Source organism: Kribbella sp. NPDC000426 (assembly GCF_040300265.1).
In the GTDB taxonomy this organism is placed as follows: Bacteria; Actinomycetota; Actinomycetes; order Propionibacteriales; family Kribbellaceae; genus Kribbella.
In genome coordinates this window covers 112,526-167,217 of record NZ_JBEPDK010000010.1, presented here as the reverse complement: position 1 = coordinate 167,217, position 54,692 = coordinate 112,526, and the positions used below count along the sequence as shown (strand labels likewise).

Annotated in this window: 57 protein-coding genes (1 of these 57 cut by a window edge); 29 read left to right on the top strand and 28 right to left on the bottom strand. The window is 68.7% G+C overall.

The features are described from left to right. Both ABT313_RS40025 and clpB read left to right on the top strand, forming a co-directional pair. Nucleotides 1-582: the 3' portion of a response regulator gene (locus ABT313_RS40025; protein ID WP_350865409.1), read on the top strand. 81 nt of this gene lie to the left of the window's left edge; only the last 582 of its 663 coding nucleotides appear in the window; the start codon falls outside the window, past its left edge; the stop codon is at nucleotides 580-582. A gap of 166 nt (nucleotides 583-748) precedes the next feature. Next, complete coding sequence (gene clpB / locus ABT313_RS40020) at nucleotides 749-3,325, top strand: ATP-dependent chaperone ClpB (protein WP_350865406.1); 2,577 nt, start codon at nucleotides 749-751, stop codon at nucleotides 3,323-3,325. 41 nt (nucleotides 3,326-3,366) lie between these two features. Here clpB and ABT313_RS40015 read toward each other — a convergent pair whose 3' ends face one another. Next, complete coding sequence (locus ABT313_RS40015; RefSeq protein ID WP_350865403.1) at nucleotides 3,367-3,924, bottom strand: dihydrofolate reductase family protein; 558 nt, start codon at nucleotides 3,922-3,924, stop codon at nucleotides 3,367-3,369. Nucleotides 3,925-3,989: 65 nt separating this feature from the next. Between ABT313_RS40015 and ABT313_RS40010 the strand changes: the two genes are divergently transcribed. Next, a complete protein-coding gene (locus ABT313_RS40010; protein WP_350865401.1) occupies nucleotides 3,990-4,592 on the top strand; it encodes a hypothetical protein in 603 nt (200 codons plus the stop codon). Here the strand turns inward: ABT313_RS40010 and ABT313_RS40005 are convergent. Next, nucleotides 4,568-5,017, bottom strand: a complete 450-nt coding sequence (locus ABT313_RS40005; protein WP_350865398.1) for a GNAT family N-acetyltransferase — start codon at nucleotides 5,015-5,017, stop codon at nucleotides 4,568-4,570. The two genes, ABT313_RS40010 and ABT313_RS40005, sit on opposite strands and share 25 nt — an antisense overlap. A 108-nt stretch (nucleotides 5,018-5,125) precedes the next feature. On the opposite strand from ABT313_RS40005, the gene ABT313_RS40000 reads away from it, so the two are divergent. After that, complete coding sequence (locus ABT313_RS40000) at nucleotides 5,126-5,590, top strand: hypothetical protein (RefSeq protein ID WP_350865396.1); 465 nt, start codon at nucleotides 5,126-5,128, stop codon at nucleotides 5,588-5,590. A 96-nt stretch (nucleotides 5,591-5,686) separates the two neighbouring features. Further along, the gene (locus tag ABT313_RS39995) at nucleotides 5,687-6,286 is read left to right on the top strand and encodes a hypothetical protein (protein WP_350865393.1); all 600 of its coding nucleotides are present in this window, start codon (nucleotides 5,687-5,689) and stop codon (nucleotides 6,284-6,286) included. 123 nt (nucleotides 6,287-6,409) lie between these two features. On the opposite strand, the gene ABT313_RS39990 is transcribed toward ABT313_RS39995, so the two are convergent. Then, a complete protein-coding gene (locus ABT313_RS39990) occupies nucleotides 6,410-7,561 on the bottom strand; it encodes a pyridoxal phosphate-dependent aminotransferase (protein ID WP_350865390.1) in 1,152 nt (383 codons plus the stop codon). Nucleotides 7,562-7,564: 3 nt separating this feature from the next. After that, nucleotides 7,565-7,996: a MarR family winged helix-turn-helix transcriptional regulator gene (locus ABT313_RS39985; protein ID WP_350865386.1), complete on the bottom strand. Its 432-nt coding sequence runs from the start codon at nucleotides 7,994-7,996 to the stop codon at nucleotides 7,565-7,567. A gap of 112 nt (nucleotides 7,997-8,108) precedes the next feature. Here ABT313_RS39985 and ABT313_RS39980 point away from each other — a divergent pair, with 112 nt between their 5' ends. Beyond that, on the top strand, nucleotides 8,109-9,665 hold the full coding sequence (locus ABT313_RS39980; protein WP_350865383.1) for an MFS transporter: 1,557 nt from the start codon (nucleotides 8,109-8,111) through the stop codon (nucleotides 9,663-9,665). Nucleotides 9,666-9,680: 15 nt separating this feature from the next. On the opposite strand, the gene ABT313_RS39975 is transcribed toward ABT313_RS39980, so the two are convergent. The 4 genes from ABT313_RS39975 to ABT313_RS39960 all read right to left on the bottom strand — a co-directional run bounded on the left by ABT313_RS39975 (nucleotide 9,681) and on the right by ABT313_RS39960 (nucleotide 13,916). Continuing rightward, nucleotides 9,681-11,633 (bottom strand): glycosyl hydrolase family 28-related protein, encoded by a 1,953-nt coding sequence (locus ABT313_RS39975; protein ID WP_350865380.1) that lies wholly within the window; start codon nucleotides 11,631-11,633, stop codon nucleotides 9,681-9,683. Between the two features lie 71 nt (nucleotides 11,634-11,704). After that, the gene (locus ABT313_RS39970) at nucleotides 11,705-12,133 is read right to left on the bottom strand and encodes a GNAT family N-acetyltransferase (protein WP_350865377.1); all 429 of its coding nucleotides are present in this window, start codon (nucleotides 12,131-12,133) and stop codon (nucleotides 11,705-11,707) included. Next, nucleotides 12,130-12,828 carry a FadR/GntR family transcriptional regulator gene (locus tag ABT313_RS39965; RefSeq protein WP_350865374.1) on the bottom strand — a complete coding sequence of 233 codons (699 nt, stop codon included), beginning with the start codon at nucleotides 12,826-12,828 and terminating at the stop codon, nucleotides 12,130-12,132. The genes ABT313_RS39970 and ABT313_RS39965 overlap by 4 nt, the downstream gene beginning before the upstream one ends. 101 nt (nucleotides 12,829-12,929) lie before the next feature. Further along, nucleotides 12,930-13,916 carry a helix-turn-helix domain-containing protein gene (locus ABT313_RS39960; protein WP_350865371.1) on the bottom strand — a complete coding sequence of 329 codons (987 nt, stop codon included), beginning with the start codon at nucleotides 13,914-13,916 and terminating at the stop codon, nucleotides 12,930-12,932. A 169-nt stretch (nucleotides 13,917-14,085) separates the two neighbouring features. Between ABT313_RS39960 and ABT313_RS39955 the strand changes: the two genes are divergently transcribed. Next, entirely contained in the window at nucleotides 14,086-18,276 is a 4,191-nt protein-coding gene (locus ABT313_RS39955; protein WP_350865368.1) for a S8 family serine peptidase, read from the top strand. Here ABT313_RS39955 and ABT313_RS39950 read toward each other — a convergent pair. Next, on the bottom strand, nucleotides 18,257-18,925 hold the full coding sequence (locus tag ABT313_RS39950) for an HAD family hydrolase (protein WP_350865365.1): 669 nt from the start codon (nucleotides 18,923-18,925) through the stop codon (nucleotides 18,257-18,259). The genes ABT313_RS39955 and ABT313_RS39950 overlap by 20 nt on opposite strands. 52 nt (nucleotides 18,926-18,977) lie before the next feature. Between ABT313_RS39950 and ABT313_RS39945 the strand changes: the two genes are divergently transcribed. Then, complete coding sequence (locus tag ABT313_RS39945) at nucleotides 18,978-19,745, top strand: SDR family NAD(P)-dependent oxidoreductase (RefSeq protein ID WP_350865363.1); 768 nt, start codon at nucleotides 18,978-18,980, stop codon at nucleotides 19,743-19,745. Here ABT313_RS39945 and ABT313_RS39940 read toward each other — a convergent pair. Continuing rightward, nucleotides 19,696-20,340, bottom strand: coding sequence for a TetR/AcrR family transcriptional regulator (locus ABT313_RS39940; protein WP_350865361.1), 645 nt, complete (start codon nucleotides 20,338-20,340; stop codon nucleotides 19,696-19,698). The genes ABT313_RS39945 and ABT313_RS39940 overlap by 50 nt on opposite strands. A gap of 54 nt (nucleotides 20,341-20,394) precedes the next feature. Here ABT313_RS39940 and ABT313_RS39935 point away from each other — a divergent pair, with 54 nt between their 5' ends. Then, entirely contained in the window at nucleotides 20,395-21,093 is a 699-nt protein-coding gene (locus ABT313_RS39935) for an NAD(P)-dependent oxidoreductase (protein WP_350865358.1), read from the top strand. Here the strand turns inward: ABT313_RS39935 and ABT313_RS39930 are convergent, their stop codons facing one another. Beyond that, the gene (locus ABT313_RS39930; RefSeq protein WP_350865356.1) at nucleotides 21,094-21,993 is read right to left on the bottom strand and encodes a LysR family transcriptional regulator; all 900 of its coding nucleotides are present in this window, start codon (nucleotides 21,991-21,993) and stop codon (nucleotides 21,094-21,096) included. Next, nucleotides 21,950-22,201, bottom strand: coding sequence for a hypothetical protein (locus ABT313_RS39925; RefSeq protein WP_350865354.1), 252 nt, complete (start codon nucleotides 22,199-22,201; stop codon nucleotides 21,950-21,952). Before ABT313_RS39925 ends, ABT313_RS39930 begins: the two co-directional genes overlap by 44 nt. 99 nt (nucleotides 22,202-22,300) lie before the next feature. Between ABT313_RS39925 and ABT313_RS39920 the strand changes: the two genes are divergently transcribed. Then, entirely contained in the window at nucleotides 22,301-23,191 is an 891-nt protein-coding gene (locus ABT313_RS39920; protein ID WP_350865352.1) for a LysR family transcriptional regulator, read from the top strand. On the opposite strand, the gene ABT313_RS39915 is transcribed toward ABT313_RS39920, so the two are convergent. After that, nucleotides 23,188-24,012 carry an aldo/keto reductase gene (locus tag ABT313_RS39915; RefSeq protein WP_350865349.1) on the bottom strand — a complete coding sequence of 275 codons (825 nt, stop codon included), beginning with the start codon at nucleotides 24,010-24,012 and terminating at the stop codon, nucleotides 23,188-23,190. The two genes, ABT313_RS39920 and ABT313_RS39915, sit on opposite strands and share 4 nt — an antisense overlap. 62 nt (nucleotides 24,013-24,074) lie before the next feature. After that, nucleotides 24,075-25,160: a winged helix DNA-binding domain-containing protein gene (locus ABT313_RS39910; protein WP_350865346.1), complete on the bottom strand. Its 1,086-nt coding sequence runs from the start codon at nucleotides 25,158-25,160 to the stop codon at nucleotides 24,075-24,077. A 150-nt stretch (nucleotides 25,161-25,310) separates the two neighbouring features. On the opposite strand from ABT313_RS39910, the gene ABT313_RS39905 reads away from it, so the two are divergent. Continuing rightward, nucleotides 25,311-26,180, top strand: a complete 870-nt coding sequence (locus ABT313_RS39905) for a hypothetical protein (protein WP_350865344.1) — start codon at nucleotides 25,311-25,313, stop codon at nucleotides 26,178-26,180. Here the strand turns inward: ABT313_RS39905 and ABT313_RS39900 are convergent. Continuing rightward, nucleotides 26,149-27,333 carry a glycine C-acetyltransferase gene (locus ABT313_RS39900; protein ID WP_350865342.1) on the bottom strand — a complete coding sequence of 395 codons (1,185 nt, stop codon included), beginning with the start codon at nucleotides 27,331-27,333 and terminating at the stop codon, nucleotides 26,149-26,151. The two genes, ABT313_RS39905 and ABT313_RS39900, sit on opposite strands and share 32 nt — an antisense overlap. Further along, complete coding sequence (gene tdh, locus ABT313_RS39895) at nucleotides 27,333-28,382, bottom strand: L-threonine 3-dehydrogenase (protein ID WP_350865339.1); 1,050 nt, start codon at nucleotides 28,380-28,382, stop codon at nucleotides 27,333-27,335. The genes ABT313_RS39900 and tdh overlap by 1 nt, the downstream gene beginning before the upstream one ends. Nucleotides 28,383-28,465: 83 nt before the next feature. Between tdh and ABT313_RS39890 the strand changes: the two genes are divergently transcribed. The 6 genes from ABT313_RS39890 (at nucleotide 28,466) to ABT313_RS39865 (ending at nucleotide 34,989) form a co-directional block, all read left to right on the top strand. Continuing rightward, entirely contained in the window at nucleotides 28,466-29,092 is a 627-nt protein-coding gene (locus tag ABT313_RS39890; protein WP_350865337.1) for a class E sortase, read from the top strand. Nucleotides 29,093-29,120: 28 nt separating this feature from the next. Continuing rightward, nucleotides 29,121-29,666, top strand: a complete 546-nt coding sequence (gene pyrE / locus ABT313_RS39885; RefSeq protein WP_350865334.1) for an orotate phosphoribosyltransferase — start codon at nucleotides 29,121-29,123, stop codon at nucleotides 29,664-29,666. Next, entirely contained in the window at nucleotides 29,666-30,367 is a 702-nt protein-coding gene (locus ABT313_RS39880) for a DUF3137 domain-containing protein (RefSeq protein ID WP_350865331.1), read from the top strand. The genes pyrE and ABT313_RS39880 overlap by 1 nt, the downstream gene beginning before the upstream one ends. Nucleotides 30,368-30,431: 64 nt before the next feature. Further along, on the top strand, nucleotides 30,432-31,289 hold the full coding sequence (locus tag ABT313_RS39875) for a LemA family protein (RefSeq protein WP_350865328.1): 858 nt from the start codon (nucleotides 30,432-30,434) through the stop codon (nucleotides 31,287-31,289). A 216-nt stretch (nucleotides 31,290-31,505) separates the two neighbouring features. Next, the gene (locus ABT313_RS39870; RefSeq protein WP_350865325.1) at nucleotides 31,506-34,487 is read left to right on the top strand and encodes an AfsR/SARP family transcriptional regulator; all 2,982 of its coding nucleotides are present in this window, start codon (nucleotides 31,506-31,508) and stop codon (nucleotides 34,485-34,487) included. Between the two features lie 91 nt (nucleotides 34,488-34,578). Beyond that, the gene (locus tag ABT313_RS39865; RefSeq protein WP_350865323.1) at nucleotides 34,579-34,989 is read left to right on the top strand and encodes a hypothetical protein; all 411 of its coding nucleotides are present in this window, start codon (nucleotides 34,579-34,581) and stop codon (nucleotides 34,987-34,989) included. A 24-nt stretch (nucleotides 34,990-35,013) separates the two neighbouring features. Here ABT313_RS39865 and ABT313_RS39860 read toward each other — a convergent pair whose 3' ends face one another. Then, nucleotides 35,014-35,724, bottom strand: a complete 711-nt coding sequence (locus ABT313_RS39860) for a DedA family protein (RefSeq protein WP_350865320.1) — start codon at nucleotides 35,722-35,724, stop codon at nucleotides 35,014-35,016. Between the two features lie 60 nt (nucleotides 35,725-35,784). Between ABT313_RS39860 and ABT313_RS39855 the strand changes: the two genes are divergently transcribed. Then, nucleotides 35,785-36,411 carry a TrmH family RNA methyltransferase gene (locus tag ABT313_RS39855; protein ID WP_350865854.1) on the top strand — a complete coding sequence of 209 codons (627 nt, stop codon included), beginning with the start codon at nucleotides 35,785-35,787 and terminating at the stop codon, nucleotides 36,409-36,411. On the opposite strand, the gene ABT313_RS39850 is transcribed toward ABT313_RS39855, so the two are convergent. Then, nucleotides 36,393-36,815 carry a MarR family winged helix-turn-helix transcriptional regulator gene (locus ABT313_RS39850; protein ID WP_350865319.1) on the bottom strand — a complete coding sequence of 141 codons (423 nt, stop codon included), beginning with the start codon at nucleotides 36,813-36,815 and terminating at the stop codon, nucleotides 36,393-36,395. The genes ABT313_RS39855 and ABT313_RS39850 overlap by 19 nt on opposite strands. 283 nt (nucleotides 36,816-37,098) lie before the next feature. Between ABT313_RS39850 and ABT313_RS39845 the strand changes: the two genes are divergently transcribed. From ABT313_RS39845 to ABT313_RS39830, 4 genes are all read left to right on the top strand, one after another. Beyond that, a complete protein-coding gene (locus ABT313_RS39845) occupies nucleotides 37,099-37,410 on the top strand; it encodes a hypothetical protein (RefSeq protein ID WP_350865316.1) in 312 nt (103 codons plus the stop codon). Further along, on the top strand, nucleotides 37,407-37,802 hold the full coding sequence (locus tag ABT313_RS39840) for an FUSC family protein (RefSeq protein WP_350865313.1): 396 nt from the start codon (nucleotides 37,407-37,409) through the stop codon (nucleotides 37,800-37,802). Before ABT313_RS39845 ends, ABT313_RS39840 begins: the two co-directional genes overlap by 4 nt. Then, complete coding sequence (locus tag ABT313_RS39835) at nucleotides 37,792-38,949, top strand: alpha-amylase family glycosyl hydrolase (protein WP_350865310.1); 1,158 nt, start codon at nucleotides 37,792-37,794, stop codon at nucleotides 38,947-38,949. The genes ABT313_RS39840 and ABT313_RS39835 overlap by 11 nt, the downstream gene beginning before the upstream one ends. Before the next feature lie 135 nt (nucleotides 38,950-39,084). Further along, nucleotides 39,085-39,270, top strand: a complete 186-nt coding sequence (locus ABT313_RS39830) for a hypothetical protein (RefSeq protein WP_130442589.1) — start codon at nucleotides 39,085-39,087, stop codon at nucleotides 39,268-39,270. A 6-nt stretch (nucleotides 39,271-39,276) separates the two neighbouring features. Here ABT313_RS39830 and ABT313_RS39825 read toward each other — a convergent pair whose 3' ends face one another. From ABT313_RS39825 to ABT313_RS39815, 3 genes are read right to left on the bottom strand one after another with little or no spacing between them, the layout of a single operon-like run. Beyond that, on the bottom strand, nucleotides 39,277-41,010 hold the full coding sequence (locus ABT313_RS39825) for an FAD-dependent oxidoreductase (RefSeq protein WP_350865306.1): 1,734 nt from the start codon (nucleotides 41,008-41,010) through the stop codon (nucleotides 39,277-39,279). Next, the gene (locus ABT313_RS39820) at nucleotides 41,007-41,852 is read right to left on the bottom strand and encodes an intradiol ring-cleavage dioxygenase (RefSeq protein WP_350865304.1); all 846 of its coding nucleotides are present in this window, start codon (nucleotides 41,850-41,852) and stop codon (nucleotides 41,007-41,009) included. Before ABT313_RS39820 ends, ABT313_RS39825 begins: the two co-directional genes overlap by 4 nt. A 37-nt stretch (nucleotides 41,853-41,889) precedes the next feature. Next, nucleotides 41,890-42,975: a maleylacetate reductase gene (locus ABT313_RS39815; RefSeq protein WP_350865301.1), complete on the bottom strand. Its 1,086-nt coding sequence runs from the start codon at nucleotides 42,973-42,975 to the stop codon at nucleotides 41,890-41,892. Between the two features lie 64 nt (nucleotides 42,976-43,039). On the opposite strand from ABT313_RS39815, the gene ABT313_RS39810 reads away from it, so the two are divergent. After that, complete coding sequence (locus ABT313_RS39810) at nucleotides 43,040-43,822, top strand: IclR family transcriptional regulator domain-containing protein (protein ID WP_350865298.1); 783 nt, start codon at nucleotides 43,040-43,042, stop codon at nucleotides 43,820-43,822. Here ABT313_RS39810 and ABT313_RS39805 read toward each other — a convergent pair. From ABT313_RS39805 to ABT313_RS39795, 3 genes are all read right to left on the bottom strand, one after another. Continuing rightward, nucleotides 43,819-44,241 (bottom strand): VOC family protein, encoded by a 423-nt coding sequence (locus ABT313_RS39805; RefSeq protein ID WP_350865295.1) that lies wholly within the window; start codon nucleotides 44,239-44,241, stop codon nucleotides 43,819-43,821. The genes ABT313_RS39810 and ABT313_RS39805 overlap by 4 nt on opposite strands. Before the next feature lie 90 nt (nucleotides 44,242-44,331). After that, on the bottom strand, nucleotides 44,332-45,027 hold the full coding sequence (locus ABT313_RS39800; protein WP_350865293.1) for a GNAT family N-acetyltransferase: 696 nt from the start codon (nucleotides 45,025-45,027) through the stop codon (nucleotides 44,332-44,334). Nucleotides 45,028-45,031: 4 nt separating this feature from the next. Continuing rightward, on the bottom strand, nucleotides 45,032-46,051 hold the full coding sequence (locus ABT313_RS39795; RefSeq protein WP_350865290.1) for an SIS domain-containing protein: 1,020 nt from the start codon (nucleotides 46,049-46,051) through the stop codon (nucleotides 45,032-45,034). A 139-nt stretch (nucleotides 46,052-46,190) separates the two neighbouring features. On the opposite strand from ABT313_RS39795, the gene ABT313_RS39790 reads away from it, so the two are divergent. Further along, the gene (locus ABT313_RS39790) at nucleotides 46,191-46,910 is read left to right on the top strand and encodes a GntR family transcriptional regulator (RefSeq protein ID WP_130388014.1); all 720 of its coding nucleotides are present in this window, start codon (nucleotides 46,191-46,193) and stop codon (nucleotides 46,908-46,910) included. A 207-nt stretch (nucleotides 46,911-47,117) separates the two neighbouring features. Continuing rightward, complete coding sequence (gene fbaA, locus ABT313_RS39785; RefSeq protein ID WP_350865286.1) at nucleotides 47,118-48,143, top strand: class II fructose-bisphosphate aldolase; 1,026 nt, start codon at nucleotides 47,118-47,120, stop codon at nucleotides 48,141-48,143. 82 nt (nucleotides 48,144-48,225) lie between these two features. Here fbaA and ABT313_RS39780 read toward each other — a convergent pair whose 3' ends face one another. Genes ABT313_RS39780 through ABT313_RS39770 form a run of 3 tightly spaced genes read right to left on the bottom strand, consistent with a single transcriptional unit; the run spans nucleotide 48,226 to nucleotide 50,439 of the window. After that, on the bottom strand, nucleotides 48,226-49,197 hold the full coding sequence (locus ABT313_RS39780; RefSeq protein WP_350865283.1) for a type IV toxin-antitoxin system AbiEi family antitoxin domain-containing protein: 972 nt from the start codon (nucleotides 49,195-49,197) through the stop codon (nucleotides 48,226-48,228). Nucleotides 49,198-49,242: 45 nt separating this feature from the next. Continuing rightward, on the bottom strand, nucleotides 49,243-49,977 hold the full coding sequence (locus ABT313_RS39775) for an N-acetyltransferase (protein ID WP_350865280.1): 735 nt from the start codon (nucleotides 49,975-49,977) through the stop codon (nucleotides 49,243-49,245). A 12-nt stretch (nucleotides 49,978-49,989) separates the two neighbouring features. Continuing rightward, nucleotides 49,990-50,439 carry an HNH endonuclease gene (locus ABT313_RS39770; RefSeq protein ID WP_134110408.1) on the bottom strand — a complete coding sequence of 150 codons (450 nt, stop codon included), beginning with the start codon at nucleotides 50,437-50,439 and terminating at the stop codon, nucleotides 49,990-49,992. A gap of 144 nt (nucleotides 50,440-50,583) precedes the next feature. Here ABT313_RS39770 and ABT313_RS39765 point away from each other — a divergent pair, with 144 nt between their 5' ends. From ABT313_RS39765 to ABT313_RS39755, 3 genes are all read left to right on the top strand, one after another. Beyond that, the gene (locus ABT313_RS39765) at nucleotides 50,584-50,991 is read left to right on the top strand and encodes a DUF3151 domain-containing protein (RefSeq protein ID WP_133786014.1); all 408 of its coding nucleotides are present in this window, start codon (nucleotides 50,584-50,586) and stop codon (nucleotides 50,989-50,991) included. A 43-nt stretch (nucleotides 50,992-51,034) separates the two neighbouring features. Further along, nucleotides 51,035-51,793: a 2-phosphosulfolactate phosphatase gene (locus tag ABT313_RS39760; RefSeq protein WP_350865277.1), complete on the top strand. Its 759-nt coding sequence runs from the start codon at nucleotides 51,035-51,037 to the stop codon at nucleotides 51,791-51,793. Nucleotides 51,794-51,941: 148 nt separating this feature from the next. Further along, nucleotides 51,942-53,141, top strand: coding sequence for an MFS transporter (locus ABT313_RS39755; RefSeq protein WP_350865274.1), 1,200 nt, complete (start codon nucleotides 51,942-51,944; stop codon nucleotides 53,139-53,141). Here the strand turns inward: ABT313_RS39755 and ABT313_RS39750 are convergent. Continuing rightward, entirely contained in the window at nucleotides 53,128-53,946 is an 819-nt protein-coding gene (locus ABT313_RS39750) for a DUF6597 domain-containing transcriptional factor (protein WP_350865271.1), read from the bottom strand. The genes ABT313_RS39755 and ABT313_RS39750 overlap by 14 nt on opposite strands. A gap of 54 nt (nucleotides 53,947-54,000) precedes the next feature. Between ABT313_RS39750 and ABT313_RS39745 the strand changes: the two genes are divergently transcribed. Further along, the gene (locus tag ABT313_RS39745) at nucleotides 54,001-54,486 is read left to right on the top strand and encodes a VOC family protein (protein WP_350865269.1); all 486 of its coding nucleotides are present in this window, start codon (nucleotides 54,001-54,003) and stop codon (nucleotides 54,484-54,486) included. The last annotated feature ends 206 nt before the right edge of the window (nucleotides 54,487-54,692 follow it).

Genomic DNA, 54,692 nt, shown 5'->3' with positions numbered 1-54,692 from the left:
CAGCCCGATATCGAGGTGGTCGCGCAGGCGGTGGACGGCGCGGACGCCGTCCGGCAGTCGGCGGCGATCCTCGACCTGGCCGTGGTGCTGATGGACGTGCGGATGCCCGTCATGGACGGGATCGAGGCGACCCGGCGGCTGGCGGGCGGTCCGCGGGTGCTGATCCTGACCACCTTCGACCTGGACGAGTACGTGTACGACGCGCTCCGCGCCGGCGCCAGCGGCTTTCTGCTGAAGCGATCGTCGCGGGACGAGCTGATCAACGCGGTCCGGGTGATCGCGGCCGGCGACGCGCTGCTCGCTCCACCGGTGACTCGGCGGCTGATCGACCGCTTCGCCGACAGCGGTCCGGCGCCGGAGGTCGCGGCGAGCCTCGACGTACTGACCGCACGCGAGCAGGAGGTGCTCGTACTCGTCGCCAAGGGCAACTCGAACGCCGAGATCGCCGCCGAACTCCAGCTCACCGAGCACACGGTCAAAACTCACGTCAGCCGCATCCTCGCCAAATGCAACCTCCGCGACCGGGTCCAAGCCGTAATCCTCGCCTACAACGCAGGCCTGGTTACCGCAGGCCGCCGCTAACCCCGGCGGCGGACAGGTGCCACCTTGTGCCCCCGTGGCGCGGGTGGGGCTTCGGCGTGCCGGGGATCACCCGGAGAAATCCCCTAGAGTTGAGTGGAATGGACTCAACTTTGGATAAGTTGTACCTAGTGACTGTTGTTGCTGGAGCTTGAAAGGCTGGAAATAGATGGATGTTCAGCGGTTGACGACGCTGGCCCGGGAAACCCTGTCGGTCGCGATCCGTCAGACCTCCGCGGCGGGCAACCCGACCGTGGAACCGATTCACCTGCTCTCCGCGTTGCTAGCGCAGCCCGAGGGGACGACGATCGGTCTGCTCGAGGCAGCCGGCGGCGATATCGACGCCGTCCGGCAGAAGACCGCCGCGCAGCTGAGCCGGCTCCCGAAGGCGAGCGGCGGCAGCGTGCAGGCGCCGAGCCTGTCGCCGAAGACCGGCGACGTGCTGAACCAGGCAGAGCAGCGGGCCCTCGGACTCGGTGATGAATACGTATCCACCGAGCACTTGCTGGTTGCGCTCGCGACCGTCGAGGGTGCGGCCCAGACCGCGCTCGGCGTGACCGCGGACGCGCTGCTGCAGGCGTTCGACCAGATGCGGGGCAACCGCCGGATCACCTCCCCAGAGGCCGAAGGCACCACCAAGACGCTGGAGAAGTACGGCGTCGACCTGACCGAGCGGGCGCGCGACGGCAAGCTCGACCCCGTGATCGGGCGCGACTCCGAGATCCGGCGCGTGGTCCAGGTGCTGTCCCGCCGGACGAAGAACAACCCCGTGCTGATCGGTGAGCCCGGCGTCGGCAAGACCGCCGTCGTCGAGGGGCTGGCCCAGCGGATCGTGGCCGGTGACGTGCCCGAGTCGCTGCGCGGCCGCCGGCTGATCAGCCTGGACCTCGGTGCGATGGTCGCGGGTGCGAAGTACCGCGGTGAGTTCGAGGAGCGGCTGAAGGCCGTACTGACCGAGATCAAGGAGTCCGACGGTCAGATCATCACGTTCATCGACGAGCTGCACACCGTCGTCGGCGCCGGTGCGTCCGGCGAGGGCGCGATGGACGCCGGCAACATGCTGAAGCCGATGCTGGCCCGCGGTGAGCTCCGGATGATCGGCGCCACCACGCTGGACGAGTACCGGACGCGGATCGAGAAGGACCCGGCGCTGGAGCGTCGTTTCCAGCAGGTCTTCGTCGGTGAGCCGAGTGTCGAGGACTCGATCGCGATCCTGCGTGGCCTGAAGGAGCGGTACGAGGCGCACCACAAGGTCGCCATCTCCGACTCCGCCCTGGTCGCCGCGGCCACGTTGTCGCATCGCTACATCTCCGGCCGTCAGCTTCCCGACAAGGCGATCGACCTGGTCGACGAGGCCGCGTCCCGGCTGCGGATGGAGATCGACTCGTCCCCGGTCGAGATCGACTCGCTCCGACGTACCGTCGACCGGCTGAAGATGGAGGAGCTCGCGCTGTCCCGCGAGGACGACCCGTCGTCGCAGGAGCGGCTGGAGCGGCTGCGTGCCGACCTGGCCGACCGCGAGGAGGAGCTGCGCGCCCTCGAGGCCCGTTGGGATCGCGAGAAGTCCGGCCTGAACCGGGTCGGTGAGGTCAAGGAGCGCATCGACGAACTGCGCGGCCAGGCCGAGCGCGCCCAGCGCGACGGCGACCTGGAGACGGCGTCCCGGCTGCTGTACGGCGAGATCCCGCAGCTCACCAAGGAGCTCGAGGAGGCCGACGCGGAGGAGGAACTCGCCGAAGGTCCCGAGGCGATGGTCAACGAGGAGGTCGGTCCGACCGAGATCGCCGAGGTGATCGCGATGTGGACCGGGATCCCGACCGGGCGGCTGCTCGAGGGCGAGACCGGCAAGCTGCTCCGGATGGAGGACGAGCTGGGTCGCCGGCTGATCGGTCAGCGCGAGGCGGTCAAGGCCGTCAGCGACGCCGTACGGCGGGCGCGGGCCGGCATCTCCGACCCGGACCGGCCGACGGGTTCGTTCCTGTTCCTGGGCCCGACCGGTGTCGGTAAGACCGAGCTGGCCAAGGCGCTTGCGGACTTCCTGTTCGACGACGAGCGGGCGATGGTCCGGATCGACATGTCGGAGTACGGCGAGAAGCACAGCGTCGCGCGGCTGGTCGGCGCCCCACCCGGCTACGTCGGGTACGAAGAGGGCGGCCAGCTCACCGAGGCAGTGCGGCGGCGTCCGTACTCGGTGATCCTGCTCGACGAGGTCGAGAAGGCGCACCCCGAGGTCTTCGACATCCTGCTGCAGGTGCTGGACGACGGTCGGCTGACCGACGGCCAGGGTCGTACGGTCGACTTCCGCAACGTGATCCTGATCCTCACCAGCAACCTGGGTTCGGCGTACCTGGCCGACATGTCGCTGGACGAGAAGGCGAAGCGGGACCAGGTGATGGCGGTCGTGCGGCAGTCGTTCAAGCCGGAGTTCATCAACCGGCTGGACGAGATCGTGCTGTTCGACGCGCTCGGCAGCGAGGAGCTGACGCAGATCGTGGCGCTGCAGATCGCGGCGTTGCAGCGGCGGCTGGTCGACCGGCGGATCACGCTGGAGGTGGACGAAGGCGCGATGGAGTGGCTGGCGATGACCGGGTACGACCCGGTGTACGGCGCCCGTCCGCTGCGCCGGCTGGTCCAGTCCGCGATCGGTGACGAGCTGGCTCGCGGGTTGCTCGACGGCTCGGTTCGCGACGGCGAGACCGTCAAGGTCACCCTCAACGAGGCCAAGGACGCCCTCGAGGTGTCCTGACGAAAAGCAGGGTCCGGTCTTCACGACCGGGCCCTGCTTCGTCAGATCCGGTAGCTCAGGATCGTGACCCCGTTGTCCAACGCGGAGTGGCCGGCCAGGGTGAGCTTCGTCCCCGGAGTCCCGTCCGTGAACAGCTTCTGGCCCGTCCCCAGCAGGACCGGGTGCAGCATCAGGTCGAGCTCGTCGACCAGGTCGTTCTCGAGCAGGCTGCGCAGCAGGGCCGGGTTGCCGTACATGATGATGTCCCCGCCGTCCTGTTGCTTGAGCTGCTTCAGGGCGGCGATCGCGTCACCCTCCAGCAGCGTCGCGTTCCAGGTCAGCTCGCCTTTCAGGGTGGTCGAGGCAACGAGCTTCGGCAGCTCGCGCAACCGGTCCTCGTACGGGCCTTCGGCGTTGCCCCAGGCTGCCGCGAACATCTCATAGGTACGCCGTCCGCACAGGAAGTAGTCGCATCCGGCCAGCGCTTCGATGGACCTCCGGACCGATTCCTCGACGAAGTACGGCTGCGCCCAGCCGCCGTACGACGTACCGCTGTAACCGCCCGGATCCTCGGCGACCCCGTCGAGGGTGACGAGTGCCGAGGCGATGATCTTGCGCATGATTCTCCTTTCGTTCCTGGTGTAGACCGGCGGCGGAGCCGAAAGGAATCGGGGAGAATGGTGCGGTGACGCACTGGGTCAACACCACACACGACTGGGCAGCCTCGGTCGACCGGGCACATCTCGACGCGATCCTCGCCGACAGCGATCGGTACGCCCCGGGCGGCGTACTTCATCTGGTGCTGGAGGTGCTCGCCTATCCCGACGACGAGGCCGAGTCCGTCGGGCGTCGCGGGCAGTGCTCGGTGACGCTGCACGAGGACGGCTCGATCTCGATCGCGGACAACGGGCGGGGGACCGATACGCGGGTCGACCCGCAGGGGAACGTGGTGAAGAAGCCGGTGATGGCGACGAAGGACCTCCGCTTCTTCGACGACCCGGCCGCGCCGTTGCTCCCCGACGGTCATCCGCGGCGCGGGATGTCCGTTGTGGCCGCGCTCAGCGATTGGCTGGTGCATACGAATCGGCGCGTGAACGGGTCGTGGACGCAGCGTTATGAGGGCGGCATTCCGGTCACCGACCTCGAGCCGGTCCCGGGTGACGGCAGCACGGGTACGACGGTGCGCTTTCGGCCTACGTCGTACGCCGGCTTGACCGACCTCACGCCGTACCTGCGCTTCCCGCACCTGGACGTCACCGTGGATCAGAGGTCTTTGCGGAAGAAGTAGTTCGTGTGGCCGGGCGGGTAGTCGTGCTTCACGCCGTACTGCGTGTAGCCCGCCTTCCGGTAGAAGCCGGGCGCCTGGAAATCGAAGGTGGTGACGTCGGACCATCGGCAGCCGCGGCGGCGGGCTTCATCCTCGATCGACCGGAGCAGGGCGCTCCCCAGACCGAGGCCGCGCCTGGTCTCATCGACCCACATCGTGTCGATCGTCAGCCAGTGCCAGACCCGCTCGACCCGGCCGGCGCATCCGCCGTACATGGCGCCGTCCGGGCCTAGTGCAAACACTTGCACCGGCTCGGACTTGAGGTTCGCCGGCTCGAACCGCTCCCGGACGACCATCGACCGCGACTTGTTGTAGGCGACCAGGTGGTCGACCAGTTGATCCTCCAGCGCCGCGTCCGGGCCGGCTTGAAGTTCGAACTCGTCCACGTGATCACTGTCGTGGTTGCCGGCCTTGACGACAACGCATTTCCCGGAGCCCGCTTGGGTCATCTGGCAGGATCGGGGCGGGGGCAGGTGGAAGGAACTTCGGACCGAATGAGTGAGCAGCGCGGCGACCTGCCGGGCGAGGAGCGACCAGGACCGTACAGCGGTCTGTTCGGTGCGGCTCCGGACACGTACGGCTATCAGCTGACTCCGCCCAAGCAGGTGACAATCGCCTCGGTGATCGCGATCGGGCTGGGCGTGATGTGCCTGCTGCTCGCGATCCTCACGCTCACCTCGGCCGGCGACCAGATCTCCGAAGTACTCACCGGCTCCCGCGGCAACGCCCCGGTCGCGGTGGCGGCGGCGATGATCTGCGCGTTCATCTACCTCGTCCCCGCCCTGTACCTCCGCAAGCGCCGCCGCTGGTCCCGCTACATGCTGATCGCCGTCGCCGCCATGGGCATAGCCGGCGGCGTCATGGCCCTACCCGCCAGCATCCTCGGCCTGGCGATCCACGTAACCCTCCTGACCCTCATGCTCCAACGCCCCACCAAACTCTGGTTCGGGCGGCCGTAGCAGAGATCCGGATCTGCCCCCGGATGCCCCGGGATACCCCACGACACCTGTGGATAGTCGCAGTCCTGACTTCAGAAATTCCTGGACAATCCTCGGGTGTCCGATCCCGCCCACGAGTTCACCTTGTCCGCCTGGGTCGACGAATCGGTGATTATCGACGGGCTGCGGTGTCCGGGTGGGACTTACACGTTGGCAGCAGCTGTCGTCGAGACTGCCTCGGCGACACGAATGCGGGAGAGCCTGCGAGACCTGACACTGGCGAAAGGCGGTCGCCTGCACTGGGTCGACGAATCAGCCAAGCGTCGCGACCGCATTGCGGCGGCGATCGCGGATTTCGATCTGGCGGCAATCGTTGCCACCGGGTCGCCGGTTCATCGCTCCAAGCAGGAGCGAGCGCGACGCTGCTGCATGGAGCGCCTGTTCTACGAGTTGGCGCTGATCGGCGTCGACGAGGTCTGCCTGGAGTCCCGTACGAGCACGCCCGACGGGCGTGACCTCCGGCTGGTGGACTCCGCCCGAGACAAAGGCCTGATACCGCATGGATTCAGGGTCGGATTCGCGCGGCCGCGCGACGAGCCGATGCTGTGGATCCCGGATGCTGCTGCCGGGGCACTCACAGCGGCGCGGCTGGGCGAACCGCGCTGGCTGCTTGCGATGTCCGAAATCCTGACCGAGCACGAGGTTGTCGTGCGCTAGAAAGCGCGAAAGCTGGGTCCCATCCTCCGGTGGGGGTCCCAGCTTCACTTCTCACCAAGCAGCACCTGGCGAGCTGATACCAGTATCGCACACCTTGTGTGGGCTGTGCTGGCGGTGACGGTGTCAGAGTTTCTGTAGGCGGTTCAGGGCTTCTTGGAGGACTTCGGGTTGTTTGCAGAAGGCCCAGCGGACGAGGGGGCGGCCTAGGGAAGTGTTGTCGTAGAAGACTTGGTGGGGGATGGCTACTACGCCGGTTTTTTCGGGGAGCTGGCGGCAGAAGGTGATGCCGTCGGTGTGGCCCAGGGGGCGGATGTCGGTGGTGATGAAGTAGGTGCCGGCGGGGCGGTGGACCTCGAAGCCGAGGTCGGCCAGGCCGTCGGCGAGGAGGTCGCGGCGGGACTGGAGGTCGGCGCGCAGGGCGTCGAAGTAGTCGTTGCCTAGGGCAAGCGCGTTGGCGACGGCGGGCTGGAACGGCGCGCCGGAGGTGAACGTGAGGAACTGCTTCGCGGTGGTGACAGCGGTGACGACCTCGGGAGAGCCGGTCACCCACCCGATCTTCCAGCCGGTGACGGCGAAGGTCTTGCCGGCGCTGCTGATCGACACGGTGCGGTCCGCCATGCCGTCGTACGACGCGAGCGGCCGGTGCTGGAGCCCGTCGTACACCAGGTGTTCGTAGACCTCGTCGGTGATGACCACCAGATCGTGCTCGATCGCGACGTCGCGGATGCCTTGCAGTTCGAGGTCGGTGAGGACGGTGCCGGTCGGGTTGTGCGGTGAGTTGATCAGCAGGACCTTCGTCCGCGGCGTGACCGCGGCCCGCAGTTCGTCCAGATCCAGCCGGTACGACGGCGCCCGCAGCGTCACCGGAACCCGGCGCCCGCCCGCGAAGGCGATGCCGGCGGCGTACGAGTCGTAGTACGGCTCGAGCGCGATCACCTCGTCGCCCGGCTCCACGAACGCGAGCAGCGCCGCCGCGACCGCCTCGGTGGCGCCGGTGGTGACCAGGACCTGCGTGTCCGGGTCGTACGCGAGGTCGTAGAACCGCTTCTGGTGATCCGCGATCGCCTGCCGCAGCGCGGGTACGCCGCGAGCCGGCGGGTACTGGTTCGCGCCCGCGCGGATCGCCGCGATCGCGTCCTCGAGCAACGAGTCCGGCCCGTCGCGGTCCGGGAACCCCTGACCGAGGTTGACCGACCCGGTCGCCACCGCGCGCGCGGACATCTCGGCGAAGATCGTCGTACCCAGCCCGTCCAACCGCTCAGCATGTGCGCGCATCAATCAACCTTCGACGGCCGCGACCATGTGTGCAAGCCAGGCGCGCGCGGCCGAGCGGTCGGTTGCGCTGAACGACGCCTCGAGTTCGTCCTCGACCTTGCGGATCGCCGGGGTCGCCTCGTCGAGTCGACGGGCTCCGGCGTCGGTCAGGTGTACCTGCTGGGTACGCCGGTCCTTCGGGTTCGGCCTGCGCTCGACCAGGCCGGCCCGCTCCATCCCGGTGATCAGCTCGTTCGCGGACTGCCGCGTGGTGCCGACCACCCGGCCGACGTCGGCGACGGTCAGGCCCGGATCCTTCCGCACGCAGAGCAGCGTCCCGTACTGCTGCACCGACAGCCCGTGCTCGTCGAGCGCCTCGGCGAGCACGGACCGCATGCTCAGCCAGGCGTGCCGGACGAGGAACGTCACGCAGCCGTCGTCGCGATAGGAGTCCATGCTCCCCATTCTGCCCGGGTCCGCGAGTGGACACGAAAAGGAGATTGACAGGTTCCTGTCAATCGAGGATGATCGAGATCTCGTCAGGGTCCTGACAATTATAGGAGACTTCGTGTCCTCGATCGACCTCATCCCCGAGCGGCGGCAACGCCGCATCCTCGCCATCCTGGTCGTCTCGGCCGTCCTGATCTGGATCGACTCGACCGTTCTCGGTATCGCTCTCGAACGCCTGGCCGACCCCGTCGACGGCCTCGGCGCCACGCCCGGCCAGCTCCAGTGGGCCGTCGGCATCTATTCACTGCTCTTCGCCACCGCCCTGTTCCTGGCCGGTGCTCTTGGCGACCGCTTCGGTCACCGCACCATCCTGATGCTCGGTCTGCTGATCTTCGGCGGCGCCTCGGCCTGGGCCGCCTGGGCCACCGGCCCGGTCGCGCTCGTCCTGGCCCGCGCGGCGATGGGCCTCGGCGGCGCGCTGATCATGCCGACGTCGATGGCGATCATCGGCTGGACCTTCCCGCCGGAACGCCGGGCCGGCGCGATCGCGATCTGGGGCTCGTCGGCCGGGGTCGGCGTCGCTGTCGGTCCGGTGCTCGGCGGCCTGCTGATCGACCACTTCTGGTGGGGCTCGGTCTTCACCATCAACCTGCCGATCGTCGCGTTCGGCCTGGTCGGCGCCGCCCTCGTTCTGCCGAACCCGCGAAGCCCGCAGCGCCGCCGGCTCGACCCGCTCGGCCTCGGCCTGTCCACCCTCGGTCTGCTCGGCCTCTCGTACGGGCTGATCGAGGGCGGCCACCAGGGCGGCTGGAACCGCTGGCAGGTCTGGGCGAGTATCGCGGCCGGACTCGTCCTGCTCGCCGGATTCATCTTCTCCGAATGGCGGGAGCGGCAGCCGAGCTTCGATCCGCGGCTGTTCCGCAACCGCCGATTCGCGGCCGGCAACTTCACTCTGGCGGTCGTATTCCTCCTGCTGACAGGCCAGAGCTTCTACCTCGCCTTCTACTTGCAGGGCGCTCGCGGGATGAGCGCGCTGTCGGCCGGCCTGATGTCGTTGCCTGCAGCAAGCGGTGTCATCGTCGGCTCCCAGCTGGGTTCGAGGCTGGCAGCCCGGTACGGCGTGGCCAAGGTCTCCGGTACGGCGGTCTTCGTACTGGCCGCCTGCTCCTCGATGAACCTGCTGTACGACGTGGACACCTCACTCGTCTGGATCGGCGTGGTCGGCGCACTCGTTGGCCTGTCCATCGGTATGACCACGGCTCCGACCACGACCGCAGTACTTGCGACGCTGCCGCTCGATCGGATGGGCGCCGGCTCGGCCGTCAACAACGTCCTTCGCCAGGTCGGCAGCGTGCTCGGTGTCGCCATTCTCGGCACGATCGTCTCGTCGACGTACCAGCATCGGATCGCGCCGTCGCTGGTGGGCCTCCCGGATGCGGCCGGTACGTCGGCCGAGGCGACCCGGCACGTGGCGGGCACGCTCGGCCGCCCCGAGCTGGTGACGGCCGCGAACGACGCGTTCATCCACGCCATGCACGTCGCGGCCCTCGTCGGTGCCGGCATCGTCCTGGTCGGCGCGATCGTGCTGGTGCTCGCGTTCCGGATCCCCACGCCATCACAATCACCGGATCCGCGGGCCGGTGAGCCTGAACCCGCGGATGCCGGGCGATTGTGAGGGGCTGAGGATCCGCTAGCCCCAGGGTGACGGCGGCGGGGGCGGTACGACGGCGGGGCGGTCCTCGCACCACGTCGCGCCGGTCCAGCCGCCGTCGTTGCCACCGAGGTCCCGGACCTCGAACTCGGGCGGTCCGTTGAAGTGGAACGTCCCGCAGTTGTTGACGAACGGTGCGCCGACGTTGCGCGCGTCGACGTTCTCGAACGTCGCCCAGCCGCCCACCCGGGCGTTCACCACGTTGGTGCCGGTGCCGTCGACCTTGATGTTGCGGACGGCAACGTTTGTGATCGCGTAGTCGTCCTTCACCGGCCAGTCGACGACGAACATCATCGCGTTGTACGTCGAGTCCAGGAACGAACTGTCGGTGATCTCGATCGTCCCGGACATCGTCGACTGCAGGGCGTACAGCCAGATCGCGCCGAGCCCGATGTCCCAGTTCAGGTCCCGCGGACCGCCGCGGACCGTGGTGTTGCGGGCGAACGTCAGCGTGCCCTCGAACGGTGTCGCGTTGAACCGCGAACCAGCGTGCAGCGTGCTGCCCTCGCGGATCGGGTCCGCGACCAGGTTGTCGGTGACCGCGTTGTCGCGGCCGCCGTAGATCGCGATGTCGTTCGCGAGCACCGGCGTCTGCACGGTGTTGTGGTCATAGACGTTGTCGTGGTTCACGACGCCGGAAGGGTTCGACTCCGACCACATCGCCAGCCCGTCGTCGCCGCTGTTGCGCACGAAGTTGTTGGTCGCCCGAACGTTGGACACCCCAAGGTGCAGGTTCATGCCGTCGGCAACGGCATCGGTGATGACGTTGTTGCGGATCAGCAGCCCGTCCATCGGCCCGTCGAGCCAGATGCCGACCTTGGTGTGGTGCAGGTACAGGTTCTCGATCGTCGAACCGCCGCCGATCGCCCCGCCGATCCCGTTCACCTGGTCGGTGTCGATCCGCTCGCGTACGTCGCTCTCGATCGCGAAGTCCGACAGATGTACGCCGGTGCTCCCGCCGTCCGCGGCGTACTTGCCGTAGAAGCCGGGCGCGCTGTGCACGGACTTGTCCGGCGCGGGCTCGGCCAGCGGGAGGACCTTGCCTTTGATGATTGTCCACCAGTTGCCGGCCCCGCGAATCGTCACCTTGTCGACGACGATGTGCCGGTTGACCTGGAAAGTACCGGCCGGGATGAACGCCGACCAGCCGATTCGCTGAGCTGCGACGATCGTGCGCTCGATCGCCGGGGCCGCGTCACGCCGTCCGGTCGGGTCGGCTCCGAACAGCCGCACGTCCAACGAGCGCGCCGGTTGCCTCAGCGGCGCTCCCACCAGCTCGAAGTCCGCGACGTCGAGCACGGTCCAGGCAGCAGCGGTCGCCCGAGGTACGGCGAACCGCACGCGCGAGCCGGCCGCGTACGTGTGGTCGAGCATCACCCGCTGCTCGTCGTAGAAGTGGTTCGGCCGGAAGGGCTTGGCGACCGGGTCCGGCTCAGGCTTCCACCAGCCCGGGATCGGGTCCACGTTCGGGTCGTTGGAGAACGGATACATGCCGTACAGCCAGGCGTACTGCGACGTCAGCGTCATCGTCCGCTTGCGCTTCCCGTTGACCGAAACGTCGAGCGGCGCGGTGATCCCCCCGCCGCCCGGCGCGTCCGGGATGCTGTACCGCAAGGTCAGCGCATTCGCCGGGCGGGTCAGCGTGAATTCGACGTACTGCTTGGGCTGTAGCCGCACGGCGGTCCGCCCGGACGCCTCGGCCGGGAGCGTGTACGCGTCCCGGCCCGGGCCGATCTTCTCGCCGGTGAAGACGGCGTTCTCCGCCTCCTGCTCGACGAACGGTACGTCGGCGCCGCGGCCGGCGACCAGGGCGGGATCGAGCCCGGCCCGCGTGATCCGCGGCGCCGGATGCGCGGCGGCTGGTTGAGCTACAAGGACGGCGCTGAGTAGGGCGGTCGCAGATGCGACCGCGAGCAAGCGTGAACGGGACATTGGCGGATCCCCTCCGGACGAATTGTCTGGAGGTTATGCAGCCGACGATCTCCGCGCAAGATCTCGACAGGTCAGAGAAATTTCCGGACCATGAAGACGTCGACCGGGTCTTCGCTGTCCACGACGAAGCCATGGCGCTCGTACAGCTTGCGCGCCGGGCTGCCCTGCAGGACGTTGAGCCAGACCGTCCCGTCGGTCGGATCCAGAACGGTCCGCAGTACTGCGGTGCCGAGGCCCTGGCCCTGGTGCTCGGGCGCGAGGTAGAAGTGCTCCAGCCACCGGCGATCCTCGGCCGGCCTGACTGCGATCGAACCGGCGAGCTCGCCGTCGACCTCGATGATCTGGGTGTGCTCGGGCGCGAATCCGTCACGCAGGCGTTGCCGGATGCGATCCGCGTCGTACCGGCCGAGGCGCTCCAGATCCGGGCGCATGACGACGGCGCGGAGCTCGACGAGGTCCTCGAGATCGGTCGGCGTCGCGGGGCGCAGCGTCCACCTCATGGCAGATCGGGTTGGGGTTCGGGGCGGAGGGCGCGGAGCCAGAGCTCGGTCTGGGCGATGTGCGCGGAGGCCGCTGTCGAGGCGGCCGCCGGGTCGCGCATCTCGATCGCGGCGAGGATGGCGCGGTGGCCGCGGTCGCTGGTCTGCTTGATCGCGTTGAAGTCAGCGCCGGGCTCGAAGATCCGGTAGTGGCCGCCGCGGCCGCGAATCACGTCGGTGAGCGCGCTGACCGTCGGGTTGCCGCCGGCCGCGCAGATCGCGCCGTGGAACTCGGCGTCGAGGAAGTGGATCTCGGTCGCGTCGGTGGTCGACTCGAGCCGATCGAGGATCTCGCCGAGCCGGGCGGCGAGGTCGGGGTCCTGGCGAGCGGCCGCGGCGGCGGTGGCGTGCGATTCGAGCACCCGGCGCAGCTCCAGCAGTTCGAGCACGCCCTCGAGCGGGATCAGCTCGACCGACAGCGAGAACCGGCTGATGATCGAGGCGGGGTCGAGCGCCGAGACGTACGTCCCCGATCCGTGCCGGGACTCGATCACGCCGAGCGCGGCCAGCGACCGCACGGCCTCGCGCAACGAGCTGCGGGACACCCCCAGGTGGTCGCACAGCTCGGGCTCCGGCGGGAACTTCGCCCGCGGCCCGAGCTCGCCCGACGCGATCATCTGACGCAGACCGGCCAGCGCCTTGTCCGTGGCAGCCATTCGTCACCTCCTCCCCGAAGCGTAAGTCCTCAGACCAATCCCAGTCACATTCGGCACAGGTGAGCGTAATACGTCGACAGGACCTGCCGATTCATCAGACGTCAGGAGGTCAGTTCGCGGGCCACGACCAGGCCGAGCTGGAAGCGGGTGGTGACCCCGCGGTCGGCCATCAGGTGCGCGATCCACCGCCGGGTGGTCCGGAGGCTGATGCCGAGCTGACGGGCGATCGCCTCGTCCTTCAAACCCGCCGACAAGAGTTGTAGCACCCGCTGCTCGGACTTGGCCGGCGGCTGGCCGCCGTTCAGGTGCTGGTCGAACGGGATGCTGCGCTCCCACATGCCGTCGAAATGCGTGACCAGCAGCGAGAGCAGGGAACTGGGATGAACGAGCACCGCGGTCTCGGCCACGTCCGCGCCGTCGACCCCCAGCGGCAGGAGTGCGAGGCGGCTGTCGACGATGACCATCTTGGTCGGCACGACGGGCGAGAGCCGCGCCTGCTCGCCCGCGTCCCGGAAGGCCGTCATCGTGGCGAGCTGGCCCGGCTCGGTCAGTGACTCGGTCGAGTAGATCGCACGCCACCGGACCCCCCGGGCCAGCGCGTTGATCTCGTCGGGGTTGTCCTGCGCGCCGACGTACGGCGGTTTGTCGAACAGGACCACCTCGTGCTCGGCGCCGCTCATCAGTTGGGCTACTCGCTGGCTGATCGTGGCCTGGCCGCTGATCAGCTCGACGACCTGCGAGGTGTGTTCGTAGCGCGCGCCCTGATGGAAGTCCACGAGCAGACTCTCCGCCGCCAGCCTGGCTCGCTCGAGCTCGTCCTGGCGATGGGCGATCAGCGAGCCGACGGCGACATCAGGCGGCGCCGGCAGGAATCTCGCCGGTACGCCGGGCCTCCGGCTCACCAGTCCGGAGCGCACGAGCCGTGCTATCGCCTGCCTGGCCCGGGCTGCGCCGATCCCCGTCCCGGATGTCAGCTCGGCCAGGGTCGAGCCCGGGGCTGTCAGCAACAGCCGGTAGAGCTGCTCGTCCAGAGCTGCGACGCCAACGGCGGAGAGCTTGCCCTCGTCGGCTCGCTCGCTGGTGGACATCGTCGCGAGAGTACTCCGCCGAACCGGTCCCAGTGCAGCGATTTTCTCGATGGCCGGTCAAGGACATTGGCTTCATCGTGCCGCTCGATTCTCTGGCCGCGCGCTCTGCGCCGTGAGCACACTGCATCCGCCATAGATCGATTTCCGTCCTGCCATCGGGAGTGCCCCCATGCATCCTGTACCGAGACGTGTCGCCCGAGGAGCGCTGGCGTTGGCGACGCCGCTGACGCTCGTCCTCGCGGCGACCCCGGCCACCGCCGCACCACCTTCTTCGACGCCCAGCACCCGGGTGATCGTCCAGTTCGCCGGCGCCCCGGCCCTGTCCGCGGGAACGCTGGTCCCGCAGCGAGCGACGGCCGTGCGGGCCGCGCACACGAGCTTCCGGCAGGCGATCGCCGCCGCGGGCATCAACGCCACCGTCACCCACGAGTACAACCAGCTCCTCAACGCCGTCGCAGTCACCGCGGACGCGGCCGGCGAAGCCCGGCTCCGTACTCTGCCCGGCGTCACCGCCGTGTATCCGGATCAGCAACTCCACTCCAGCGGGGACGCCGCGCTGTCGCAGATCAAGGCGCCCGACGTCTGGCAGACCATGGACCGCAAAGGTACGGCGGTCACCGGCGCCGGGCAGACGATCGCGATCGTCGACACCGGCATCGACTACACCCACCCCGATCTCGGCGGCGGATTCGGCCGCGGTCACAAGGTTGCCGCCGGCTACGACTTCGTCAACAACGACGCCGACCCGATGGACGACAACGGGCACGGCACCCATGTCGCCGGGATCGTTGCCGGCAGCACCACCCGGCCCGACGGCCGGACCGGTGTCGCGCCGGGTGCCAACCTGACCGCCTACAAGGTGCTGGGTGCCGACGGCAACGGGTACGAGTCGGCCGTCATCGCCGGGTTCGAGGCAGCGGTTGCCGCCGACAACCCGTACCGCGCGGACGTGGTGAACATGAGCCTGTCCGGTGATCCGTCCCCGAATGATCCGCTCGAGCAGGCAGCCGAGAACGCCGTCCACGACGGGGTCGTCGTGGTCGCGGCCGCGGGCAACGCAGGTCCTGGCGAAAGCACCGTCGGTTCGCCGGCGGAGACGCCCGGCATCCTCGCGGTCGGTGCGAGCATCACCGGTATCGACGTACCGTCCGTCACGGTCACCGCCCCGACCCGGCGGGTGCTCGACGTACAGCGGATCGGGCTGTCGGCGAACCCGCCGGCCGGCGGTGAGGACCTGGAGGTCGTCGACGCGCTCAACGGTGGGCCGGGCGACTACGACTCCGTCGATGCGACCGGCAAGGCCGTCATCGTCACGTACAACAGCCAGACACTCGGCGACGTCATCGCGACCGCCGAGCAGCACGGCGCTAAGGCCGTCCTCTTCCGGACTCCGAACTACTACAAGGGCGGCGCGGGTCACCTGCTGCTCCCGGCCTTCGCTACCGGCAAGGACGACCCGGGTAAGGCCTCTGTGGTCGCCACCGTCATCAACGGGACGGACGCGGCAGACCTGGCGCAGTGGCTGGCCCAGGGACCGGTCCGTGTCCACATCGGCGGCACCGACGCGACCGATCAGATCGCCGACTTCAGCTCGCACGGCCCGGTGTCCGGCAGCTTCGCGATCAAGCCGGATCTGGTCGCGCCGGGCGTCGAGATCCGCTCCACCTGGCCCGGCGGCCAGTACGCCGAGGACAGCGGAACGAGCATGGCCTCGCCGCACGTCGCCGGTGCCGCCGCGCTGATCAAGCAGGCACACCCCGACTGGACTGCCGATCAGATCACCGCTGCGCTGACCAGCGGCGCCGACCCGCTCTCCGGGTACGACGCCGTGACGCAGGGAGCGGGGCGGCTCGATGTCGCCGGCGCCGACCAGCTGGCCGTCCTGCCGAGCAAGCGGTCCCTGAGCCTGGGCGTCGCGGATCTGAGCGGCCACACGCTGCGTTCCACGACCACCGTCACGCTGACCAACGTGTCGTCCACGACCAGGACGCTGCACTTCGACGCTAAGTCGGCGGACGGCACGCCTGCGAAGACGTCCGTTACCCCGAGCTCCATCCGACTCAGTCCGGGGAGGATGGTGTCGGTCCGGCTCACGGTGACCGGCGCGCGTCCGTCCGGCGGTGCGGACTGGAGTGGCTGGCTCCGTGCCTCGGTCAGCGGGTCACCGGACCTGTCTGTCCCGTGGCTGCTCGCCGTGCGGCCACTCGACCTGCACGCCAATCCGGACCCGACCGTCGCGGGCGCCTCGGTCTACATCCACTCGGAGCCGGACCTGACCGCGGCTCCGCGGGTGACTGTGACGGCGCCCGGTTCGCACCACGAGACCACCGGTACGGCGACGTTCGACCACGCCGGCTGGTGGAAGTACGCCGTACCTGCTGGGCCGGCTGGTGCGTACCAGGTGTCGGCGGTCGCTCGGACGACCACGGGTGCTTGGCTCGACGGACAGACGTCGTACGAAGAGCTGGGCACCGCGCACGGGTCCGGTCCGGACGGGTGGCAGTCCGTCGGGCCGGTCAGCCAGGGTGCGGAGAAGATCGGGTACACCTCGAAGGCCGGGCGGATGTTCGCCATGCCGTACCTGTCGCCACGGCCCGGTGTGTTCCGGACCGACGACAACGGCACCACCTGGCAGGAGCTGCGCAACCTCCCGGTCGGCGGCGGTGTGGACCTCGGGATGGCCACCGACCCGACCCGGCCGGACACGGTGTACCTCGCTGTCGAGGGCGGACCGGATCCGACGTACCAGGGCAAGCTCCTGGTGAGTCATGACGTCGGCGAGACCTGGACGACGCTGCCGTTCCCGGACGTCAGCCCGAGTGACCTGTCGATCGACCCGACCGGCCGCGTCCTCGTCGTACCGGCGTTCGACAACAGCGTCTACGTGAGTACCGACCGCGGACAGACCTGGGCGAACTACCCGAGCCCGGGTGAGCACCTGCAACGGGTCAGCCTGATCGGCCACGACCTGTACTTCGGGGACGGCCTGAAGCTCTACGTGATCCGGAACGTCGACAGTACGCCGGAGCCGCGGCAGGAGCTGTTCACCTCGCCCCAGGAGGACCAGTTCGTGGCGGAGGTCGCCGGCGACGCGAACCTTCTCGTGGCCCGCACCCCGCGGCAGCTCTATCTGTCCCGGGACAACGGTGCGAGCTGGCAGCCCGGTCCGGAGGCGCCCGTGGGCAACACCATGTCCACGGTCCAGTTCGTCAACGGTGACGTGTACGCCGCCACGGAGGACGAGATCTTCGTCGGCCGGAGCGAGGGAACGCAGTGGAGCACCATGCCGAGCCCGGTCGGCAACGACCTGCTCCGGATCTCGTCGCCGCCGAACAGCAAGCGGCTCGTGGTCTCGGCCGAGGGCAGCGGCCTGTACGTCACCGACGACTCGGGTGCGACGTACCACCGCGTCGGCCTGACCAGCGCCGACGTCCACGCGCTGGCAGTCGGCCAGGACAGCTCGGGCAAGTCCACGCTTGTTGCCGGTACGACGTTCTCCACCTTCACGACCGCCTTGCCGGTGCAGCGCACTCCGAGCCCGGCCGACCACGACTGGGGTCTCAACGGCAGCGACATCCTGCTGGGGAACCGGATCACGGCGCTGACCACCGACCCGGCTGATCCGCACCGGCTGTTCCGGGCCGTCTCGAAGGCGCAGGGACGTCCGACGATCGAGGAGTCGACCGACGGCGGTACGACGTGGGCGGTCAAGCTCGACGTGCTGGCCGACGCGCGGATCTACCAGATCGTCGTCGACCCGGTGAACCGCGACTACATCTACGCGGCGGTCGAGGACGCCCTCAGCCCAGGTGTCGTCGTCAGCCGTGACGGCGGCAAGACCTGGCGGAAGAACAACCTGGCCATTCCGGTCACCACCATCGTGGCCGATCCGCACAACGCGGACAGCCTGTGGCTCGGCGGGCCGGACGGGTTGTACCGATCCGGCGACCGGGGGGAGTCGGTGCAGCGGCAGTCCGCCGTACCGGTGTCGGTCATGGCGCTGGATCCCAGCAACCCGGATCACCTGGTCTTCGGCGGGGCCGGCATCTCCACCAGCTGGGACGGCGGCCGGACCGTCAAGGCCGCGTCGACGTCCGGGTTCCGGCTGAACATCACCGCGCTGACGTTCGGCGCGGAAGGCCGGCTCTACGCGGCGGACGGCGACAGCTCCGACGCGGGACTCCCGGTCGGCGGCCGGGGTGTGCTGACCAGCAGCGACGGCGGACGCAGCTGGCACAACATCTCCGACGGACTGCCCAACCTCGACGTACAGAGCCTGATCACGTCACCGGACGGACAGTGGCTGTACGCCGGAACGGTTGGAGGCGGCGTCTACCGCATCACGACGCGCCACCTGTAGCCAGATGCCCGAGGAACGCTGGCAGGTCCCGCACCTGCCAGCGTTTCGGCGCGAGCAGCTGGTACGGCGTCCCGTCCGCGAACGCCTCATGCGTCACCCAGGCCGTCGTCATCCCGCGCTCGTGCGGGAGCGTGAGGTTCACCTCGAGGTCGTCGATCATCGCCGCCCGCGACGGGTCGACCGCGAAGCGCGCCAGGAACGCGTCCAGGCTCTCGGCGTACGGCTTCGGGATCAGGTCGCCGGCGAGGATGTCGAATACGCCGTCGATGCAGTCGGCCAGCCCGAGCTGTCCGAGCGCCTGCTCGGCGTGGTAGGCCGATCCGTTCGTGTAGACGTACCGGCGGCCCGGGAGTGAGCGGAGCGCCGTCGCCAGGAGCGGATCCGGGCCGATCACCGTGTAGTCGAGGCGGCGTTCGAAGTCGAGGAACGTGTGCGGGTCGATCGTCCCGGTCACCATGGCGCCGCGCAGCGAGGTGCCGTACTCGGCGACCAGGTCGGACTGGATCCGGCGGGCGCCGTCGAGGTCGGTCCCGTAGTGCTGCGCGATCGTGGACAGGATGCCGTGGGTGAGCTGCTCGGCCAGCGCGGAGCGGGCGGAGTACAGAGTGTTGTCGAGATCGAGAACCCAGGTGTCGATGTCCGCCAGCACCCGACCAGCGTAGGTGACAGACTGAGGGCGTACCTACGGGAGGACGGAGATCATGCCCACTGCGCTCGTCACCGGGCCGGCGACCGGGATCGGCCGCGCGTTCGCGGACAAGCTGGCGCTGGAGGGGTACGACCTGGTGCTGGTGTCGCGGGACGAGGCCAGGCTCAAGGAGGTCGCGACCGACATCACCCGGCTGCACGGGGTCGAGTGCGAGGTGCTGGCCGCGGACCTGACCGACGCCGACGATCTGGCTCGGGTGGAGGAGCGGTTCCGCACCGGTCCGATCGAGGTGCTGGTGAACAACGCCGGCTTCGGCCAGAAGAAGCCGTTCTGGGCGAACCCGGTCGACGTCGAGGAGAAGCAACTCGACCTGCTCGTCCGCGTCGTACTGCGGCTCACGCACGCGGCCGTGCTGCCGATGATCGAGCGCGGCTCCGGCGCGGTGATCAACGTGTCGTCGGTGGCCGGGTTCCTGCAGCGCAACGTGTACAGCGCACACAAGGCCTGGGTGACGAACTTCTCGGCCGGTCTCGCCCTCGAGCTGCACGCGAAGGGCGTCGCCGTGATGGCGTTGTGCCCCGGGTTCGTGCACACCGAGTTCCACGAGCGGATGGGGATGGACAAGTCCCTGATCCCGTCGTTCATGTGGCTCGACGCGACCGACCTGGTGGACGCCGCCTGGAAGGACCTGATGCGCGGCAAGGCGGTCTCGATCCCCAGCCGCCGCTACAAACTGATCGTCGCCGGGACCCGGTTCATTCCCCGGGCCCTCATCGCGCGGGTCTCGACGGTGGGCCTGGACGGCCGACGCCGCGCTTGAGCGGGTTCGGTCGCAGGGATTCGTAGATCGTCCGGCCGAGCGCGCCGGCGTACGCGTTGTGCTCCTCGATCGACGGCTTGAGGCCGGTGAAGTTGACCTCGAAGCCGCGCTGGAAGCATGCGCCGAACAGGAGTGCCGCCGCCGCGCCGACATCCGCGGTACGGCGGACGCGGCCGAGCTTCTGCTCTTCCTGGAGGTAGCGGACCAGGCCTTCCTGCGCTTTGTGCGGCCCGGCGTCCAGCTCCTGCAGACGCCGGCGATGTGCAGTCAGCAGGTCCTGGGACGAGAACAGCGAGACCAGGATCGGGAAGCCCTCGACGTAGAAGTCGATCGCGATCCCGGCCAGGCGGGTCAGGTTGGCGTGGACCGTTGCCGAACCCGGGCTGCCGATCAGCTCCTTGAGTGAGCCCGGCAGCGTGGGCATCCGCTCGTGCATCACGGCGAGCAGGATCGCGGCCTTGTCCGCGAAATGCTTGTAGAGCGCGGCTTCGGAGTACCCGGCGACCTGGGCGATCGACTTGGTCGTGGCCCGGGCGAATCCCTGCGTCCGCAGGACCTCTGCGGCCGCGTCCAGGATGTCGTCTCTCGTCCCCATGATCGGCAGCCTATCTTGACAGGTTGGTGAGTGTTCACTAACCATGGTGAGTGAGTGCTCACTAACCTGGAGGGGTTGACGATGAAGCTGGTGGTGTTCGGGGCGTCCGGCCGGATCGGGACCGAGCTGGTGCGCCAAGGCGTGGCGGCCGGGCACACGGTCACGGCGGTCGTCCGCGAAGGATCGAGTCTCCAGGTGGCACTGCCCGAGCTCCGGCTGGTTGCCGCGCGGGCCGGCGTCCCCGGCGGACTGGTCGATGTGGTGACCGCCGACGTGATGGATCCCCGGGCGATTGCGCCGATCCTGGCGGGACACGACGCCGTGCTCTCCGCACTGGGCCCTCGTCCGTCAGGTTCGAGCACGGTCCTCACCGACGGTGCGCGCAGCATCCTGCAGGCGATGGGCGAGAGCGGTGTCCGACGGTTCCTCGTGGTGAGTGTCGCCGGCATTCACAGCACGGGCGACGACCCGTTCACGAAGTACGTCGTGAAGCCGATCCTGCAGCGGATCCTGCGCGAATCGTTCGCGGACGCCCGCCGGATGGAGGCCGTCGTCGGGGCCAGCGAGCTGGATTGGACCATCGCGTGCCCGCCGCGGCTGACGAACGGCGCCGCGAAGGGGACGTTCCGCAGCAACACCGAGGGGACAGTGCGCGGCGGATTCTCGATGACGCGAGCCGACGTCGCGGCGTACCTGCTCAGCGTGGTCGACGACGCCGACCTGATCCGGAAGACGGTTGTGATCTCCAACTGACTACAGCTTCTCGGCGACCTCGGTGAGGACGTTGAGGGTGGCGGTGATGAGGGGGTGGTCGGCGCGGCTGGCGCGGACGGCGGCGTAGACGCGGCGGGTGGGGACTGGGTCGGGGAGCGGGCGGATCAGGGCGAGGGTCGGCTCGGGTACGGCGAGGCGGGGGACGAGGGAGACGCCGCCGCCGGCTGCGACGAGGGCCGCGACGGCGCGGAAGTCGTCGGACTGGTGGACGATGCGCGGCTGGAAGCCGGCCTGTTCGCAGGCGAGGACGACGACGTCGCGGATCGGGTTGCCCGGTGCGGTCATCACCCAGTCGTCGTTCGCGAGCATCGCGAGTTCGAGCGTGTCGTGGTCCGCGGCCGGGTGCGTCGGCGGCAGGACGGCGACGAAAGGCTCGGCGTACAAGGGGATCCGGACCAGACGGCGGTCGTCGGGGCGGGGTGAACCGCGGTGCTCGACGGCGATCGCGAGGTCGGCGTCGCCGTCGAGCAGGTGGGTGATGCCTTGGTGGCCCTCGGCATCGCGGACGACGAGATCGAGGCCGGGGGTGGTCTCGCGCAGCCGGGGGAGGGCCGGTGCGACCAGCAGCGTGATCGCGGTGGCGAAGGCGACGATGCGGACCTCGCCGTTGGCGCCGTTCGCATGCAGGCGCATCGCGTCCTCGGCGCGTTCGACCTCGGCGAGGATCGTGTCGGTGTGTTCGAGGAGCAGGCGGCCGGCGGAGGTGATCGCGACCCGGCGGCCGCGGCGTTCGAGCAGCTCCTGGCCGACCTCGGACTCCAGCGCGGCCAGTTGCTGCGAGACGGCCGAGGGCGTCAGATGCAGCACCTCGGCCGCCGCGGTCACGGTCCCGTGGTCAGCAAGCGCGCGCAACACCCGCAGGCGTCGTACCTCGATCACGGACCTCAGCTTCGCACGCGTCGGTCGCAGACGCGATCAGGGTCAGTCCGACGGGCTGCGGAGCCGGGGTACGGCGATCCCGCCAGCGCCGTACGGCGTCGCGGATCGGGTGGCGTTTCGGGACATATGGCCGGATCGGGGCGTCCGGCATGGCGGAGTGGGTCTGTTCGTGGATCGACTTGATCACGGAGAACGGTACGTAGTGCACGGTGGTTCCTTTCGACTCTTCGACAGTAGGAACCGGGGCATTGATACGTCCAATGAAAGTTCCGCGCGGAGTTGATGTGCCTGGTGCATGATTGGGGTTATGGAACTACGGCAGCTCAGGTCGTTCGTGGTGGTGGCCGAGGAGATGAACGTCGGGCGCGCGGCGGCGCGGCTGCACCTGACCCAGCCCTCGCTCAGCCGCCAGATCGCGGCGCTGGAACGCGATCTGGGCGTGGAACTGTTCGCCCGGGTGAAGAAACGGTTCGTCATGACGGCCGCGGGCCAGACGTTCCTCGCCGACGCCCAGGACCTGTTGCGCCGGTCGGACGAGGCGGTGCGCGCGGCGCAGCGGACGCAGCGCGGCGAGCTCGGATCGCTGCGACTGCGATTCGTGCAGTCGGCAACGTTCTCGCCGCTGCCGCAGATCCTCGGCGCGTTCCGGCAGGCGTATCCCGAGGTCGTCCTCGACCTGGAGTCCTGGACGACGCTGCGGCAGACCGAAGCGCTGCGGGACGGTCGCATCGACGTGGGGCTGCTGCGCCCGACGGCGCCGGCCGACGCGACGACGGTGGTGCGGTTGGCGCCGGACCTGGCGTCCCGGGTGGTCGCCGAGGACTCGCTGGTGGCGGTGCTGCCCGCGCGCCATCGGTTGGCCCGGCGCAAGCGGCTGCGGCTGGCCGAGCTCGCGGACGAGCCGTTCGTGTTCTACTCGCGGCCGAGTGGGCCCGTCGTGCACGACACGATCATCGGGTTCTGCCGAGCGGCCGGATTCACTCCTCGGATCCAGCAGGCCGCCGACGTGCAGACGATCGTGGCGCTGGTCGCGGCCGGTCTCGGGGTCTCCCTACTCATCAGCCCGACCCCACCGACCAACCCGGACGCCGTGGTCTACCGCGAGTTGTCCGACGACCTACCACCCTGGCCACTCTCCGTAGCCTGGTCGCCGGACAACCGCTCACCCGTCCTACAGCGTTTCCTGGAGTTGATCTAGCCGAAGACGTCCGGGTCGCCGCCGGTGCGGACGCCGGTTTCGAGGTCGGCGATCGTTGCCATGTCGTCGTTGTCGAGGCGGAAGTCGAAGACCTCGAAGTTCTCCTTGATCCGGCTCGCGGTCCTGGACTTCGGGATCACCACGTTGCCGAGCTGCAGGTGCCAGCGGATCATCACCTGGGCCGCCGACTTGCCGTACTTCGCGCCGATCGTCGTCAGCGCCGGGTCCTCGATCAGCTCGCCGGACGCCAGCGGGCTCCACGCCTCGGTGACGATGTCGTTCTCGGCGTTGAACGCCCGCAGTTCGTCCTGCGGCAGCGCCGGGTGCAGCTCGATCTGGTTCACCGCCGGGCGGATCGTGGTCTCCTCGAAGATCCGCCGTAGCGCGGGCTCGTGGAAGTTCGAGACGCCGATCGCGCGGATCCGCTTGTCGGCGTACAGCTGCTCGAAGGCCTTCCAGGTGTCGACGTACTTGTCCTTCTTCAGGCACTGCCAGTGGATCAGGTACAGGTCGACGTACTCGAGACCGAGCTGGTCGATGCTCTTGTCGAACGCGGCCAGCGTCGAGTCGTAGCCCTGGTCGCTGTTCTGCAGCTTGGTGGTGATGAACAGCTCGTCACGGGGCAGGCCGGATGCCGCGATGGCTCGCCCGACGCCGGCTTCGTTGCGGTACGCCGCGGCGGTGTCGATGTGCCGGTAGCCGGTCTCGAACGCCGAGGTCACCACATCGGCGACGATCTCGTCCTCGACCTGCCAGACCCCCAGGCCCAGCTGCGGGATCTCGACGCCGTTGTCCAGAGTGATGGAGGGGACTGTGCTCATCTGCCCATTCCACCCGGCAAAGGGTTGCTGGCCCAGTCATCCGACGTGTGACAACAACCTCATTAACCGGCAGTAACCACTTCGTGGGTCTTTGCATCAGGCTCGAGAAAACGGATCAGCGCGCTGCCCTCAGGCTCCAGCTCGGCCTGCGTCTTCTTCAGCAGCTTGCCGAACGGCGTGAGCGTGAGAGTTGCCACACCACGCTTCTTCTCGGCCGTCCACAGCCCGGCGACCAGCCCGTCGACGAGGTACGTCGCCTTGACGCGAAGGTTCTTGGTGAAGACGTGCGGCTTGTGCTCGTCGGCGATGATCCGCTCCCGTTTCGCGTGCGAGAGCAGCACGTTGTCGAACTCCGGCAGGAACCGCGCCGGCGCCGGGGTGTCTTCATCGGGCCGCGGCCCGTCCGGTACGTCGTACAACGTCTTGCCGGCCTCGTCCGTGAACGTCTCCAGCTCGAGCTCGTCGAACAGCGGCTTGGCCTTCTGCAACCCGGACCAGGTCTGGAAGTCCGCAGGCGTGGCCGGTCCGAAGGCCTGCAGGTAGCGCGTCACCAGCTCGGCCGGCTCGGCGCGTTTGTGCAGCTTCTTCCCGATCCATTCCTCGGCCGGCGTGAACCGCGAGTTGGCCGTCCACGACCAGCGCACGTCAGCCGGATACATCACCAGCGGCACGAGCATCCGCGTGCAGAACCCGAGCGCCCGCTCGTTCACCTCGGGGAACTGCTCCTGCAGCGCGTCCCGCACCTCGGTGAACGTCAGCGGCTCCTTCGCCAGCAACTTCTCCGCCGCCGCGACGACCTTGTCCGGCTCGAGGCCGGCGCCCCGATCGCCCAGCACCTTCAGCCCGGCCTCGAGCACCGGCGCCACCGTCACCCGGAACCGCAGGTAGTCCGCCGCCGTTACCAGATGCAGCGTCCCCCGGAACATCGTCGCCCGGACGACGGTGCGCTCCTGGACCGCCTGATCGAGCTCGGCCTCCTCGAACCCGTCGATCCGCGACCACAACCCGACGTACGGGTGCTTGGGCTCCTGCCCCTGCATCCCCGCCAGCCGCCCCACGACGTCAACCGCCGGGACGCTCGCCCGCTCGAGGAGCAGCTGCCTGGCAAGCGTTGCCCTGTTGACCGCCCGCGCATTCAGAACCGACATGCCCACATCCTGCCTGTCCGCACCGACAAAGTGGGCCAGTGGACCGTCCGAATATCGCCCCGCCGGGATGATTCGGGCCTGGCACCGGACATGGAACCTTCATCGTGAGAGCCCGAGCTGCGCACCACCGAGCCGGAGGGGATGGGGCTGATGAGGCGAGCGGTTGGTCTGGTGCTGGCGGCGTTCCTGCTGGTGTCCTGTGGCGGGTCCGGTGAGCGACCATCCGGCTCGTCGACGCGTACGCCGGCGTCGGTGAGCGCATCACTCCCGGAAGCGACCCGTACGCCTGCACGCGAGGAGAAACCGGTCGCAACGACGTCCACGCCGTCCGAGCCGGAAACCTCCAGAACGACCAAGACGCAGACGGAGACCGAGACCACCCGGGCGACGAAGACAGAGACGACCAGAGCCACCGAAACCGAGACCACCAGGGCCACGGAGACCAGGAGGGCCACGGAAACCGAGACCACCACCGCGACCCGGACAGCGTCGGTCGTACCGTCGGCGGCGAACACCTCCTCGACACAGCCCACCTCGGCCGAGACCGGCGGGGCGCCTACCTGGCTGTGGTGGGTGCTGGGGGCGATCGTGGTCGCGCTCGCGGTGGGGATACCGCTGATGGTCAGGTCGCGCCGTCGTCAGGCCTGGCGGGACGACCTCGCGTCGGGTGAGGGCGAGGTGGCGTGGTTCGCTCGCACGCTCATCCCCGAACTCCGCCGGCAGCCTTCGCCGGCGCAGGCCGCCGGGGCGTGGAACGTCGAGTCCAGCCGGGTCGTGACGGCCGAGGACAAGCTCACCGCACTCGAACAGTCGGCGCCCGACCAAGCCGCCGGCACCCGGGCCCGCACCCTCCGGGACGCCGTCCGGGCCGCCCGCGGCGACATCGAGAACCTGCTGGCCTCCGCCACGTCGATCGCGATGCCCGGTGACCTGGACGCGGTCGCCGCGCGGCTCGAACAAGCCCTCGGACAACCCCGTCCGGAGGCAGCTACCCCGCCAGGGCCGCCCGGGCCTCGATGAAGGCGGCGACGGCGCGTTCGACGTCCGCGGTGGAGTGTGCCGCCGAGAGCTGGACCCGGATGCGGGCCTTGCCTTGCGGTACGACGGGATAGGAGAAGCCGATCACGTAGATACCGAGCTCGAGGAGCTTGTCGGCCAGGCGGCCGGCCTCGGCGGCGTCCCCGATCATGACGGGGGAGATCGGGTGGTCGCCGGGGAGGACGTTGAAGCCGGCCTCGGTCATCTTGGTGCGGAAGAGCTGGGTGTTGGCGGCCAGCTTGTCGCGGAGGGCGCTGGAGGTGCCGATGAGCTCCAGGGCCTTCAGGGACGCCGCGGTGACGGACGGGGCGAGGGAGTTCGAGAACAGGTACGGGCGGGAACGCTGCCGCAGGAGCTCGACGATCTCGCGGCGGGCGGAGACGTAGCCGCCGGATGCGCCGCCGAGAGCCTTGCCGAGCGTGCCGGTGACGATGTCGACGCGGTCCTTGACGCCGAACAGCGAGGGCGTACCGGCGCCGTCCGGGCCGACGAAGCCGACCGCGTGCGAGTCGTCGACCATCACCAGCGCGTCGTACCGCTCGGCCAGGTCGCAGATCTCGTCGAGCGGGGCGACGTACCCGTCCATCGAGAACACGCCGTCGGTCGCGATCAGCCGGTACCGCGCGTCGGCGGCATCCTTGAGCTGGGCCTCCAGGTCGGCCATGTCGCGGTTCTTGTAGCGGTACCGCTTCGCTTTGGAGAGCCGGACGCCGTCGATGATGCTGGCGTGGTTGAGCTCGTCGGAGATGATCGCGTCCTCGGCCCCGAGCAGGGTCTCGAAGAGTCCGCCGTTCGCGTCGAAGCAGGAGCTGTAGAGGATCGTGTCCTCGGTGCCGAGGAAGTTGCTCAGGGCACCTTCCAGGTCCTTGTGGATCTGCTGGGTGCCGCAGATGAAACGCACCGACGACAGCCCGAAGCCCCACCGGTCCAGAGCTTGTTTGGCGGCGGCGACGACCTCCGGGTGGTCGGACAGTCCGAGGTAGTTGTTCGCACAGAAGTTCAGTACTTCGTTGCCGGTAGCAACGGAGATCAGCGCCTGCTGCGGTGAGGTGATCACTCGCTCGGACTTGTACAGCCCGGCGTCCCGGATCTCGCCGATGGTCGCCGTCAGGTCGTCCCGCATCCGTCCGAACATCAGTGCTTCTCCTCCAGAGATTCCGCCGTCCAGTCCATGATCACCTTGCCGCACTGCCCCTGTCGCGCGACATCGAACGCGCGCTCGAAGTCGCCGTACCCGAACCGGTGGGTGATGACCGGCGTCAGGTCGAGCCCGCGCTCGAGCATCACCGACATCGAGTACCAGGTCTCGAACATCTCCCGGCCATAGATGCCCTTGATCGTCAGCATGTTGAGCACGACCGTGCCCCAGTCGATCGCGATCTCGTCCGAGGGCAGGCCGAGCATCGCGACCTTGCCGCCGTGGGTCATGTTCGCGAGCATGTCGCGCAGCGCGGCCGGCTGCCCGGACATCTCCATCCCGACGTCGAATCCCTCGCGCATGCCGAGGCTCTGCTGCGCCTCCGCGATCGTCTCCTCGCCGACATTCACCGCGCGGGTGACGCCGATCTTCCGGGCGAGGTCGAGGCGGTACTCCGAGAGGTCCGTGATCACGACGTTCCGCGCACCCGCGTGCAGCGCGACCGCGGCGGCCATCACCCCGATCGGGCCTGCCCCGGTGATCAGCACGTCCTCGCCGACCAGCGGGAACGACAGGGCCGTGTGGACGGCGTTGCCGAACGGGTCGAAGATCGCGGCGACGTCGAGGTCGACCGGGTCCTTGTGGACCCAGGCGTTGGTCGCCGGCAGCGCGACGTACTCCGCGAACGCGCCCGGCACGTGGACGCCGAGGCCGCGGGTCTTGATGCACAGGTGGCGCCGGCCGGCCCGGCAGTTGCGGCAGCGGCCGCAGACCAGGTGACCCTCGCCGCTGACCAGGTCGCCGACCGCGACATCGCGGACGCCGACGCCGACCTCGACGACCTCGCCGCAGAACTCGTGGCCGGTCACCATCGGGACCGGCACGTTCTTCTGCGCCCACGCGTCCCAGTTCTGGATGTGCAGATCGGTGCCGCACAACCCGGTACGGAGCACCTTGATCAGGACCTCGTCGGCCTCGATCTTCGGCTCCGGAACATCCTGCAACCACAGACCGGGCATGGCCTCAGCCTTCACGAGCGCCTTCATGCCCACATCGTCGTCCCGGGCAACCATCGCCGTCCATCGACACGTCGTGCACAGCCTTTTCAGTCGAACTGCATACTTGTCGCATGCGGGGAGTAGTCAGGGGACTCGGGATCGTGTTCCTGGTGGCAGGCGTGGGACTGCTCGGGTGGGTGGGGTGGCAGTACTTCGGGACCGGGATCAGCTCGAACCAGCAGATGGGCAAGGCCGAGGACTCGCTGCGCAATCAGTGGAAAGCCCCCGAAGCCGGGAAGACTGTGACGCCGTCGACAGGTAAGGCGTTCGTGTTGCTGCGGATCCCGCGGTTCGGCGCCGACTGGGAGAAGCCGGTCGTCGAGGGTGTCGACGCGGACGACCTGGCGCGCGGGCTCGGCCACTATCCACAGACCCAGCTGCCGGGCCGACCGGGCAACTTCGCGATCGCCGGGCATCGCGTCACGCATGGTTCGCCGTTCCGCAAGCTGCTCGAACTGCGCAAGGGCGACCAGGTCGTCGTCGAGACCCAGGACGCCGTCTACACCTACGAACTGGACGGCTCGCCCCGCGACCTGACCGTCGAACCGACCGACACCTGGGTCCTCGACCCGGTCCCCGGCAAGCGCGACGCCCCGACCACATCGATCATCACCCTCACCACCTGCCAGGACCTTTTCCACTCCCCGGACCGCTCGGTTGCCTTCGGCCACCTGGTCAAGGTCCAGAAGAAATCGTGAGCTCAACCGTGTTCTAAGCTCAAGGCCCATGAGCTACGACCGGGACGGACTGCTGGAGCAGGTCAAGAGCAAGGCGATCGTGCATGGGCGCGTGACGCTGGCGTCGGGGAAGGAAGCCGACTACTACGTCGACCTGCGGCGGATCACGCTGGACGCGGCCGCGGCGCCGCTGATCGGGCCGGCGATGCTCGAGTTGACCAAGGACCTGGAGTACGACGCGGTCGGCGGGCTCACGCTCGGCGCCGACCCGGTCGCGATGTCGATGCTGCACGCGGCGGCGCAGCAGGGCCGGACGCTCGACGCGTTCGTCGTACGGAAGGCCGAGAAGACGCACGGTCTGCAGCGGCGGATCGAAGGGCCGGACGTGAAGGGCCGCCGGGTGCTCGCGGTCGAGGACACGTCGACGACCGGCGGTTCGGTGCTGACCGCGGTCGAGGCGCTGCGCGAGGCGGGCGCGGAGGTCGTTGCGGTCGCGGTGATCGTGGATCGGTCGACCGGCGCGCAGGAGCGGGTCGAGGCGGAGGGACTGGAGTACCGGACCGTGTTCGGTCTGGACGACCTGGGCCTCAGCTGATGCAGAGCAGCACCCTGCTGTTCGTAGCCCTGGCCGTCGTCGTCGGTGTCGGCCTCTTCTACTTCAACTACTACCGGGCGAAGAAGCGTCGCGAGCAGTTCGCCGGTTTCGCGGCCCAGCAGGGCTGGTCGTACGTGCCGTCCAATCCGTCGCTGGCCGGACAGTGGTCGGGTACGCCGTTCCAGACCGGCGACAACTACCGCGTCAAGAACGTGCTGTCCGGTCCGTACAACGGGCACCCGATGGTTGCCTTCGACTACAGCTACCAGACCCACACGACCAACGGCCGGGGCCAGCGGCGGACCACGACGCACCGTTTCGCGGTGGTCGTGATGCAGCTCCCGGGTGCGCTGCCGCATCTCGAGGTGACGCACGAGGGAATCTTCGGTGGCGCGGTGGCGAACGCGTTCGGCTTCCGCGACATCCAGTTCGAGAGCGAGCAGTTCAACCGGACGTTCCGGGTCAAGGCGACCGACGAGCGGTTCGGGCACGCGGTGGTCACCCCGCGGATGATGGAGCTGCTGCTCGCCCGCGGTGAGATCGGCTGGCGCACGGAGGGCAACTCGCTGGTCGGCTGGGGCAAGGGCGACCACGACCCGAACCAGCTGATGAACCGTCTCGGGCTGCTCCAACAGGTGATCGAGAACGTCCCGCCGTACGTCTGGCGCGACTACGCCGGCATCGACCCCCGCGTGCAGTAACCAACCATCGGACCCACGGAGCCGTAGAGTCGCAGTCAGCACTGCCAACACTCGGGAGCTCGTCATGGTTTGGGTCATCATCGTGATCGTCGCGGTGATCGTCATTCTGGCGATCATGCTGATCACGTCGTACAACCGGTTCGTCAAGCAACGGAACCTGATCCAGGAGTCCTGGCGGCAGATCGACGTCGAGCTGCACCGCCGGTACGACCTGATCCCGAACCTGGTCGAGACCGTGCGCGCGTACGCCGCGCACGAGCGGCACGTGTTCGAGGAGGTCGCCCGGCTGCGCACCCAGGCGGTGAACGTGCAGGGCGCGACCCCGGAGCAGCGGGCGGCGGCGGAGGGTCAGCTGTCCGGTGCGCTGCGTCAGATGATGATCTCGGTCGAGGCCTACCCGCAGCTGCAGTCGAACCAGAACTTCCTCGGCCTGCAGCGCGAGCTGACCGACACCGAGGACCGGATCGCGGCCGGTCGCCGGTTCTACAACGCGAACGTCGGCGACTACAACACCCGGATCGAGGCGTTCCCGTCGAACCTGATCGCCGGCGGCTTCAAGTTCGAGAAGGCCGGGTACTTCGAGGTCAAGGACGAGCAGGTGCGCGCCGTACCGCAGGTGTCGTTCGGCACGATCGGGTCGGTCGCCGGTGAGCAGGCGCCGCCGCAGATGCAGCCGGGCGCGCCGTCGTCGGGGCAGATCCACCCGCAGATGCCGGGTGACCAGGGCAACTACCAGGCCCCGCCGCAGCCGATCCCGGGCGGCTACCAGCAGCCCCCGGCGCAACCGCCGTACCAGGGTCAGCCGGGCCAGTATCAGCAGCCCGGGCAGTACCAGGGACAGGGAGAGCCACCGGTGGGCGGGCCGCCTGCGGGTTCCCCCGCTCCGCAGGACGGTCAGCCGCCATTCACCGGTGGCCAGTAGGCACCGGATCCCCGTAGCCCAGGACCCCCGACCCCGGACTCTCTCCCAGTGCCAGACCCGGTGTGACGGCGGTCAAGTCGCCACGCCCGGGCCTGCCCTCCCCCCGGTACCTGAGTCAACAGTGCCGCAGCGAGATACATCCGGCGTACATCGGGCTTCCGCATGGTGCGACCGGATGACACGATAGGCCGGTTCAAGAGTGGAGAGGTCGGACGAGTGGACAGTCTGAGGTACGCGATCCTCGGACCTCTGCGGCTCGTCCACGTCCAGGGCCAGCCGCTGAAGGCCGCCAAACCGCGTCAGCTGCTCGCGACCCTGCTGCTCCACCCGAACCGGTTCGTCTCGACCGACCTGATCGCTGACGCGCTCTGGGAGAGCAGTCCGCCGCGGTCGGCCACTGCGAACATCCGGACGTACGTCCGGGCTCTGCGTGGCGTGCTGCAAGACGCTGGACTGCCCGCACCGATCGACACCTCGGCTGCGGGCTACAGCATCGAGGTGGGCGTCGACGAGCTCGACGCCAGCCTGTTCGAATCGCTGCTGGCCGAGGGCGGCCACCTGCGGGACGCCGGCGACGGGCGGCAGGCGATGCAGGTCCTGTCGCGTGCGTACTCGCTCTGGCGTGGCCGTCCGCTCGACGATCTACCGATGCCCGCGGCCTGGGAAGGCTCGATCGCCCGCCTGGAGGCGCAGCACCGCGGACTCGTCGACAACCTCTTGGATCTGCGGCTCGAGCACGGCGACGCGAGCGGCGCGGCCGTACTACTCAGTGCCCGTCTCACCGACGACCCGTACGACGAGCAGCTCTGGCGGCGCCTGGTCGACGCCCTTCTCGCGGCCGGCCGGGTCGGTGAGGCACGGGCGGCGTACCAGAAGGCGGTGCAGACGCTCGCGGACGAGCTCGACATCAAGCCCGGCCCCGAGCTGGAGGCAGCGGGTGCCCGCGCCGAGAACGGCCGCTCGGCCAACTGGCCCAACCCGGGCATCCCCGCGGACCGTACGGCGGAACGCGCCGAGCCGACCGCACAGCCCGGACCGATGGCGGCCCCCGAGCTGACCGACCCGGTCCGGCCGCCGAGCCAGCTCCCGCTCGACCTGGCTGACTTCAGCGGTCGGCAGGCTCACCTGGAGCAGTTGCGGGACCTGGTCTGCGGTCGTGACCCGGTGCGGCCGCCGATCGCTGTCATCTCGGGCGCACCGGGGACCGGGAAGACCTCACTGGCCGTTCGGCTAGGCCATCTGGTCCGGGAGTACTTCCCGGACGGGCAGATCTACCTGGACATGCACGGCGCGACACAGCCTCGCGATCCGGCGGCCGCACTGACCGATCTGCTGCTCAGCCTCAACCTGCCGGACTTCGCGATCCCGACCGATCCGGAGCGCCGGTCCGCAATGCTGCGGTCCGAGCTGGCAAGTCGCCGGGTGCTGATCATCCTCGACGACGTCGCCGCGGCCGGCCAGGTCACGCCGCTGATGCCCGGTACTGGTGCGTCGGCAGTCGTAGTGACGAGTCGGAACCGGCTGATGGACCTGGCCGGGGCGGACAGCATGCCGCTCGACACGTTCGACGACCGCGAGGCAGCTTTGCTGCTCTCGTCGGTCGCTGGATCGGGGCGGATCGACGCGTCCTCGCCGGAAGCCGAGGAGATCCTGACCGCGTGCGCGAACCTGCCGCTGGCGATCCGGATCGTCGGCAGCCGGCTGGCGCAGCGGCCTGATCTGAGTGCGCGAGAGCTGGCGCGACGGCTGCGGGACGAGACGTCGCGGCTGGACGAGCTGAGCATCGGCGAGCTCGCCGTACGGACGAGCGCGGACCTGAGCTACGGCGCGTTGAGTCCGGAAGAGGCCCGGCTGTACAGGCTGATCGGCCACTTCGCGGTCGGTGTGTTCTCCGCCCGCGCGTTGGAGGCAGTCGCGTCGCCGGCCGCCGTACGGCGGAGTCTGGACCGGCTGATCGAGGTCAACCTGGTCCGGATCAGCTCGGTCGACCATCGCGGCACGGCGCGGTATCGCGTCCACGATCTGCTGCGGCTCCACGCGCTCGGCGTCGGCGACGACGAGCAGAAGGCGCAGGCCGTCCGGGACGTCGAGACTGTCGTCGACGCGATCCTGAACAAGATCCGCCGCGCCAACGACGCCTTGTCCTTCGAGTACTTCGGCGTCCTCGAGCACACCGGGCCGTTGACGGCGCCCGACCCGTCGCCGTTCACCGAGGCCGACGCGATCGCCTGGCTGGACAGCGAGCGCAGTACGTTCGTGCCGGCGATCCGGGCCGCGGCGCAGAACGGATTGCACGACCACGCGTGGCGGATCGCGGCCGCGTGGGGTCCGTACCTCGACCTGCGAGCCGGGTTCGACGACTGGAACGGGTCGCACCAGCAGGGTCTGCTGAGTGCGATCGAGTGCGGCGACCGGCACGGCGAGGCGATCATGCATCGCAATCTCGGCCAGCTCGCCGTGTACCAGGACGACTGGGACAACGCGCGGCGGCACTTCGACGCGGCCGCGGAGGTGTTCGCTGAGGTGGGTGACCGGCTCGGCGAAGGCATCGTGGCCGTCGGACTCGGCACCTGGCTGCGGGAACGCGGCCAGCGCGACGAGGGGCTGGCGCAGTACGAGCGGGCGATCGAGGCGTTCGTCGAGGACGGCAACGGGAACGCCGAGGCGCTGGCGCGGACCGCGGCGGCGAATGTTTACCTGGTCCGCGGCGACCTGGACACGGCACGGAGCCTGCTGGCGCAGGCGTTCCTGATCGCCGTCCGCCGGGCCGACGCGCATCGGGAGGCCAAGGTACGCCGCCGGATCGCGGCGCTCCGCGTCAACCAGGGGCGGCACGAAGAGGCGGTTCGGCAGCTGCGTAAGGCGCTTGCGATCTTCGACGGGATGGGCGACGACCATTGCGCCGCGTACACCCGGGCGCTTCTCGGGCAGGCGTTGATGGAGCGCGGTGAGGTCGCCGCGGCGCGGAAGACGCTCCTGGACGCGATCGACGTCGGTCACCGGCTGGGCGATCGCAGCGTCGAGGGTCAGGCAGCGCAACACCTCGGCGAGCTGTACCTGTCCACGGGCAGCCTCGACAACGCCCGCCGTACCCTCGAGCGCGCCGCGCGGGTGTGGCAGCAGGCGGGCAACGACGGCGCCGCCGGCGAGTGCCGCCGGATGCTGGCCGGGTCTGAAACAGGGGTTGCGGCCGGCTGAGCCGAATGTACGGCGGCTGTATCCGGGCCGGACAGGATTCGACCATGCCACGGCACGCAGGCCGAGGTTTCGGGGAATCGGGGGAGAACCTATGGCCTGGGGGGAGGTTGCTGTGGAGCGCCCGAACGTCCCGCGGGTATCGAACCCGCGGGACAACGAGGCGGCGCTGAACTGGCAGCTGGAACGTCTCGGATCGGCGGCCTGGAAGGACTGGCCGCTGAAGTTCCAGCGGATGGCGTTCGGCTATGCGCACGACAGCGGTTGGCACGATGCGGCCGATGCGGTCGGTTGGCTCAACCATCACGACCTGCTCCGCGAAGGGGTGGCGCCACGGGGGGCGCTGGTCTGGTACCAGGCGGCAGACCGGATCCGGGTGGCTTGCTCACTCGGCTCCGGTCAGGTGGTTGGTCCGCTCCTGCTCGGCCCGGTCGAGGTTGCCGACCTGTCGCTGCTCAGCACCGACTTCGTCTGGTCGGACCCGCACTTTCCCTTCGGGCACTGACCTTCAGTCGTTCGGTACGGCCCGTCAGTCGTTCGGTACGGCGTGCTTCGGCGCGGCGTGCTTCGCCGTACCCGAGCCGCCCTGGCCGTCGGAGTTCTTGTTGCGGTTGCGGCGCTTGGCGAGGAAGTACTCGACGACCATCGGGATCAGCGAGACCAGCACCAGCAGGATCAGCGCGGCCTCGAGGTTCTTGTGGATGAACTCGACGTTGCCGAGCGCGTGGCCGAGCAGCGTGATCGTCGGCGCCCAGAGCACCGCTCCGACCGCCGTCCAGACGAAGAACTTGCGCGGCTCCATCTTCCCGGCGCCCGCGACGATCGTGACGAACGTGCGGACGATCGGCACGAACCGGGCCATCACCAGTGCACGCGGGCCGTACCGCTCGAAGAACTCGTGCGTCTGCTCGATGTACTTCGGTTTGAGGATCCGGGCGTTCGGATTGCGGAACAGGGACGTCCCCAGGAAGCGGCCGATGTAGTAACCGGACACGTTGCCGAGGAACGCGGAGATGGTCAGCAGCACGCAGGCCAGCCACAGCGGTACGTCGATGGTGCCCTGCGCGATGAAAAGGCCGACTGCGAACAGCAGTGAGTCACCGGGCAGGATCGGGAACAACACCCCGCACTCGATGAACACCACAATCAGCGTGCCCCAGAGGGCCCAGTTACCCATCCAGTTCAGGAGGTACTCCGGGTCCATCCAGTTCGGCATCAGCATCGCGACAAGAGGAAGCACGCGGACAGGGTAGCGTCCCGACCTGTGCATGAGCTGAGCAGCGACCTCCGGGGCGCGGACATGGTCGGGCCGAACGAGGTCGGCGTCGGCCCGTGGGTGGGCGATCGGCCGGACGACCCGCGGCTGGATCCGGAGTTGCTCGCCGAGGGTGACCGGCGCAACGTCGTCGACAAGTACCGGTACTGGAAGCTCGAGGCGATCGTCCAGGACCTGGACCGGCAGCGGAACCCGTTCCACGTCGCGATCGAGAACTGGCAGCACGACCTGAACATCGGCTCGGTCGTGCGGACAGCGAACGCTTTCCTCGCGGCGGAGGTCCACATCGTCGGCAACCGGAAATGGAACCGCCGCGGCGCGATGGTCACCGACCGCTACCAGCACGTCCGCCACCAGCCGACGCTGGCCGACCTGGCGTCGTACGCCGCCGCCCGTGGCCTGCCCGTCATCGGCATCGACAACCTGCCCGGCTCGGTCCCGCTGGAGACCTACGACCTCCCGCGCGAATGTGTCCTGCTCTTCGGTCAGGAGGGTCCCGGGCTGACCGAAGATGCCCACGCGATCTGCACAGCCGTCCTCTCGATCGCGCAATTCGGCTCGACCCGCTCGATCAACGCCAGTGCCGCGGCCGCGATCGCCATGCACGCGTGGATCCGCCGTCACACGTTCGGTCAGCCGTCGAGCAGCTGATCCAGGATTCCGGCGGCCAACTGGAGTACGGCGCGCTCGGTCGGGTTGAGCCGGGTTTCGATGGCTTCGGCCAGCCAGTCATCGGAGCTCTTCATATGTTCGCGAAGCAGGTGCCGGCCGCTGTCCGTCAGCTCGATCGTGTGCCGGCGGCGGTCCTGCGCGTCCTGCTCTCTTTTGATGAGGTCCTGTTCTTCCAGGCTCGCCAGCACCCGCGTCAACGATTGCGGCTGCACGCGCTCGGCCGCTGCGATCTCGCTCGCCGTCAGCACTCCCCGGCGATGCAGCTGGCCCAGCACGGCAACGCCCGTACTCCCGAGTCCGTCGCCTGTCCGCTCTGCCCGCAACCGCAGGGCCAGCCGGGTGCTGGTTCGCCTGAGCGCGATCGCAGTATCGTAAGCTTCCATTAACCAACCTTCTGATGACTACGCTTAGAAATGCTAAGCTCAGCTTACTATGAGCGTCCTGCACTGGTCTCGAGACACGCCTGTTGTCCCGACTCAGATGGTCACCGCGGCCCTCGCGATGGCTGGTCCCATCACCTATGGCGTCACCACCAACCACCTCGCCCACGCCTCGTTCGCAGCGCTCGGGGCCCTGGCCACGCCCCACCTTGGGCGCGCACCAACCATTCGCCGGCGGCTCGTGCGGTTGGTGGGTGCACAAAGTGGTCTTGGGGTGGTGGTGACGGTGGGTGCCCTGGTTGGGGTGTGGCTGGGTGGGCGGGGGTGGGGTGGTGCGGCCGGCGTGGTCGGGCTGGCGGCGGTGGCGGCTGTTGTGGGTGGGTTCAGTCGGTGGATGGCGGACGCGACGACGCGGTTCGTCACCTTTCTCGTGATGGCGACCGGGCTGGGCGCGGCTGATCCGTGGGGGGTGGCACGCTGGTTCGCGCTCGGGGTCGCGTGGGCGGTCGTGCTCGGGTTGGCGTTCTCGTCCGCTGGGCCTGAAGCCGCGCGGCCGACGTACCGGCTGTTGTGGCGGCGCTTGCTGTTGCGGAAGTGATAGGCCAGCTGTGGCATCAGGAGAAGGGTTACTGGATCGCGCTGGCCGTGGTGATCGTCGTACGGCGTCGTGGCGGATCGTTGCTTCGGGCAACAGAGCGCTGCGCCGGGACCTGTGCCGGCGTACTGATCGGCGGCCTGCTGATCCTGTGGGCGCCGCCGTCGGGGGTGATCGTGGTGGTCGTCAGTGTCCTTGCCGGACTGCGGCCGTTGCTGAAGGAACGCAACTACGCTGCTTATGCCACCGTCATGACCCCGCTGGTCGTGCTGCTGATGGACCTCGGCCGTACGCCGGAGCTGTCGACCGTCGGGTACCGGCTCGTCGACACCGTGATCGGCTGCCTGATCGCGATCGTTCCTACTTTGCTGTTGAGGAGAAGACATGTGGGCTGACCACGCGATCTGGTGGCAGATCTACCCGCTCGGATTCACGGCCGATCGCACCGGCGCCCGCCTGGCGCACCTGGAGAACTGGCTCGACTACGCCATCGAACTGGGCTGCAACGGACTCCTGCTCGGTCCGATCTTCGCGTCCGAGACGCACGGCTACGACACCATCGACCATTTCCGCATCGACCCTCGCCTGGGTGACGAGGCCGACTTCGACCGCCTGGTCGCCAAGGCGCACGATCGCGGTCTGCGGATCGCCCTCGACGGCGTCTTCAACCACGTGGCGCGCTCGTTCGTCCACCCGGAGTGGTTCCGGAGCGACGGCGCGACCTTCGAGGGCCACGAGCACCTGGTCACCCTCGACCACAGCAATCCCGCCGTCGCGCAGTACGTCGGCGATGTACTGCGTCATTGGCTCGACCGCGGCGTGGACGCGTGGCGCCTGGACGCGGCGTACGCCGTGCCGCCCGAGTTCTGGCGCGCCGTGCTGCCGCGGGACCGGGACGCCTGGTACTTCGGCGAGGTGATCCACGGGGATTACGCCGCCTACGTGGAGAAGAGCGGGCTCGACTCGGTCACGCAGTACGAGCTGTGGAAGGCGATCTGGAGCTCGCTGAACGACGGCAACTTCTTCGAGCTCTCGTACGCGCTGGGCCGGCACAACGCGCTGCTCGACACGTTCGTCCCGCAGACGTTCGTCGGCAACCACGACGTGACCCGGCTCGCGACCCGCCTCGAGGACGAGCGGCATCTCGGGCACGCGCTCGCGATCCTGTTCGCGGTCGGCGGCGTACCGAGCGTCTACTCGGGGGACGAGCAGGCGTTCCGCGGCCTGAAGGAGGACCGTGCCGGCGGTGACGATGCGATTCGCCCTGCCTTTCCGGACACGCCCGACGAGTTGGCGTCGTACGGTTGGCCGACGTACCGCCTCCACCAGGAGCTCATCGGTCTGCGGAGGCGCCACTCGTGGCTCACGCGGACTCACACAGAGGTCGAGCACGTGACCAACCAGACGATCGCCCTGCGGGCCCGGCACAGCGACGAATGGGTGCTGCTCCTGCTCAACGTCTCGAACTCGGACGCTGAGTTCCCGGTCGAGGATGCGGTCGTCGTCCCGCCGCACAGCTGGAAATTCTTGACACATCCGTAACGTGCGGCCGGGGTGCCGCGTTGTACCCGATGACAGAAGTGAGGCTTCTCGACCAAAGTCAGCCCCAACTCGGGGGGCTCGGCGTGCATCAAGCACGTCGTACGGGTTTGCGACGGGAATCATGGGGGTTTGTTGATGAACGCTCTGTGGGACGAACTGATACACGAGTTGGGGACCGTGCGCGCCTTGAGCGCGGCGGCTCTGGAGGCGCGCACGGAGACCTCGCGGGTCGCGCTGATCACCCTGCTGGACGCCGAGACCGCGGAGATCTCGGCGATCCTCGACCAGATCCTCCGCTCCGAAGCGTCATCGGCGGCCTAAGAGCGGTCAGGCACGCCCGAGGAGCGCGCTGACCGCCTGCTGCAGCGCATCGGTCGGGTCGTCGGGCTGTTCGAACGAGCGGTAGGCGATGTGTGCGTCCGGACGGACGAGGAGACAGCCCTCGTCCGGGATCTCGCGCACCCGCGCCCAGTCTCCGTACAGGTCGTCCAGCTCACGGCCCGGCCCGATCACGTACGGCTCGATCGGTACGCCGAGGTGCTCGGACACGGACTGCGCCGCCTTCACCCACGCGTCGCCGCCGATGCCGGTCAGCAGCGTGAACCGGCCCTTGCCGACCACGTCCAGCGTGCTGACGGTCTCCGACCCGCGGGTCAGCCAGCAGTGCGGGATCCGGGCGCCCGGCCAAGTCGTCGGGTGGTAGTACAGCTCCTGATCCCGCTCGTACGGCGGCTCGGGTGTGCCGTCCTCGACCACGGCGGAGGACTTGTAGCGGTGCCCGAGCTCGACGCCGTGCGCGTTGAACTCGTAGTCCTTGAGCTCGATCGCCTGCCGCAGTTCCTCGCGCTGTGCGGCGCCTTCGGGAGTGTCGTCCTTGCGGGACTCGATCGTCCGGCCGGCCGGCGCGTCCGGGGTCATGCCAAGGGCGCGGAAGATCTGCCCGAACTGGTTGCGGCTCTTGTTGGCGCGGTCAACGATCTGCTTGGCGATCGGCGCTCGCTCGTCGTCGTAGGTGTCGAGCAGGTCGGGCGAGGCCTGGCCCTTCAGGACCAGAGCCAGCTTCCACGCCAGGTTGTACGCGTCCTGGATCGACGTGTTCGAGCCGAGTCCGTTGCTCGGCGGGTGCCGGTGGATCGCGTCGCCCATACAGAACACGCGGCCCTTGGAAGCCTTCTCGGCGTACATGTGGTTGACGCTCCAGACCGACGTACTCTTCAGCTTCACGTCGATGGTGTCGTCGCCGACCAGGTTGTGCACGATCTCGGTCGCCATCGCCTCGTCGACCACCGGCGCGGGCTGCGAGATGTCGTAGCCCCAGACGATCAGCCATTCGTTCCACGGGCGGACCATGCGGACCAGTCCGGCGCCGATCCCGCCGATCTGCGCGCCCGGCTGGAGGACCCAGTACAAGACGCTCGGGCGATGCGCGACGTACCGGCTGAGGTCTGCCTCGAAGACGATGTTCATCGAGCCCTCGATGTCCATCGCCCCGGCCATCGGCAGCTCGATGTCCTGGGCAACCTTGCTGCGTCCGCCGTCGGCCCCGATCAGGTACTTCGCCCGGATCTGGTACGTCGTGTCGCTGAGCCGATCGCGGACCGTCGCGGTGACGCCGTCGTCGTCCTGCTCCAGCGACAGGTACTCCGTGTTGAAGCGGAGCTGTGCCCCGCGGCTGGCCGCCGTACTGACGAGGATCGGCTCGAAGAGAGTCTGCGGGAGGTCGCACGGCAGGCACGGACTCGCCTCGGTGTAGTCGGCGAGCCGGCGCGGATGCGTGCCCCAGGTGCGGATCCGGCCGATCTCCTCGCCCGCGAGGCTGGTGCAGAAGGCCGTTTGCCCCATCAGGTCGTGGGCGGTGCCGTTGTCGATGATCTGGTCCTCGATGCCCATGTCGCGCATCAGCTCGATCGTGCGCTGGTTGGTGATGTGCGCACGAGGCGTGTTCGCGGTCCAGCCGTACCGGGTCAGGACGATGTTGTCGACGCCGTACGTGGACAGGAAGAGCGAGGCGGCGCCGCCGGCCGGGCCGCTGCCGACGATGAGGACGTCTGTCGTGATCACGCTTGCGTCTCCTCGGTGGTCGCGAGCACCAGGTCGTACTCGACGGAGTAGTAGGTCTTGCCCTCGTCCTGGTGTTCGGTGAAGTCGGCGATCAGGGACTGCTTGACTCCGAAGACCGCATCCGTGTCGAGGTACTGGTCGCCGGCCGCGAAGACGTGAGTGATGAGCCGGCTGTAGCCGGGAGCCGTCACCATGAAGTGGATGTGCGCCGGACGCATCGGGCCACGTCCGCCGGCCCGCAGCAGCTCGCCGACCGGTCCGTCGTCGGGGATCGGGTAGGCGACCGGCTTCACCGCCCAGAACCGATAGTTGCCTTCAGCATCGGTTGTGAGATGGGCGCGGTTCTGTGGCCCGTCGAGGTCCTTCTGTACGTCGTAGAACCCGTCCTCATCGGCCTGCCAGGTCTCGACGAGCGCACCGGCGATCGGCTCGCCCTTGGTGTTGAGGACCTTGCCACTCACCAGGCACGGCTGTCCCGGGGCGCCGTTCGCGATGTCGTCGCCGAGTTGCGCTTCGGGCGATCCCTCGACGAAGAACGGGCCGAACACGGTGGACTGCGTCGCCTCGGGCGGCTTGCGGTTGCCGAGCCCGACGGTCAGCATCGACAGCCCGAGTACGTCGGCCAGCAGCACGAACTCCTGCCGCGTACCGGTGGAGATCTGGCCGGTCCGGGTGAGGAAGTCGATCGCGGTGAAGTACTCGTCCTCGGTCAGCTCCACCTCCCGCGCGAACGCGTGCAGGTGCCGTACGAGGGCGCTCATCACTGTCTTGTAGCGGTCGCTCGCGCTGCCGTCGAAGCTGGCCACCACCGCTTCGGTCAGGTCATCGCCTTGCAGATCCATCGGTCTCCTCGTTCGTCCAAGGGTTCATCAAGGTGCGTCACGGTCGCGTGCCGGCCCAGGCGCGGGTGAGGATCTCGCGCACCAGGTCCTCGGTCACGGGGATCGGGTTGTCGGTGGGCTTGAACGCCGTCGCTGCTTCTCGCGCCTGGTCCTCGGTCAGCCCTAGGTCCTTGAGGCTGGTCGGGACCTCCGCCGCCTCGAACAGGTCGTACAGTCCGGCTGCCAGATCTGTTGCGTCGAGCGCTGCTTCCAGGCGTGCTTTTGATCGTGGCACTGCGGGAGCATTGATGCGGGCAACCTGTGGCAGCACGGCTGCGTGCGTTTCCGCGTGGGGGAGGCCGTAGGTGCCGCCGAGCAGGTGGCACAGCTTGTGATGCAGTCCCGTGCCGGCAGTCGCCAACGCCGAGCCGGCCAGGCAGGCGCCGTACAGGAGGTTGCTGCGGGCATCTAAATTCAGTGGGTCGGCGAGTGTTTGACGTAGGCCGCCGGCGAGGGTGCGGAGTCCTTCGACCGCGATGACTTCGGTGATCGGGTCGGCCTTCGGTGTCCAGACGGCCTCGACGCAGTGCGCGATCGCGTTGGCGACGCTTGCTGCGGTGACCTTCTTCGGCAGATGCTGGCTCAGGACCGGGTCGTACACGACGACTCGCGGCAGCACGCCCAGATCAGTGCCGGTCGTCTTGCTCCCGCCGGAGGTCTCGCCCCAGACCGGCGTCATCTCGGACCCGGCGTAGGTCGTGGGCACCGCCACGATCGCCACCTCGCTGGTGAGGGCGACTGCTTTGGCGAGGCCGATTGCCGAGCCGCCGCCGATGGCGATGATCCCGTCGGCGTCGACCTCGCGCGCTTTGGCCCGGGCCTGTTCCGCGACCTCGGTCGGGACGTGCTGGGTCACGCCGTCGATCCGCCCCGCGAACCGGTCGCCCAGCTGCACCTCGACCACGTCCGCCGCATCACGCGCCGAGTTGGTCGCGACGACCAGCGCCCGCCGTACCCCGAGGGTCTCGATCTCGCCGGCCACCTGGTCGAGCGAGCCCGCTCCGAACACCACTCGCCCCGGCAGGAACGTGTGTACGAACCCGGCCTGAGGCTCCGCTCGTCCCGGTTCTGCTGGACGCGGCATCGGCAGCTCCGATAGGATTTCGCTCAGCGAATAGTTCTTCTTTCAACGAAAAGTAGGCTAGCCGATGGCGAGTGACGCGTCTACAGGCACGTTTCTGCAAGGCCTGGAGCGCGGGCTCGCGGTGATCCGCGCGTTCTCCGCCGAGGCGCCCTCGCTGACCCTGAGCGAGGTGGCGCGAGCGGTCGGCATCACGCCCGCGACCGCGCGGCGGATCCTGCTGACCCTGGAAGAGCTCGGGTACGTCCGCAGCGACCACCGCCGCTTCTCGCTCACCCCGCGCGTGCTGGCTCTCGGCTGGGCCTACCTGTCGTCGCTGGATCTCGGCGAACTGGCCGGCCCGTTCATGGAGGAGCTGAGCGCCAAGACCCGCGAGTCCTGCTCGATCGCGACCCTCGACCTACCGGACATCGTGTACGTCGCGCGCGTCCCCACCAGCCGGATCATGACGGTCGCCCTCGGCGTCGGCGCCCGGCTCCCGGCGTACCCGACGTCGATGGGGCGGGTCCTGCTCGCGGGCCTTCCGGAGGAGGAGCTCACGTCGTATCTCGACTCGCTGCAGGCCGAGGCACTCACCAATCGCACGGTCACGTCCCCGGACAACCTGCGCGCGACGATCGCCCAGGCCCGCACGGACGGCTATGCGCTCGTCGACCAGGAGCTCGAGCAGGGCCTCCGCTCGATCGCCGCCCCCATCCACAACTCCCGAGGCCGCGTCATCGCCGCCCTCAACGTCTCCGCCCACGCCTCCCGCTCGACGCCGACCTCCCTCCGCACCGAAGCCCTCCCACACCTCCAACAAGCCGCCGCCCAAATAACCACCGCCCTAACCCACCGCGGCAACTTCTAGGCGCTCTTCAGGCCTTTGAGGATCTCCAGGTAGTGCGGGTTGGTCATGATGCCGATGAGGTTGCCGAACGGGTCGACTACCGACGCCGTGCGGAAGCCAGTGTTGTTGCCGCGTTCGGTGATCGGTTCCTGGAGGGTGGCGCCGTGGTCGAGGAGGTGCTGGAGCTCGGCTTCCAGGTCGTCGACGTGCCAGTGAATAACGGCGCCGGCGGGGCCCGACGTGACCTGGTGCGTGGCGTACTTGGCGTCGATGATCCCCAGCTCGCATTGGAAATCGCCGAAGCGGAACTCGACGTACGCCGGGTCGTCGGCGCTCGGCACGGCGTAGTACGCCTCGATGCCGAGCAGCTCCTCGTACCAGGTGCGTGCCGCCTTCACATCCGCGGCGTAGAAGCTGACGGTGGCGAATCCTCGCAACATCGTGGTGGTCCTTTCGTCGGGTCTTCCCGGTTGATGACCACCACGATTCCAGCCAAAGTGCTCACCGAGTGAGCACTTTGTTGGGCGAAGTCAGGCGTCAGTACGCAGACGGCCGTGCAGGTGCCAGTCGTGCCACCCGTCGGCGTGCTTGATCGCCTGCCGCAACGTGCCCTCCACGCCGTAACCCGTTCGCTCGGCGACGCGGCAGGACGCTGTGTTGACCGTGGAGTGCTGAATACCCAGGCGGTTGAAGCCGATCGACCCGAACGCCCAGGCCGAGAGCACCTCAACCGACCTCGCGGCAACGGACCGGCCCCGAGCCGCCGGGGTCACCCAGTACGACAGACTGGCCGACCCCTCCGCGAGCGAGATGCTGCGCAGACCGACCTGCCCAACCACCAGCCCGTCGCCACCGTGCCCGCCGCCAACCGCCGCCTCGACACCCCCGATCGCGCCGCCACCCACGTCGACTACTGCCCAACTGGCGGCTGTCTCGGAAGTCCAGCGCTGGGGCCACTGGTCGATCCACTCGGTCGCCTCCTCGAGTGTGTCGAGCCGGCGGACGTGCCACCGCTGGATGTCAGGACACGTGAACGCCGCCAGCACAGCGCTCGCGTCGTCGCGCCGCCACGGCCGCAGAACCAACCCGTCGCTCTGCAACGGTCCCGGGGACGATCCGTCGTCCTGCGACGGATGTGTGGGCGGGCCGGTGGCTGCTGTCAGGTGCGGCTGGGTGGCGTCTCGGAGTGTTCCTTCGGGTAGTGCTGGATCGACGAGGAGCGGCACGGGGTCAGTCTGTCTGGGTTACCTTGCGGAGGCCTCGGGGGGCGTCGGGGTCGAGGCCGAGTTTGCGGGCCAGGAGTTCGATGGCTCGTTGGGCTGGGATGACGAGAGCCAGCGGGGCGAGCGTCTCGGGGAGGGCCGGGCCGGGGAGGTTCACGTCGCAGCGGTTGGCGAAGGTGGGGTCGCCGCCGATGCCGAGGATCTTGCTGCCCTTCTCGCGGACGAGGCCGGCCAGCTCGGTCATGCCGGGGAGCGCGGGGCCGTCGCCCGCCGCGACCAGGATCGTGACCAGGTCGGCGTCGACGACAGCGATCGGGCCGTGCTTCAGGTCGGCGTACGAGAGTCCGCGCACCGGCTGGAGGCAGGTCTCCTCGAGCTTCAGGGCGACCTCGAGAGTCGTGCCGAACGTGAGTCCGCGACCGCTCGCGAGTACGTCGTGGGCGCCGGCGAGCAGGTCCGCGGCTGCCTCGACTGATCCGGACAGCATCTTGGCCGCCTCGTCCGGCACCCGCGCGATGTCCGCGTCGAGCGTCCCGGGCCGCTGCGCAAGCGCGTCCACAGCCACCGTGATCGCGGCCAGCTGTGTCGTGTAGGTCTTGGTGGCAGGTACGGCGAGCTCCTTGCCCGCCTGCGTGATCAGCGCGACGTCGGCCGTCGAGGCCAGCGGGCTGTCGCCGTCGTTCGTGATGCCGACGATCGCGGCGCCGTTCCGCTTCGCCCACTCGGCGGTGTCGACGATCTCCTGGGTCGCACCCGACTGGCTGACCGCGACGACCAGCGAGTTCGACAGGTCGAGGTTCGCGCCGTACAGCGTAGCCACCGAGGGGGCGGCCAGCGACGCCTGCCGGCCGGCGTGGATCTCGGTCAGGTACCGCCCGTAGACCCCGGCGTTGTCCGACGAACCGCGGGCCACGAAGATCACGTGCCGCCGCCCGGCGGCGAGCCTGGTGATGTCGTGCCGCAGCGGCAGAACATGCTCGAACGTCGCCGCGAGCGCCGCCGGCTGCTCGGCGATCTCGCGCGCCATCTGGGTTTCCTGGACGGGCACAGACACCACTGGGATCACTGGTCCTATCTGGTCTTAACAGGTATGCTGCGCACGATAGCAGTGAGCGGCGTCCCGGGGCACCCCCGAGATCCGCCCAGGTCTGGAGGATCGAGATTCCATGGTGGCGACCAAGCGGGCCCAGGTCCGATCGGTGCTGGAACGGCTGATCGATGTCGAGCTGCATCCCGGCGATCCGATCCCGTCCGAGCGGGCCCTGGTGGACAAGCTGAACGTCTCCCGGGTGACCGTCCGGCAGGCGATCAGCGACCTGGTCGAGTCCGGCGCGTTGGAGCGGGTGCACGGCAAGGGCACCTTCGTCACCGGCCCCCAGGTCGACTCCCAACTGCACCTGACCTCGTTCTCCCGGGAGATGCGGGCCCGTGGCCTGGAGCCCGGGACCGTGGTGCTGTCGGCCAGCGAGATCGAGGCCTCCGACGAGACCGCGAAGGGCCTGCGGGTCGCCAAGGGCACCAAGGTGATCCGGGTCGAGCGGCTCCGCACGGCCGACGCCTCGCCGATGGCCTACGAGGTCGGCTACTACCCGTCCGCGCTCTTCCCCGGCCTGCTCGGCCGCGAGCTCGGCACTCTGTACGACGTCTTTGCCAGTGAGTACGACGTCGTCGTCACCTCCGGTGAGCAGACCGTCCGGGCGGACAACGCCGACGGTCATGTCGCCCGGGTGCTCGGCGTGGCCAGGCGGGCACCCCTGCTGGTCCTCGAGCGCACCACGTTCGCCGGCCGCAAGGTCGTCGAACTGTCCTGGTCGGCCTACCGCGCCGACCGCTACCGGCTGCACATGGCCCTGACCCCGCGCGGCCCGCGAACCGGGTCCGCCTGACCGTCCCCGGAGCGGCCTCCACCCCGGGAGGACATCCGGACGCAACGAACTGGATCGGTCCTGTTCATCAACTGGTCTACATCCCTGCCGATCGCTCCCCGGCCACCGGGCCGGCCCGGCAGGCAGGCCGCTGGTCACGACGAAGTGCCAGGCGGCAATACTGGAGCCGAACCCACAAGAACTGTGTTGTGAGGAGTACCGCGAGACATGCCTATTGCAACCCCTGAGGTCTATGCCCAGATGCTGGACAAGGCCAAGCAGAACCGCTTCGCCTACCCGGCCATCAATGTCAGCTCCTCGCAGACGCTGAACGCCGCGATCCGCGGTTTCGCCGAGGCCGGCTCGGACGGCATCATCCAGGTCTCCACCGGCGGCGCGGAGTACCTGTCCGGTCCGACCGTGAAGCACATGGTGACCGGTGCGGTCGCGCTGGCGGCCTACGCGCACGAGGTCGCCAAGAACTACCCGGTGAACATCGCGCTGCACACCGACCACTGCCCGAAGGACAAGCTCGAGGGCTTCGTCCGCCCGCTGCTGGAGATCTCCGCCGAGCGCGTCGCGCGTGGCGAGAACCCGCTGTTCCAGTCGCACATGTGGGACGGCTCGGCGGTGCCGCTGGCCGAGAACCTGGAGATCGCCAAGGAGCTGCTGGCCAAGACGGCCGCGGCGAAGATCGTCCTGGAGATCGAGGTCGGCGTCGTCGGCGGCGAGGAGGACGGTGTCGCCAACGAGATCAACGAGAAGCTCTACACCACCGTCGAGGACGGCCTGGCCACGGTCGAGGCGCTCGGCACCGGTGAGAACGGCCGCTACCTGACCGCGCTGACCTTCGGCAACGTGCACGGCGTCTACAAGCCGGGTGCGGTCAAGCTGCGGCCGGAGATCCTGGCCGAGATCCAGGAGCAGGTCGGCGCCAAGGTCGGCAAGGAGCGTCCGTTCGACCTGGTGTTCCACGGCGGCTCCGGCTCGACGCTCGAGGAGATCCGGGCTGCGGTCGACCACGGTGTCATCAAGATGAACGTCGACACCGACACGCAGTACGCGTTCACGCGGCCGGTGGCGGCGCACATGTTCAGCAACTACGACGGCGTGCTGAAGGTGGACGGCGAGGTCGGCAACAAGAAGGCCTACGACCCGCGCGCCTGGGGCAAGGCGGGCGAAGAGGGTATGGCGAACCGCGTCGGCGAGGCCTGCGAGAGCCTCCGCTCGACGGGTACGTCGCTGAACGGCTGACATCATTTGGGTCCTCCTCTAGGGGATCTTCGAGGGGCTCACCACCGCGTCGACTGCACGCGGCGGTGGGCCTTTCTGTCTGTCACATCCGGGCTCGGGCCTGGTTGAAGTGGCGGATGCCGGTGCGGCGGGCTGCCCGGGTGAACGTGGTTCGGATGCGGTCGGCCACGGTCGGTGGGTCGTCGAGGTCTGCCCAGGAGATCCGGCAGTGCTCGACGGGTTGCGGTCCGTCTGGATCGGCGGCCAGTGTTTCGGGGAGTGGTTCTTCGACAGAGGGCTCGAATTCCTCGCACCAGAAGGGGAAACGCGCCTCGAACTCGACGACAGTGCGCTCGTCGGGGAACCAGAGTCCTTCGGCCGGGAAGTCCGGGTCGTCGGCTAGTGGCGGCAGTGACGGGCTTGGAGTCGGCAAGCCGGCGGTGGCAAGGATCAGGCGCAGGCGGGACTCGGCGATCGAGGCGGCACCCGTGAGGTGGTCCAGGACCGCGAGCGCACGTTTGCTGCCGTGGTCGAGCGTGGAGACCGCATGTCTCAGCGTGCGCATGCTGACGAGACCGGCGTACAGCGCGGCGTCGGCGAGAACGACTGCAGAGGCCGGTGATGCGGTGGCGGAGACCTCGGCGATTGCACGGGCCGGTGAGGCCATGCGCAGCCCGTTCCACAGTTGGAGGCCGGGGCCGACGGGATCACGGATGTGGCGATGGACGCCGCCGCGTATTCGGCCGGATCGCCCGTCGGGAGCTGTCACGTGGACGCGTGTCAGGTCGAGACCCCAGACCGGTAGGGCGTGAAGAGCCGCGGCGGTTTGGTGGCTCGCGAACACGTTGGGCCCGCCGGCGCGGAGGACGCGGTACACCTTCCGCAGGTGCAACACCTCGTCGGTGACGAGCATGAGTGAGCGTTGGGCGGCATACGTCCCGCGCCGGATCCGGCGCCAAGCACCGGTGTGCAACAAGGAGTCGATGTCAGCGTCGGGGTAACCGCAGGCACGCGCGTCGGCCCGGGTGAACACGCCACCGCGGATCGACGCCATCACAGCAAGTTGAGGATTCATGCCCTAGAAATTGCCGTGATCGGCCCCCGGGCAGACGGACGATTTTCAAACTGTGGAGAACTTGTGCCGCACCCACACGTTCGGCTCGACGTAGACCGCGCGATCGGCGGCAACGTCGCAGTCCACCGGGACGAGACCGCCGCCGACCTCGACGGAGCCGCTGCGATCGAACGGAAGCCCGGTCCACGAACGCCACTCGGCCAGTGAGCCGGCGATCACCCAGGAGGCGGACGCGACCGCGGCGATCTCCCCGCCGGCCCGGACATGAGTCCGCAGCCACGGATCACACGGCAGCCCGTCAGCACGCGTCCGAGCGACGTACTCATCCATGGACGTCTGAGGTTCTAGGTGCTTGTGAGTCGGCCGCACGGGGGCATCCAGGACGTCGAGTCCCGCGTCGCCGACCGCCTGCCGAAGGGCGGCGAGCATGAGTGCCGAGATGCCCTGATTCTGCAGGTCGTGCGCGACGCTGATGTTGAGGGCACACGCCGCGTCCGGTCGTACGCCGCGGCGTACGTCGGTGAAGGCCCAGACGACTGCCTGTTCCCATCCGCCGGGCGGGAAGTCCGAGCGGCGGGCGAACTGGACGGCGTGGGCGTCGGCGACGACGCGGTCGCCTGCGGTGGCGATCAGGCAGGTGCCGGGGAAGACCGCAGGGACCTGGCCGAAGTACGCCTCGGACACGCGGTTGTGGCGCATGAACTCGGGCCAGCCGCGGACGTCGACGTCTGCGTTGGCGAGCTCGGGGCGATCAGCGACGGTGGTGATCTCCACGGGCATGAAAAAAGCTCGTCATCTGTCTATGACGAGCTCGGCGCGGGTTGGTACCCAGGGTTGCCAAAGGAGCGGCATGTTGGCCTCGGACGGAGTGCGGTTGCCTTTCCGCTCGTTGCACGAGGCATGGGCGGCCACGGCGTTCAGCCACTCGGTGCGGCCGCCCCTGGATCTGGGTTGGACATGGTCCATGGTGTCGGCGTTCTCGAGGCCGCAGTACGCGCACCGGAACTTGTCGCGGCGGAGGACGCCGTGCTTGCTGTACTTCATCCGGCCGGCTGCGTAGCGCCAATGCGTGACGACGTACCGGACCAGGCGCAGGACGCGAGGGACCGGGAAGGGGCCGATGGTTCGCTCTCCGTGCGCCTCTTCCACCACTGCGACCTCACGCACCAGCATCCGGATGGCGTGCTGGATCGAGACGGTGTGCAGCGGTTCGTACGACGCGTTCAGGACTATGACGCTCATCCGGTGCCTCCTTCCGGCCGTAGCTGGGAACCACGGCGGTTTGACGCAGGGTCTCAAGCATCCGTGGCCGGTGGGTGAACGGTCAACGGATTTCGTCAGACGGTCACGTGCCGGTACGGCTGCGTGATCGGCGAAGATGTGCTTATGGAATTGAACAATCTGCTCTCAGGCCCACCCGAGACACTACTACCGGTCGACCCGGCCGCGGCGGAACTCGCCGACGGGGCCGCTCCGGCGGACGTCGCCGCCAAGTACCCGACGTCGTCGCTGGCCTGGGCCGTGCTTGCCGAGGGCGCCTTGGCGGACGGCAGGACGATCGAGGGGTACGCGTACGCGCGGACCGGCTACCACCGCGCGCTGGACCTGCTCCGGCGCAACGGCTGGAAGGGCCACGGACCGGTGCCGTGGGAGCACGAACCGAACCGCGGGTTCCTGCGCGCGCTGGCGGCGCTGGGCAAGGCGGCCGCACTCATCGACGAGAAGGACGAGGCGGAGCGTTGCGCCACGTTCCTGCGCGACTCGTCGCCGGCTGCCGCCGACGCGCTGAGCTGAAACCTGGTTGTGGGGTTGGTCGCTCGGCGGAATGATCTGCCGGGTGACCAGTCCTTATGCGCAGGCCGGGTTCGGCGTCGGGTTCGACTGGGGTCCGGTGGGTGCGGGGATTGTTGCCGGGGACATCGTGGCTGTCGCCGACGTGCTGTCGTTCACCACCGCGGTGACCGTCGCGGCGGACTGCGGGATCAACGTCTACCCGTATCGGTGGCGGGACGAGACGGCCGTCGCTTATGCAGCGCGGTGGGACGCGAAGCTTGCGGTCGGGCGGTCCGAGGCGGGGCCGGGTGACGTGAGTTTGTCGCCGGTGACGATCAGGCGTGCGGAGGGTGTCAGCAGGCTGGTGCTGCCGTCGCCGAACGGCTCGACGATCGCCAGGCAGCTGAGTGATGGTGGGGCCACGGTGATCGCGGTGTCGTTGCGCAATCGCCGAGCCGCTGCGGATTGGGTCAGAGAGCAGCTGCAGGTCGCGAGCCGCCGCCACCAAGCACCCAGGGTTGTCGCCATTGCCGCAGGGGAGCGGTGGCAGGACGGATCGCTCCGGCCGGCTGTGGAGGACCTCTGGGGGGCCGGTGGGTTCCTCAGTGCGCTCGGGCTGGACGACCTGTCTCCGGAGGCGCGCGCGGCGGTCGCGGCGTACGACGCGGTTGCCGATGACCTGCCCAAGCTCCTGCACGAGTGCGCCGGCGGTCGCGAGCTCACGCAGTACGGCTATCCGGAGGACGTCGCGATCGCGGCGGAGCTGGATGAGAGTACGAGCGTGCCGGTGCTCGAGGACGGTACGATGTTCAGGTCAATCTGAACCAATGAATGCCCGTTGACAGTGCCGGCAAGCGGCGAGCGTCCCCGCTACTTGCCGAACATGGACGGTTCTAGGCGGACGGACAGACCGGCGAAGCTGGACGCCCACGGTCGGGTCCCCGCCCCTCCGGGCAGCGGAAGGTCACACCGTGCCGGCTCTCACCGGACGGACAGCCGCGCCCACTTACGCAGCGGTACTGCGTACTCCGGGCGCGTGGAAGTTCTACCTCGCGGCGGCCCCGGCAAGGATCGGGATCGCGATGACCGGCCTCGGCATCGTCTGGCTGGTGCACGGATCGACCGGCTCGTACGCCGCGGCAGGCAGCGTCACCGGCGGCTTCGCCGTGGCCGAAGCGGTCGCCGGCCCGCAGGTCGCACGACTCATCGACCGTTTCGGTCAGACCCGGATGTTGCCGATCACGCTGTTGGCGCATGCGGCCGCGGTCGCACTACTGATCTCTTTGACACTGACCGGCGCGCCGTTGCCGATCCTCATCGCGACCGGGGTCCTGGCAGGTGGCTCGCTGCCGCAGATCGGTGCGCAGACGGCGGCGCGCTGGTCGGAGGCGCTGCGCGATACGCCGCTGCTCTCGTCGGCGTTCGCGCTCGAGGCCTTGAGCGTCGGCGTGGCCTTCATGGTCGGCCCGGGCCTGGTCGGCGTGGTGAGCTCCTTCAGCACGCCGGCGGCGGGTTCGGTGCTCGCGACGATCCTCGTGGTGACCGGCGGGTTCCTGCTGGCGATGCAGCGCGGTACGGCGCCGCCGCCGAGGGTGGCTGGTGAGCATGGTGGCGCGAAACGCCTGCTGCACAAGCGATTCGTAGGGCTTGCCGGTACGAATGTCGGTGTCGGGCTGTTCTTCGGCAGTATGCAGGTCTCTGTCACCGCGTTCGCAGTGTCGCAAGGTACGCCGGGTCTGGCCGGGCCGCTCTACAGCATCACCAGCCTGGTGAGCCTGCTCGTCGGGCTCGCGTACGGTGCCCGACGCTGGCGGACCGCGCCGGAGACGCAGTTCGTCATCGCCTTCGTCTGGCTCGCGGTGAGTTGCGTGCCCTTGATCGCCGTGCACACGCCGGTGGCGGCAGCGCTCGCGTTGACCCTGCCTGGCCTGGCGATCGCGCCCTTCCAGACCCTGTCGTCGGTCCTGGCTGAGTCAGCCGTGGAGCCCGCCGTCCTGACACAGGCCTTCACCTGGCTGAACTCAGGTGGGGCAGCGGGCATCGCACTGGGCTCCGCCTTCGCGGGCTGGGTCGTCGACGGGCACAGTGCGCAGTACGGCTTCGTGGTCGCGCTAGGCGCGTCGGTGACGGCCCTCTTGATGGCAATGACGGTGAAGCTCAGCGGTAGGTGATCTGGCGTTCGGCGGCCGCCCTGGTGGCGTACTCCGCCGGGGTCAGGCCGATCTGCTGCTTGAACTCCTTCGAGAAGTGCGCTTGGTCGAAGTAGCCGAGGGACGCGGACAGTTCCGCCAGCTCGGCTGCCTCGCCCTGGGCCAGGAGCTCGGCGCCGTCGTGGAGGCGGTAGCGGCGGAGGACCCACTTCGGGCCGACTCCGACGTACCGCCGGAAGAGGCGCTGGAGGGTGCGGACAGGTACGCCGAAACGCGCCGTGATCTCGTCCACGCGGGCCAGCGTGCGGTCGGCCGCCATCGTGGTGACGATCTCCCGGACGAGCTCGTACGACGGGTCGGGCGGTGCGAGGTGGTCGCGCAGGAACGCCTCGAACACCGCCCGGCGCCGTACGTCGGACTCGGCCTCGAACATCAGGTCCGCGAGCCGATCGCCGTCGGGGAACACATCGGTCAGCGGCAGCACCAGGTCGCAGAGGGACCCGACGTCGAGGCCGGTGATGGCGCCGAAGCCGCCGGCCCAGAACTTCACCCCGAACGCCCGCCCGCGCCCCGACAGTTCGCGCTCGAACTTGCGGGTGCAGACCCCGTTCACGAACGCGCCGCCCGGCTGCTCGAACGTCACGTTCACGCTCGGGAACGGCAGCACCTCGGCCGTGTACGGCTCGTCCAGGTCCCACTCGACGATCCAGTACCACTCCACGAACCGGCCGGCCTCCGGGCCGGGCGCGAGGCGGTGCAGCGAACGGTGCCGGGCCTGCTCGCGTGGATGCAGGATGCCTCGCTCGCTGTCCGGTAGCTGGGTCAAGGCTGTCGCTTTCTTACAAGACCGGTACGGCCGTCACGCCGTTGACTAAGAGTCATGACGACGAACACGGTAAACCCCATCCCCGACGGTTATCACTCGCTGACCCCGTACCTCGCCGTCCCGGACGGGCCGAAGGCGATCGAGTTCTACCAGTCGGTGTTCGGGGCCGAGGTGATCAGCCGGCAGGACATGCCGGACGGGCGGGTCGGTCAGGCCGAGCTGAAGTTCGGCAACTCGATGTTGCAGTTGAGCGACCAGATGCCGCAGATCGGGCTGCGGGCGCCGAACGGCGAGTGGGTGCACTCCTCGCTGGTGCACTACGTGCCTGACGTGGACGCGACGTACGCGAAGGCGATCGAGGCCGGGGCGACGTCGGTGGAAGAGGTGCAGACCTTCATGACCGGGGACCGGTTCGGCACGGTGATCGATCCGTTCGGGCATCGCTGGGCGATCCTGACGAAGGTCGAGGACGTCTCGCGCGAAGAGGCTGACCGGCGGGTGAAGGAGTGGCTCGCCTCGAACCCCGAGGGCCTTGAGTAGAAATGAGGCTGCGTTCCTAGAACGAGGAAGCGGCCCGCCGGAACCGTCCCCTGCGGCAGTTTCGGCGGGCCGCTGACTAAGAGTGTGCACGCGATCACGCAAATTGGCAACCCGTCGCCTGATGAAACAAGTACTTGAAACGGTTGCTTATGGGTTCTGGACAGGCCCGAAAGCTCCGCCCCGAAGTCCGGTAGGCTTTGGTCGCA

What these genes read in the sequence shown, in the direction of transcription:
- clpB (WP_350865406.1), top strand. Translation starts at nt 749, where the DNA reads ATGGATGTTCAGCGGTTGACGACGCTGGCCCGGGAAACCCTGTCGGTC.
- ABT313_RS40015 (WP_350865403.1), bottom strand. Translation starts at nt 3,924, where the DNA reads ATGCGCAAGATCATCGCCTCGGCACTCGTCACCCTCGACGGGGTCGCC.
- ABT313_RS40000 (WP_350865396.1), top strand. Translation starts at nt 5,126, where the DNA reads ATGAGTGAGCAGCGCGGCGACCTGCCGGGCGAGGAGCGACCAGGACCG.
- ABT313_RS39990 (WP_350865390.1), bottom strand. Translation starts at nt 7,561, where the DNA reads ATGCGCGCACATGCTGAGCGGTTGGACGGGCTGGGTACGACGATCTTC.
- ABT313_RS39985 (WP_350865386.1), bottom strand. Translation starts at nt 7,996, where the DNA reads ATGGACTCCTATCGCGACGACGGCTGCGTGACGTTCCTCGTCCGGCAC.
- ABT313_RS39975 (WP_350865380.1), bottom strand. Translation starts at nt 11,633, where the DNA reads ATGTCCCGTTCACGCTTGCTCGCGGTCGCATCTGCGACCGCCCTACTC.
- ABT313_RS39970 (WP_350865377.1), bottom strand. Translation starts at nt 12,133, where the DNA reads ATGAGGTGGACGCTGCGCCCCGCGACGCCGACCGATCTCGAGGACCTC.
- ABT313_RS39965 (WP_350865374.1), bottom strand. Translation starts at nt 12,828, where the DNA reads ATGGCTGCCACGGACAAGGCGCTGGCCGGTCTGCGTCAGATGATCGCG.
- ABT313_RS39960 (WP_350865371.1), bottom strand. Translation starts at nt 13,916, where the DNA reads ATGTCCACCAGCGAGCGAGCCGACGAGGGCAAGCTCTCCGCCGTTGGC.
- ABT313_RS39955 (WP_350865368.1), top strand. Translation starts at nt 14,086, where the DNA reads ATGCATCCTGTACCGAGACGTGTCGCCCGAGGAGCGCTGGCGTTGGCG.
- ABT313_RS39945 (WP_350865363.1), top strand. Translation starts at nt 18,978, where the DNA reads ATGCCCACTGCGCTCGTCACCGGGCCGGCGACCGGGATCGGCCGCGCG.
- ABT313_RS39940 (WP_350865361.1), bottom strand. Translation starts at nt 20,340, where the DNA reads ATGGGGACGAGAGACGACATCCTGGACGCGGCCGCAGAGGTCCTGCGG.
- ABT313_RS39920 (WP_350865352.1), top strand. Translation starts at nt 22,301, where the DNA reads ATGGAACTACGGCAGCTCAGGTCGTTCGTGGTGGTGGCCGAGGAGATG.
- ABT313_RS39915 (WP_350865349.1), bottom strand. Translation starts at nt 24,012, where the DNA reads ATGAGCACAGTCCCCTCCATCACTCTGGACAACGGCGTCGAGATCCCG.
- ABT313_RS39910 (WP_350865346.1), bottom strand. Translation starts at nt 25,160, where the DNA reads ATGTCGGTTCTGAATGCGCGGGCGGTCAACAGGGCAACGCTTGCCAGG.
- ABT313_RS39905 (WP_350865344.1), top strand. Translation starts at nt 25,311, where the DNA reads ATGAGGCGAGCGGTTGGTCTGGTGCTGGCGGCGTTCCTGCTGGTGTCC.
- ABT313_RS39900 (WP_350865342.1), bottom strand. Translation starts at nt 27,333, where the DNA reads ATGTTCGGACGGATGCGGGACGACCTGACGGCGACCATCGGCGAGATC.
- tdh (WP_350865339.1), bottom strand. Translation starts at nt 28,382, where the DNA reads ATGAAGGCGCTCGTGAAGGCTGAGGCCATGCCCGGTCTGTGGTTGCAG.
- ABT313_RS39890 (WP_350865337.1), top strand. Translation starts at nt 28,466, where the DNA reads ATGCGGGGAGTAGTCAGGGGACTCGGGATCGTGTTCCTGGTGGCAGGC.
- pyrE (WP_350865334.1), top strand. Translation starts at nt 29,121, where the DNA reads ATGAGCTACGACCGGGACGGACTGCTGGAGCAGGTCAAGAGCAAGGCG.
- ABT313_RS39880 (WP_350865331.1), top strand. Translation starts at nt 29,666, where the DNA reads ATGCAGAGCAGCACCCTGCTGTTCGTAGCCCTGGCCGTCGTCGTCGGT.
- ABT313_RS39875 (WP_350865328.1), top strand. Translation starts at nt 30,432, where the DNA reads ATGGTTTGGGTCATCATCGTGATCGTCGCGGTGATCGTCATTCTGGCG.
- ABT313_RS39865 (WP_350865323.1), top strand. Translation starts at nt 34,579, where the DNA reads ATGGCCTGGGGGGAGGTTGCTGTGGAGCGCCCGAACGTCCCGCGGGTA.
- ABT313_RS39855 (WP_350865854.1), top strand. Translation starts at nt 35,785, where the DNA reads ATGGTCGGGCCGAACGAGGTCGGCGTCGGCCCGTGGGTGGGCGATCGG.
- ABT313_RS39850 (WP_350865319.1), bottom strand. Translation starts at nt 36,815, where the DNA reads ATGGAAGCTTACGATACTGCGATCGCGCTCAGGCGAACCAGCACCCGG.
- ABT313_RS39835 (WP_350865310.1), top strand. Translation starts at nt 37,792, where the DNA reads ATGTGGGCTGACCACGCGATCTGGTGGCAGATCTACCCGCTCGGATTC.
- ABT313_RS39830 (WP_130442589.1), top strand. Translation starts at nt 39,085, where the DNA reads ATGAACGCTCTGTGGGACGAACTGATACACGAGTTGGGGACCGTGCGC.
- ABT313_RS39820 (WP_350865304.1), bottom strand. Translation starts at nt 41,852, where the DNA reads ATGGATCTGCAAGGCGATGACCTGACCGAAGCGGTGGTGGCCAGCTTC.
- ABT313_RS39815 (WP_350865301.1), bottom strand. Translation starts at nt 42,975, where the DNA reads ATGCCGCGTCCAGCAGAACCGGGACGAGCGGAGCCTCAGGCCGGGTTC.
- ABT313_RS39810 (WP_350865298.1), top strand. Translation starts at nt 43,040, where the DNA reads ATGGCGAGTGACGCGTCTACAGGCACGTTTCTGCAAGGCCTGGAGCGC.
- ABT313_RS39805 (WP_350865295.1), bottom strand. Translation starts at nt 44,241, where the DNA reads ATGTTGCGAGGATTCGCCACCGTCAGCTTCTACGCCGCGGATGTGAAG.
- ABT313_RS39795 (WP_350865290.1), bottom strand. Translation starts at nt 46,051, where the DNA reads ATGGCGCGCGAGATCGCCGAGCAGCCGGCGGCGCTCGCGGCGACGTTC.
- ABT313_RS39790 (WP_130388014.1), top strand. Translation starts at nt 46,191, where the DNA reads ATGGTGGCGACCAAGCGGGCCCAGGTCCGATCGGTGCTGGAACGGCTG.
- fbaA (WP_350865286.1), top strand. Translation starts at nt 47,118, where the DNA reads ATGCCTATTGCAACCCCTGAGGTCTATGCCCAGATGCTGGACAAGGCC.
- ABT313_RS39780 (WP_350865283.1), bottom strand. Translation starts at nt 49,197, where the DNA reads ATGAATCCTCAACTTGCTGTGATGGCGTCGATCCGCGGTGGCGTGTTC.
- ABT313_RS39775 (WP_350865280.1), bottom strand. Translation starts at nt 49,977, where the DNA reads ATGCCCGTGGAGATCACCACCGTCGCTGATCGCCCCGAGCTCGCCAAC.
- ABT313_RS39770 (WP_134110408.1), bottom strand. Translation starts at nt 50,439, where the DNA reads ATGAGCGTCATAGTCCTGAACGCGTCGTACGAACCGCTGCACACCGTC.
- ABT313_RS39765 (WP_133786014.1), top strand. Translation starts at nt 50,584, where the DNA reads ATGGAATTGAACAATCTGCTCTCAGGCCCACCCGAGACACTACTACCG.
- ABT313_RS39745 (WP_350865269.1), top strand. Translation starts at nt 54,001, where the DNA reads ATGACGACGAACACGGTAAACCCCATCCCCGACGGTTATCACTCGCTG.